This is a genomic window from Butyrivibrio sp. LC3010, from assembly GCF_000424385.1.
GTDB lineage: Bacteria > Bacillota > Clostridia > Lachnospirales > Lachnospiraceae > Butyrivibrio.
The window spans coordinates 1-57,671 of sequence record NZ_AUJU01000001.1; the positions used below are offsets into that span (position 1 = coordinate 1).

Below are 57,671 nucleotides of genomic sequence, written 5' to 3' on the forward strand. Positions count from 1 at the left end.
AACTGCTACACTGCTGCAAACGACGGAGAAAATCTGATTGTTCTTGAGTTCTTCGCCGTCGGTGATTAACCGTCAGCAGTTATTTTTTGTGCTGTCAAGGGTGGCGTCCGGCTACCTCAATCTAAATATCTGCATTTTTCAAGGTTCATCTGAGCCTATTTTTTTGACCCAGTTTTTTCATAGATTATTTGACACTATCTACAGAATACTCTCACCGCGAATTGACTTGGAGGCTCTGTTAACTACGAATAAAAGTACAAGGCTGACAAGACTCTTCAGCATACTTATCGCAACTGAAACTGAATAACCACCACTTCCCATTGCCATGTTATAAACATACAGATCAAGAACCTGAATATAATCCTTATTAAATGCATTCTGGAAAACGTAGTATTGTTCCATTCCGTTGTTCAGGAAATTCGCTACATTTAATACAAGAAGTACAAAATATGTAGGGAGCAGACTTGGTATTGTTATATTCCAAATGATCTGCATTCTTGTGGCACCATCTACTCTTGCTGCCTGAATCAGTTCATCATCTATACTGGAGATTGCTGCAATATACATGATTGCTGCCCATCCGAGATTTTTCCAGGTAAGCCATAACCACTGTGTAAACCATACATGTGATGAGGATTGAAGGAAAAGTATCGGAGTCGTGATCAAACCTGCCTTTGTAAGAAGTGAATTCATCATTCCGGTACTGTTAAACAGTGAGAATGCTATTGAATAAACCATTACCCAGCTTACAAAGTTAGGAAGAGTCGTTACTGTCTGAACGAATTTTCTAAACTTGACACCTTTAATTTCATTAAGAAATACAGCGAAAAGCATTGGTAACCAGCTTGTTCCAAGTGTAAGACCACTCATTGCGAATGTGTTTTTCAATACCTGTATGAGCTGTTTTACCTTTACATCACTACTAACAAGTGAAGCAAACCATTTAAAACCGACAAAAGCACTGTTTGCCAAAGTTTTTGGTGGCTTATAATCATAGAATGCATACAACCATCCATAAAGCGGGTAATAACTAAATAGTAAAACCAACACTATAAATGGAAGCACTAATAGGAAAAGTTGAAATGAATACGCTTTTTTCTTTGTCAATTGGCACCTCCCTGTTTATCGAGCTTTAGAAAAACTCACTAGAATACATTTAAATATTAGCCTCTTCAAATCATGCTGGTCTATTCATATATTGTCATTTTGCATATAATTATTGCTATTAATCATTTAATTTTATGCATATTATTGACATATTATTTTTAAAGCGCTTAAAATAGTCCATGATTCGTTATTTTTTACTAAATATGTACATGTTTTATCTCAAAAGTGTACAATTTATCTCGCTTAATGTTTAATGGAGGACAGAAATGATATTTTATGTAGACACAAATGCTTTTCGTGATGGTGACGGTTCTGAAACAAGACCTTTTAAGACAATCAATGATGCAGCAAAAATTGCTAAAGCAGGTGATGAGGTTGTAGTAAGACCGGGTATCTATAGAGAACATGTAATCCCTGTTAATTCAGGTACGGAAGATGCAAGAATTACATATCGCTCCGAGAAGCCTCTCGAAGCTGTTATTACAGGTGCCGAGTTAATTACCGGATGGAAGAAAGAAAAAGGTACTGTTTGGAGCGCAAGAATAAGTAATTCCATTTTTGGTGATTTTAATCCTTATAAAGAGCGCGTTTACGGCGACTGGTATTTTTCACCTAAAATTCGTCACACCGGTTCTGTTTTCATCAATGATCTGATGATGTACGAAACAGATTCATTGTCCGAATGTGAAAAAGGCGAACCGGATCCCTTCGCATGGCATCCTAAGGAAGCAATGTATTTATGGTATACAGAGCAGGACAAAGATGAGACCGTAATTTATGCAAATTTCCACAAGCTGGATCCCAACAAAGAAAAAACCGAGATTACTGTAAGAAGAAACTGCTTCATGCCTGATCAAAACGGTATCAATTATATCACTGTAAGCGGTTTTGATATTACAAAAGCTGCTACAACATGGGCTCCTCCCGCAGCATATCAGGATGGTATGATCGGACCTCACTGGAGTAAAGGATGGATTATTGAAGACTGTGAAATAAGCAATAGCAGATGCTGTGGTATTTCACTTGGAAAATATCTTGATCCCGAAAATGATATGTACTTTACAAAGCATCATGTAAAGAGTCCTACCCAGATGGAGCGTGATGCTGTCTGCAGAGGTCAGTATCATGGCTGGTTAAAGGAGAACATAGGACATCATATTGTAAGACGCTGCAATATTCACCATTGTGAGCAGACAGGTATTGTTGGAAGAATGGGCGGCGTTTTCTCAACTATTGAGGATTGCCATATTCATCATATCTGCAATTCACAACAGCTCGGTGGCGCAGAAACTGCCGGCATTAAACTCCATGCAGCAATTGATGTGACAATAAGAAGAAACCATATACACGACTGCATTATGGGTGTATGGCTTGACTGGCAGGCTCAGGGTGCAAGAGTCACTCAAAACTTTATGCATGACAACTGCAGACCTGAAGGAATCCAACAGGCTCCCGGAGCAATGTTCAACACAGATGTATTCATCGAAGTTGGCCATGGTCCCACTCTGATTGATAACAACCTTCTGCTTTCACCTGTTTCAATTACTATACCAAGTGAAGGTATCGCTGTTATCCACAACCTTATACTTGGAAGCTTCAGCCTGATAAATTCGGGTGTGGACAGCATTGTAAACGATCAAAGAGAGCCCAGATACACTCCTTACCACATTCGTCACCGCACCGAGGTTGCCGGATTCATGACCATCCTTCACGGTGATGACAGAATTTACAATAACATTTTTGTTCAGCAATATAAGATTACAAATAAGGAAAAGACCGCTGCAGATGCAGATTATGAGGTAGTAGGAACAGCTCCGTTTGATATATTCCCCACATATGAGGAATGGAATGATCAGTTTGATTTTGAAAAGAACCCTGATATGGGTGGCCTTGCAAAAGCACACTTTGGTCATCTCCCTGTCTGGGTTGACGGTAATGCATACTTTGGTGGCGCAACTGTTTATCATAAAGAAAACAACAAACTTGTAGACACTAAATCCAAGGTATCAGTTTCAATAACTGAAAAATCCGGAAGCTGGTTCATCAAATCAGACTTATTCAATAAGCTCGGTGATTTTTCATGTGATATTCTCACTACAGAATCACTTGGAAAAGCCTTTGAACCTGAACAGTACTTTGAGAACCCCGATGGAACCCCTATAACCTTTGATAAAGATTACTTTGGAGCTCACAGAGATCCCTCAGCGATTCCCGGACCTTTCCTTGCAGGTGGAAACAGTAAGGAAATACTTGTGTATAAAGATTAATCGATCCTACAATGTAGCTGTTTTATTTTCGGCTATATCATTTAAATAAAATTTGTAAAAACAAAGCCTTCCCAAACTGCGGGAAGGCTTTAATATTTCTTTCAGACTGCTAAATGTAACAGCTGTGTAGCAATAGTAAAATATGCAAGAAGTGATATAGCATCCACAATTGTTGTGATCATAGGAGATGCCATAACAGCGGGGTCAAAACCAAGCTTATCTGCACACATAGGCAACAGGCATCCTATACTCTTTGCAATAATTACTACAAGAACCAGTGTAAGGCAAACAACTGCAGCAACAGAAACTGCCAGTCTGTCAATCACCAGCAATTTTACAAAATTTGCAACGGATAGTGTTATTCCACAAAGGACTGCGACACGGACTTCTTTCCACCAGACCTTAAATATATCTGCAAATTCAATCTCTCCAAGAGACAAACTACGAATAATAGATACACTTGCCTGAGATCCCGCATTACCACCGGTATCCATCAGCATTGGGATATAAGCTGTAAGTACCACATATGCAGAAAGTGCATCTGAAAACTTTGTAATAATAGCCCCTGTAAAGGTTGCACTTATCATCAAAAATAATAGCCATGGCATTCTGTTTTTATAAATATCGAAGATTCCTATACGGGAATAAGGCTTATCTGAAGGGATAATAGCTGCCATCTTCTCGATATCCTCAGTTGCCTCTTCTTCGATGATGTCGACAACGTCATCAATGGTGATGATACCGATCATTCTATTCTCGTTATCCACCACAGGCATGGCTGTAAAGTCATACTTCTTGAACATGTTGGCAGCTTCTTCCTGGTCAGTCATAGTATTTATACTAATGACCTTGGTGTTCATGATGTCACCGATTTTTTCTTCTCCATCCTTTATGAGAAGATATCTGAGCGCTACTGTTCCTACCAGTATTCTCTGGTTAGTAACTACATAACAAATATTAACTGTTTCTGAATCCAGACCTATCTTCCGTATTCTGGCAATTGCCTGAGAAACTGTCATATACTCTTTAAGATCAACATACTCTACAGTCATTATTGAACCTGCAGAGTCCTCAGGGTATCTCAAAAGATGATTGATGTCTGCTCTTGTATCAGGTCTTGCATTAGCAAGGATTTTCTTTACGATACTGGCTGGCATCTCCTCCAAAAGATCCGTCGCATCATCAGCCATCAGGTTATCGATAATATTACCGGCTTCTTTATCTGAAAGAGACTGAATGATATATTGCTGATCCTCAATTTCAAGGTTGGCAAAGACATCCGCAGCCATGTCCTTAGGCAGAATGCGGAACATCTTCAGTGAGTCTTCGTTTTCCATATCATCCATGATTGCAGCGATATCAGCAGTATTCATGTCCGCAAAAGCTTGGCGAAGCTTAGTATACTGCTTGCTCTCGATGAGGTCACGGATTACGTCCATGATTGTATTTTCTTCCATGGAAATCTCCTTTCGGTGTGGTTTTTAATTAAGTTCGTACTTCGAGGCACAGGTTTATCGCTACATATATGATTGTCCTGCTTCATTTAACCACCACCCTTCATTTGGAGATTTCCCGATATGCGGGATATTTTGAAAAAGACTGTTCCGGATTCATTGAAAACTATCATAGTTTAGAGAAACTTTGGAACACCCTTTAGTTTAACACATTTAGAAAAAAAAACCATTATTAAGTAAAAATAATGAATAAAAAACTGAATTCATCTGCATGCTTTTCTGTATGCAAGCTATAGAAAAACGAGCAACAAATCTTTGCTGCTCGTTTAATCTATAATTTATATAAAATTGTTCTTATGAAACTTACATGCTCTCGTGGCAGGTTCTGTTAATTACGTCAAGCTGCTGCTCTCTTGTAAGGTCGATGAACTTAACAGCATATCCTGATACACGAATTGTGAAGTTAGCATATTCAGGCTTTTCAGGATGTTCCATAGCATCCTTAAGCTTTTCAACACCAAATACGTTAACGTTAAGGTGATGAGCACCCTGATCAAAATAACCATCCATTACACTAACAAGCTTATCTGCACGCTCTTCATCATCATGTCCAAGAGCACCAGGGTTAATTGTCTGTGTATTTGAAATTCCATCAAGTGCATACTCGTAAGGAAGCTTAGCAACAGAGTTAAGTGATGCAAGAAGTCCTGACTGCTCTGCGCCATATGCCGGATTTGCGCCGGGTGCAAAAGGTGCGAATGCAGGTCTTCCATCCGGAAGAGCACCTGTTGCCTTACCGTATACTACGTTAGATGTAATTGTAAGGATTGATGTTGTAGGCTCAGAGTTTCTGTATGTATGATTCTTCTTAACCTTTTTAAGGAAAGTCTTAAGAAGCCATACTGCTATCTCGTCTGCTCTTTCATCATCGTTACCATATTTAGGGAAGTTACCCTCAATCTTGTAATCAACAACAAGACCTGACTCATCACGGATTGTCTTTACTTTTGCATACTTGATAGCGCAAAGAGAGTCAACAACATGTGAGAATCCTGCAATACCTGTTGCAAATGTACGACGAACATCTGTGTCGATAAGAGCCATCTCAGCTGCTTCGTAGTAGTATTTATCATGCATATACTGAATAAGGTTCAGGATATTTACATAAAGGCTTGCAAGCCAATCCATCATCTTATCATATTTGTGCATAACCTCATCATAATCAAGGTATTCTGATGTAATAGGTGCATATTCAGGACCTACCTGCATATGATTGCCCTGCTTATCAAGGAATTTCTCATCCTTACCACCATTTATAGCGTAAAGCAGACACTTTGCAAGGTTTGCTCTTGCTCCGAAGAACTGCATCTCTTTACCTGTCTGAGTTGCTGATACGCAGCAGCAGATGCTGTAATCATCACCCCATACAGGACGCATAACATCATCATTCTCATACTGGATAGAAGATGTTGTAACTGAAATCTTAGCAGCATACTTCTTAAATGTCTTAGGAAGTCTTGATGAATAAAGAACAGTAAGGTTAGGCTCAGGTGAAGGTCCCATATTCTCAAGAGTATGAAGGAAACGATAGTCATTTTTAGTAACCATGTGACGACCGTCCATTCCAAGTCCCCCAACCTCAAGTGTTGCCCATACAGGATCACCTGAGAACAGCTGGTTGTAGCTGGGAATACGTGCAAACTTAACCATACGACACTTCATTACAAGGTGATCAATAAGTTCCTGTGCCTCTGATTCTGTAAGTGTACCTTCCTTAAGGTCTCTTTCAATATAGATATCAAGGAATGTTGAAACACGTCCAACTGACATTGCAGCACCATTCTGAGTCTTAATAGCTGCAAGATATCCGAAGTATAACCACTGAACAGCTTCTCTGGCGTTGTTAGCAGGCTGAGAAATATCAAATCCGTATACTTCAGCCATTTCCTTCATTCCACGAAGTGCTCTGATCTGCTCAGCTATCTCTTCACGCTGACGGATAATATCATCTGTCATAACTCCGCATCCGCAAAGTGCAAGATCTTCCTTCTTCTGCTCGATAAGGAAATCTATACCGTAAAGAGCAACTCTTCTGTAATCGCCTACGATACGTCCACGTCCATAAGTATCCGGAAGACCTGTAACGATATGGCTGTGACGTGCTGCCATCATCTCAGGTGTGTAAGCATCAAAAACTGCCTGGTTATGAGTCTTATGATACTCTGTAAAGATCTTGTGGAACTTTTCATTTACCTTATAACCATAAGTATCAGCAGCCTGCTCAGCCATCTTGATACCACCATAAGGCATGAATGCTCTCTTAAGCGGCTTATCTGTCTGAAGTCCTACTACCTGCTCAAGATCCTTCATGGATTCATCAATGTATCCGGGACCATAAGCTGTTAAGCCTGATACAACCTCTGTCTCACACTCAAGTACGCCGCCGTTCTCACGTTCCTTCTTCTGAAGCTCCTGAAGCTTACCCCAGAGCTTATCTGTAGCTTCTGTAGCGTCTGCAAGGAAGCTCTCATCACCATCGTACATAGTGTAGTTATTCTGGATGAATTCTCTCAGATTAACTTCATCCGTCCACTTGTTACCTTTAAAACCTCTCCATTGTTCTTTCATAAATCTTCACTCCTCTCTATTGCGTTAACAAACCACCCTCAGAGTCTATGTAAAGCTGCTATCGCAGCAAAAATAAATAATTTTGGTTTATATTTTCCCTGTTTTACTATATATAGTATATGGGAATTAACAAACCACAAGATATATTTTTTTACTTTGACACCAATTCGTATTGTCACATATACTGGCTCACTTTTCAACTAAAATCCCATAAAAAAAGCCATAGCTGATAACTTTTGTCAACTTTGGCATTTTTTTAACATAATTTATGTATATAGTTGTTACTTTTTTAACTTAAATTTGCTCCGAGAATTTTCTTGGCGTTTTCTATCCTGTCAGATGAAGGTGCTTCAACACCCTCAAGCTGATATGGAATACCAAGCTGCTCCCACTTATACTTTCCGAGTGAATGATAAGGCAATACATCTACTCTTTTCACATTGGATAGCGTATCAAGAAATTCTCTTGTCTTTTTAAGATAATCATCATTATCTGTGATTCCTGGTACAAGCACGTGTCTTATCCACACAGGTTTTCCTATCTCTGATAAATATCTGAGGCAGTCCTTTATGTTCTCATTCGGTTTACCTGTAAGCTTGATATGCTCCTCATTATCTATATGCTTTATATCCACAAGCAAAAGATCTGTATTATCAAGTAACTGATTAAACTGTGAAAAGAAAGGTTCCTGTCTGGTAAATGGCTCAGCAGCTGTATCAATACATGTATTGATTCCTCTTTTTTTAGCTTCTGCAAAAAGCTCATTTAAAAAATCCAGCTGAAGCAGCGGCTCTCCACCACTTACTGTAATTCCGCCCTCTTCTCCCCAGTAGCTCTTGTATCTCTCAGCTCTGTCCAGAAGCTCTTCAACTGTTCTTACATCATCGGATTCAGGATTCCATGTGTCTGCGTTATGACAATACTTACAACGCAGATTACATCCCTTTAAAAATATAATAAATCGAACTCCGGGTCCATCTACTGAACCAAAAGTCTCTATTGAATGGATTTTTCCTTTTGTCATTGGGTTTTCTTAATCCTCGTTATCTAAATTAATTCTTCCAGTCCTCGACCTGGTTACTAAGCCACTTGGCAAACTCATCAATTCCTTCACCTGTCTTGGCACAAATAGGAATAATCTCAGCCTTGGGATTTCTCATATGAATGTATTCTTTACATTTTTCAAGATCGAAATCAAAGTATGGAGCAACATCAATCTTATTTATAAGAACCACATCACAAATGCTAAACATTAAAGGATACTTAAGAGGTTTATCATGTCCCTCAGGAACTGAAAGGATCATGGCATTCTTTGAAGCTCCTGTATCAAATTCTGCAGGACATACAAGATTACCTACATTTTCCAATATTGCCAGTTCTACATCTCCTTCAACAAGAGCATCCAGGCCCTGTCTTGTCATATCAGCATCAAGATGGCACATTCCACCTGTGTGGAGCTGGATTGCTTTTACACCGGTTTCTGCGATCTTTTTTGCATCAACGTCAGAATCAATATCAGCTTCCATAACCCCTATCTTATACTTATCCTTAAGGGCTCCGATTGTTGCTTTAAGAGTTGTTGTCTTTCCTGATCCGGGTGATGACATCAGATTAAGAAGAAAAATTCCTTTATCTTTAAGTTCCTTTCTAAGAAGCTCAGCTCTCTCATCATTACTTTCAAACACACTTCTTTTAAGCTCAATTACTCTGGTACTCATAACTAATCCTTTCAAAAATAATATCTAAAATGTTTTATCAATCTATTTATTTGCTTTTTTCTTGTCTTTCTTTACTTTAGATTTATCCTTAGTCTTTTCCTTAGACTTTTCTTTTACCTTTTCGGCAGTATTCTCTCTATCAAACACTCCCGCTGATCCCATTGCTTCGTTGATAATTTCCATATCATCAGTATTCATAAGATCTGTGATAACGGGATGGTTTTCGATAAATGAAGGATCTACATCTTCATCCTCAAAGCCCTTCTTCATGGCAGGAAGGCGATACTTTCTCTCATAGAGATCAACTGCAATCTCAAACTCCTGATTCTTTTCCTCTTTCAAATGCTCAATATACTCATGTGTATCGAACAATCCTTCGCTTACTTCCAGGAGACATACTGCTATATTGCTACAATGATCAGCAATTCTTTCAAAATCCGTACCAAGTTCTGAAAGGCTAAAACCTATGTCGATGGTGCATTTACCTTTTCTTAAACGTCTGACATGTCTTCTCTTCACTTCCATATTAAGACCATCTATGACTTCCTCAAGAGGCTCAACGGATTTAGCAAGCTTTAAATCCTGATTTTGGAAGGACTGGAATGACAGATCAACAATTTCCTTAACGGCATTTGAAAAAATACGAACTTCTTCACTCGCCTTTGCTGAGAAATGTTCATTTTTCTCATGCATGTTACGGGCAATCTGTGCAATATTAAGTGTATGATCACTTATTCGCTCAAAATCTGTTATACAGTGAAGTATTATTGAAAGTGTTCTTGAATCAGTCTCTGCAAGGTGATGATTGTTGATCTGCATAAGATAAGTACCCAGCTGATCTTCATATCTGTCTACCTTTTCTTCGAGGCGTCTTACTTCATCTGCAACCTCAGCTTCATAGTTTTCCAAAAGAGGAATAGCCTTTTCAAGCCCCTCTCTTGCAAAGCTTGCCATATCAACAGCAACCTGTTTAGTCTGTTCCAATGCAAAAGGCGGATTTGAGAGGAATCTGGGATCCAGTTTTGTGATTCCCTGCATCTCCTCCTGCTCTTCTCTTTCCTTCTCATCAATCGGAATAGTAGAAAGTGCCATCTTAACAAGCAGTCCTGAGAAAGGGACCATGAGAGGTGTTGCTACCAGATTTATAAGGGTGTGAATTGAAGCAATACCAACCATTCCTGCTGTCTCATGCATAAAAGCAAAATCAACTGCTGTATGGATAGCATAGAATATTATCATGAAAGAAACTGCCTTGATCACATTAAAGTACAAATGCATAAGTGCTGTTCTTTTACCATTTTTGTTAGCTCCCAGTGAAGAAAGAATTGCAGTTATACAGGTACCCACCTCAGCACCTACTACAACCGGAAGAGCCACACTATATGGAATATGAACAGATGCAGCCAAAGCCTGCATAATACCTATCGTTCCCGCAGAGCTTTGAATTACCATAGTGAAAAGAATACCTACAAGAAATCCTACAACAGGGTTACTGAAGGTCATAAGTACACTCTGAAATCCAGTATTGTCTTTAAGCGGTGATACAGCCCCTGACATCATACTCATTCCGTACATCAGAACAGAAAAACCAATAAGTATTAGACCAATATTATTCTTTTTATCATTCTTTGAAAACATGTAAAGAACTATACCGATTATTGCTAAGAATGGAGTAAATGAAGTTGGCTTTAAAAGATTAATAAGAAAATTGTCGCTGCTTATAGCATTCAAACTCAGCAACCATGCGGTAAAGGTTGTACCAAGATTCGCTCCAAGAATAATATTGACAGCTTCCTTAAGTGTCATTATCCCTGAGTTAACAAGACCAACAACCATTACAGTTGATGCTGAAGATGACTGAACAAGTGCAGTAACTCCTACACCAAACAGATATGCAATGATAGGATGAGCTGTCACTTTGCTCAGAGCCATCTCAAGCTTTCCACCGGCAGCCTTGGTAAGACCACCACTCATTACATTCATACCATACAGAAACAGAGCTAATCCTCCGAGAAGCCCTGCAATTAACGAAAACAAATCCATTGAATTCATCCATACCTCCTACTTTTGGGTATTACGTAATAATATGCCTCTTTCCTCAACTGTATCGTAACTGAAATAAAGTCAAATATCAAGCACCATTCTCACATACTTACCAAATTGAGCTTTAGATGGTTCAACTTTTATCCCATCATGGTATTCCTCCCCATAGATGTTTTCTTCTATATCCACTTCTTCTACTTTAACAAACCCCAGCTTTTCACAAAGATGAATAGAAACCAGATTCTCAGCCTTTACAAAAGTCTGCATCTTCTCAAACTGAAGAATTTCCCTTCCATATCTTATGATTGCACTGCACACCTCAAAGGCATATCCCTGACGCTGATATTCCGTACCTATTAAAAAACCAAGCTCCACATCATTGAAGCCGCTTCTTATACTAAACCCGGCACGGCCAATAATTGCGCCATCCTCTTTCCTGACAACGGTCCATGTTCCGAATCCCAAAAGTCCGTATACTTTTTCAATATAATCTCTTGTATACTTTTTCTCATCTTCAGGGTTCTTGAATAGTCCCTCCATATATCTTGTCATCTCGGGATCTGCATATATTTCATAAAATGTATCCACATCCTCAACTGTGGTTTCCCTTATCAGACAGCGCTCTGTCTGCAATATATTCCAGGGAAGATTGGCGTATCTCTGATAGGCCTTTTCATATGAATCAGCCACAACTTCTTCAATATCAGTAAATACATATTTTAATCCCGGAAAAATCTCGCTCTGATTTTCTTCATGCTGTATTCCAACGACATAGGCTCCGCTGCATAACAGGATTTCTGCAAGGTCGGAAGAATCTGTCATAAAAAGAATATTCCCAAGATTGTCCTCACTTGTTCCCTCCATAATTCCGAGAAGGAGCTTTTCTTTAGTCTGAATAAGCATGTCCGGATAAACTATCCGGCTCTTGAATCCCAGATCTGTCAGATAGTTAGATGCACTATTAATTTTTTCGCTGATATTAACATCAGTCTGATATTTTAAGACAAAAATGATTTCCCTAAGCAACTTTTCTATACCTCATCTATATTGTATAATTAATCGCAGTTTTCTACCATGAAAACCGAAATAAATAAATTTCAGATGAACCATGAATAATAAAGGAGAAAATAATGGCTGAAACTAAAAATCCTATTGTAACTATTACCATGCAAAACGGCGATGTCATAAAAGCTGAGCTTTACCCCGAGATTGCACCTAATACTGTTAACAATTTCATATCCCTTATAAACCACAATTTCTATGATGGTGTTATTTTCCATCGTGTTATAAAAGGTTTCATGCTTCAGGGTGGTGATCCTGAAGGAACAGGTATGGGTGGCCCCGGCTATTCTATTAAGGGTGAGTTTTCACAGAACGGCTTTAAGAATGATCTTCTTCATACTGAAGGTGTTCTTTCAATGGCACGTACACAGATTCCTGATTCTGCAGGTTCACAGTTCTTCATTATGCACAAAAATGCGCCTCACCTCGATGGAGCCTATGCTGCTTTTGGTAAGGTAATTGAAGGAATGGATGTAGTAAATAAGATTGCCGAGACTGAAACAGACTGGCAGGACAGACCTACCACCGAACAGGTAATGGAAAAAGTAACAGTTGAAACATTTGGAGTAACTTATCCGGAACCGGAAACACTTTAAAAAAGCCCCTAAAAAGGGAGGATGCCAAGGAAACTCATGTTTCCTTGGCATATTATGAAAAAGTTATTTTTATTGGTATTGCCTTTCTTCATCTGACATCTTTAGTATACCGAAAATAAATGTCTAAGAAATAATCTGGCGTTAATAGTCTTTTAACGTTTTATGAACAAAAAATGAACGGGCAAATTCACTGCCCGTCCACATAAACGTCTATTTTTTATCTTTTGGAACCATGATCGTCACGGCTTTATTCTCATTTCTGATATCTACATATTTATGCTCTCCACCAAACTCGCCATCTCTGGTCCATGCAATGCTTTCCTTGGATTCAAATATAATGTGCTTTGTCTTAAAGCAGTACATAAGCTCTGTATTGATATCTCTGTTTATGAAAGCCGCCATCAGATTACTCATATCCAGCATATTATCCGGGAGCTTAACCAATGTAACCTCAAAGACACCATCATCCAGCTTGATATGCTTACCGGTAATATCCTTAAATCCGCCTACTGACATTGAGTTTGTAACCATTCCGAAAACAAAATCATCTTCAATCACACCTTCATCTGTTGTGACCTTCATATGATAGGAACGAATTTCGGACAAACGTCTTGCGCCTTCTATAATATATGCCATATGTCCAAGAACATTTTTGATATCCTGCTTGGTAAGGTATGAAACATCCGTAAACAGCCCAAAAGCTGCAATGTATACAAATGTATCCTCATTCATTACACCAATATCACAGGCATACTCTTTTCCATTTACCAGGGCTTCTGCTGAAGCATGCATAGCTGAAGGTATTCCAAGACTCATGGCAAAATCATTTGTGGAACCGGCTGGAACATACCCAATAGGTATTCTTTTCTCAGATTTCCACATTCCGTATACCACTTCATCAAGAGTTCCATCACCTCCACTGCAGGCAACGATGTCATATCTGCTGTCCCTGTTTCTTACTACTTCTATGGCATCACCACTTTCCTGAGTCGGGTATACAGTAACTTCATAATCTGCTTTTGAAAAAATATCTATAATATCCAGCAAATTACTTCTTATTCGTTCCTTGCCAGCCTTTGGATTATAGACAAAAAGCATATTTCTTTTGCTCATACATTCCTCCATAATTCGATAATTTGAACTAAGAGTACTTTTTGCTCGCCGCTGCTAAATTTTTAGCATTAAAATTTATCAAGTCCGCAAGTTCACATCTAAAGCGGGGTCTTTTAATCGTGTTTGAACAGATCCTTGCATAGCAAGGGACGTGTCATAGAAAATACCAACGGAATTTCCTCATAATAAGATTAAAAAACCGGTTACATTCATTATATAGAATGTAACCGGTGCTTTCCACAAATTTATTAATTAAGAAAGCTGCAGGTTTCCCATCAAAAAACTTTCCATTCCTGCTACTGCATCCTTTTCATCAGAACCATCAGCAATTACAGTAACTTCCTCACCGCTGCTAAGGCTAAGTGTCATCATTCCCATGATGCTCTTCGCATTAACTTTCTTTGACTGTGCTTCAATGTGTACTGTGCTGTCAAAACGACTGGCAAGTTGAACCAACTCGGCAACTGGACGCGCCTCAAGTCCACCTGGAAGCTTAATCTCGATAGATTTTGTGATCATAAATTCCTCCTCTTACTGCAGATATCGCAGCCTCACTCAACCTCTAATCTTGTCTGCGAGCTCACTTAGTTTTCTAAGCCTATGATTAACACCTGATTTACCTACAGGTGGATCAAGGTATTTCCCAAGCTCCAACAATGTTGCATCCGGATATTGCAGCCTGACTCTTGCCATATCTTCAAGACCCTTCGGAAGATTCTCGAATCCGTAATGATCTCTTAAATATAATATATCAGTAGTCTGTCTCGAAGCTGCATTGACTGTTTTGGTTATATTGGCCGTTTCGCAATTAACCCTTCTATTTATGGAATTGCGCATTTCCTTGACTATGCGTTCATTTTCCATATTCATAAGGCTTATCGGAGCTTCCATTACATTGAGCATATCTACTATAGATGTACTCTCTTTAATATAAACGACATAATACTTCTTTCGCTTTACAATTCTTGCTTCTATGTCAAAGCTCTCTATCATCTGTTTCAGATCATCAGCAAATTGCTTTGATACACATGCAAATTCTAGATGATAAGACTTACTTGGATCGCTGACCGAACCAATACATAAAAATGTGTCTCTTAAAAATGCTCTCTTACAACAGGACTGCTTAACTAAACTATGACTTATTCCATCCTCAGCTGTCCTGATATTTCCGTCCTCATCAGTTATATGAATCGACTTTAATATAGAAGAAATCTCTCCTCTGCCTTGAAGTACAAGTTGATAAACCTTACCTCCAATATGCTTTTGAGTCATTTTATCGAACACGCTAGCCTCTATATTAAATGCTTTTTTTAGGATTGTAAAGAACTTTCTAGTCTGAACCTCTGAATCAGCTTGCAAAAACACAGTGTACAAGCCGTTTTCATCACATTCGACTGCACCACATAACAGAATGAGTGCAGATAGTTCAGATAATTGACAATGACGAGGCGAGGCAATCTGTTTTGCCAGCTCATTTTTTACATCACTTGAAAATGACATGGTTTTCACCTAACATGCTTCAAATCTCGGTGATAAATCTTAACACCAAAATCGTCTTCTTCCTTAAGTCTCTTATATATCTCATTGGCTATTGTAACTGATCTGTGCTGACCTCCGGTACATCCTATGGCAATGACAAGCTGATATTTACCTTCATTTATATAGCCCGGCATAAGGAATTTAAGCATATCCTCCAGTTTGTCAAGGAACTGTCCGCATTCTGGAAAGCTCTTAACATAATCCTGAACCGGTTTGTCATTACCTGTCAGGTGCTTAAGATCATCAATATAAAATGGATTTGGTAAAAATCTCACATCAAATACGAGATCCGCATCTGACGGAATACCATGCTTGAAACCAAATGAAAGCACCGTAACCATGAGATTCTTATGTTTCTCATTAGAGACGAATATTCTCTCCATCTCCGCCTTGAACTCACGGGTTAATAGCTGAGAAGTATCAATTATATAATCTGCCTGCTTACGAAGTTTTGCCAACATGGTTCTTTCTTTATTTATTCCGTCTTCAATTCTTCCGTCAGGCGATAACGGATGCCTTCTTCTGGTCTCCTTATATCTTTTAACCAAAACTTCATCTGAGCACTCAAGAAAGAGTACTTCAACAGGAAGCCCTCTTTTCCTAAGCTCTTCAATTACTCTGGGAGCATCTTCAAATCTTTGTCCTGATCTTACATCCAGACAAAGTGCAACCTTTTGAACCTCGCTATCAGGCAGAGTAATAAGTTCAGCAAATTTTTCAAACAGGCTTGGCGGCAGGTTATCAACACAGTAAAAACCTGCATCCTCAAGCATGTGAATTGCAGTGGATTTTCCACCACCGCTCATTCCAGTAACAATAACTATTCTCATTTTTCGAAATCTCCCAAAAGAATCACTTCCGGTGAAAGCTTAACTCCGGATGATTTAAATACCTTTTCCTGAATATCTGATATCAGTCTATATACGTCTTCTGATGTAGCATTCCCCTTATTTATCACGAATCCGCAATGCTTCTCAGAAACCTGTGCACCCCCTACTGAATATCCCCTAAGCCCGGCATCCTCTATAAGTTTACCGGCAAAGTATCCCTCCGGTCTCTTAAAGGTTGACCCTGCGCTGGGATATTCAAGTGGCTGTTTGGAAATACGTTTTTCCTTGAGCTCATTCATAAGGCTTTCGATTTCGTTTTTTTTGCCCTTTTTAAGCTCAATATCACAGCCTGTAATTACATAATTTTTCTTTTTAAATATGCTAGTTCTATATCCAAATTCCAGTTCATCAAGATCAAGTTTCCTAAGTGAAGCGTTTTCATCAAAGGCATATACACTTCTAACCACCTGTTTCATTTCTCCGCCGTAGGCTCCTGCGTTCATCACAAGAGCTCCACCAATAGAACCCGGAATTCCGTGTGCAAATTCAAAACCGGTCAACTCATTGTCTCTTGCCAAATTGGCTACTGCTACATTAAGAGCTGCTGCTCCGGCCTTTATATGATTATCCCCTGTCATACTGCATTTTGAAAAGTCTCCGCAAAGTGACAGGACTACCCCTCTGAAACCTGCATCTGAAACCAAAAGATTACTACCGTTTCCCAAAACATAGTAATCTTCCTTTGGCTTCATTTTCATCTCTTTCAAAAGATTGAGAATACTAACCAGTTCCTCATCGGAGCTTATCTTTATAAAATAATCGGCAGGCCCACCAGTTCGAAAAGTGGTGTGCCTGCTCATATCTTCATTTTTTATGATGCTGTCTTCCGGAAGTATTCCGGCAAGTTTTTCATCTAAATCAAATCTCATAATACAGAATCCAAAACAAGTTTAGCTGCTCCAAAAATTCCTGCATCATTTCCAAGCTTAGCAAGAGCAAACTTTGTTCTCTTAGCACCCGGGAATACATACTTTTCAAAAGAAGGGCGCACAAGATCAAATAAAATATCTCCTGCCTTGGAAACACCGCCACCAAATACGATAATCTCAGGATTGATGGTTGATGCGATCATTGCAAGTCCTTTTCCAAGGTAATCGCCATAACGCTTAAGTGCCTCATTAGCAAGGTTGTCTCCATTTTTAGCTGCATCAAAGATATCCTTACATTTGAATTCTTTTCCGCGAAGAACACAGTCCTCATCGCTCTCCTCAAGAAGTCTGTTCATCAGAAGAACTGCTCCGGTAGCACTTGCATACTGCTCAAGACAACCCTTGTTACCACATCCGCAGGTAGCTGTTTCATCATCATTAATATGAATGTGACCTATCTCTCCGCCTGCACCTGTTGCACCATTAAATATCTTTCCTTTGTGGATAATTCCTCCACCTACACCTGTACCAAGTGTAACCATAAGCATATCTTTGTAGCCCTGGCCACCACCCATCCAGTATTCGCCAAGTGCTGCAACATTTGCATCATTACCGCACTTAACGGGTATCTTTACAAGATCATGGAGCTCATGCTTCATGTTGAATTCGCTCCATCCAAGATTAACTGCCTTAAAAATTGTTCCGTCATCACTGAAGGGTCCGGGTGCTCCTGCACCTACTCCTACAACCTGAGAATCCTTTATTCCTCTTTCTTCCATCTTTTTTCTTATTGATTCTGCTATATCAGGAAGAATATTTTTTCCTTCGTCCTCAGTTCTTGTGGGAATCTCCCACACTTCAATCTTGTGTCCATCCATGTCAAGGAGTCCGATCTTTACGGTTGTACCACCTATATCAACTCCAAATACATAGCTCTCCAATAAACTGTTTCCCTGGTTTTCCATACAAAAACTTCCCCTATCTTAATTTATTAGTCATCATCCTCGCGGCTCTTGGCAAGCGAGTTCTGTACTCTGTTGTAAAGTTCCTGAGCAGCATTGTAGCCCATCATCTTCTGTCTGTGGTTAACTGCCGCAGATTCACAGATAATCGCAAGGTTTCTACCCGGACGGATAGGAATCCTGTGACATACTATTTTGTTTCCAAGATACTCTGTATATTCTTCCTCAAGACCAAGTCTGTCATATTCCTTGTCTTTATCCCACTCTTCAAGTTTGATTGCAAGATCAATATTCTGAGTATCACGTACACTCGAAACACCAAACAAAGTCTTAACATCGACAATACCAATACCACGCAGTTCGATGAAGTGTCTGGTAATATCGGGAGCTGTACCGATAAGTGTTACATCACTTACCTTCCTGATCTCTACTACATCATCAGATACAAGTCTGTGTCCTCTCTTGATTAATTCAAGAGCAGCTTCTGACTTACCAATTCCGCTTTCACCGGTAATAAGAACTCCGACACCATAAACATCCACCAATACACCATGAATAGAAATGCAGGGTGCAAGCTCAACATTCAACCATCTGATTATCTCTGCCATAAATGATGATGTGGGCTTCTTGGTTACCATGATCGGAACCTTTTCCTCAATCGCAATTTTTACAAATACGGGATCCGGTATAAGATTTCTGCAGAAAACAACACATGGAATATCAAAAGAAAGGAACTCCCTATAAACACGTTCCTTCTCTTCAATCGGTATGGATTCCATGTAAGTATATTCAACGAATCCAATGATCTGAAGTCTTGTTGCTTCAAAATGTTCAAAATAACCCGCCAGCTGAAGTGCCGGTCTGTTTATATCAGGTTGATGGATCCTTATCCTGGAAATGTCCAATTCAGGTGTAAGATTTTCCAGCTCCATCTTTTTAATAACTGTTTTTAGCTTTACCGTTGACATTCGATACCTCCCTCTAACTTACCACAGTTTAGCACAAACACTGGGCTTTTACAATTCAGCGGAATGAAAGAATTCATAGATCTGCCTTGCCTGATTCTCAGGAATTTCAGGTACTTGTTTTAGAGTTTCCACATCTGCATTTCGAATATCCTCAATGGATTTAAAATGTCTCATCAAAGCTTTTCTTCTTGCAGGACCAACTCCCGGTATCTCATCAAGTGAGCTCTTTACCTGCGCTTTGCTTCTAAGAGATCTGTGGTATTCTATTGCAAATCTGTGAGCCTCATCCTGAATTCTTGTTATCAGCTTAAAGCCTTCTGATCTTCTGTCGATTGGCAGTTCTTCATTATTAAAATACAGGCCTCTTGTCCTATGGTTGTCATCCTTAACCATACCGCATACCGGAATGTTTATACCAAGCTCCTCCAGCACCTGCAGACAAATATTCACCTGACCTCGTCCACCATCCATGAGAATCAGATCCGGGAACTTCGTAAAACTTCCATATCTTGCATCTATTTCCCTGACTTCAAGCTCGTGTCTTTCCTCAAGACCATGCATCAGTCTCCTCGTCAGCACTTCTTTCATACATGCATAGTCATCAGGTCCTGACACGGATTTAATCCTGAACTTTCTGTAGTCACTTCGTTTCGGTTTACCTTTTTCATAGACTACCATGGAACCTACATTTGCAAAGCCACTGATATTTGAAATATCATATGCTTCCATTCTTGAAAGTCCTGTAATACCCAGGAGCTTTTCTATTTCCTTGACCGCTCCTATTGTCCTTCCTTCTTCACGCTTTAGCCTCTCCTTATCCTTGCTTAGAACAAGAGCGGCATTTTGGGCGGCAAGCTCCATCAGTTTTTCTTTCTGGCCTCTCTCCGGAACCTTTAGATATACGCGGCTGCCCTTTCGCTGAGTGAGCCACTTTTCAATAATGTCCATATCCTCAATCTGTTCCGGAAGCATAAGTTCTCTTGGTATAAAAGGAGTTCCGGCATAGAACTGCTTTACAAAATTCAGCAGTATCTCCTCCTGGGGATTTTCAGATACATGTGTCATATAAAAATGTTCTCTGCCGATAAGTCGTCCGTCTCTTACAAAGAAAACCTGCACAACTGCATCGTTTTCATCTGAAGCAATTGCAAGAATATCCTTATCCTCCATTGCCTGATCAGTCATCTTCTGCTTTTGTGCAACCTGTCTTACACTTGAAAGAAGATCTCTGTAGGTGGCAGCTCTCTCAAAATTCAGTTCTTCAGATGCTTCTTCCATCTTATCAGTGAGGTCTTTTATTATCGGAGCATAATTTCCCTCAAGGAAATCCAATGCTCCCTGTATTCTCTTGGCATACTCCTCTTTTGAAATTCTCCCATCGCATGGAGCAGAGCATCTGTTCATATGAAAATTCAGACATGGCCTGTCTACCCCGATGTCCCTTGGCAAAACTCTGTTACAGGTTCTGAGTCCATAAATCTTATTTATGAGTTCTATTGTGTCTTTTACTGCAGCTGCACTGGTAAAAGGACCAAAATACTTGGACTTATCCTTTTTCATAAGTCTTGAAAACAGTATTCTTGGAAACTCCTCTGAAACCGTTACCTTTATGTAAGGGTAAGTCTTGTCATCCTTAAGCATAGTGTTATAGCGCGGGCTGTTTTCCTTAATAAGGTTATTCTCAAGGACCAGCGCTTCAAGCTCTGAGTCAGTTACAATATATTCAAAGCGCGCTATCTGTTGTACCATTCGATCTATCTGAGGTCCTCTTCCTACTATTTTTCGAAAATAAGACCTCACACGATTGTGCAGGTTTACAGCCTTCCCGACATACATTATGGTGTCATTTTCATCTCTCATAATGTAAACACCCGGCTGATTAGGTAATTTTTTTAATTCTTCCTGAACGTCAAATTTTTCTTCCATACTCTTTATAATATCAGAAAGGCTGCCGCAGCGCGGCAGCCCACAAAACTTTTAATTATTTTTACTTATCAAAGTTATCAGGAACATGTGAGAAACGTCCGCCTGAAGGCTGTTCCTTATCATCATTCTCTGATACGACATTCTGACTGTTTCCGGTAGTAATTGTCTGTCCGCCGTCATCATTCACTTCAGCTTCAAAAATACTACCTACTGTTCTTTGCTGCATCATGTTTTCAAAAGGAGCATTTACCTGATTGTTATAGCTTTGCGGATTAGCATAACTCTGCTGTCCGTACTGAGCATTATCAGGTGTTGTCTGATTCTCCGCAGGAAATGAAATAGTCTCTTCCTTTGGTTTTTTCTCCTTAATTGGAACATTTTCACCTACTGCTGCAGATTCAGGTCTTGTAGCATATATTCTACCGTGCTTTGAAGCCTCTATCTCCTCTTCAGTAGGTTCCGGAATATTCTCAACCTCACGATAGATAGTCATGAATTCCTTACCGGTAATAGTTTCCTTTTCGATAAGGAACTGAGCAATCTTATCCATTGTGTCGATATGATCACGGATTATCTGCTTAGCCTTCTCGTAACAATCAGCAAGAAGCTTCTTTACTTCCTCATCTACAAGATACTCGGTCTGAGGACTGCAGTTGAGCACTCTGTTTCCGTCCAGATATCTGTTCTGAATGGATTCAAGCTGCATAAGTCCGAATTTATCACTCATACCAAACATTGTAATCATGCTTCTTGCCATTGATGTTGCTTTTTCTATATCATTCTCAGCACCGGTTGTTACTGTATTAAAGATAACCTCCTCAGCAGCACGACCTCCGAGAGATACGATAATGTCATCAACAAGCTCGTCTTTTGTCTGAAGATATTTTTCATCTTCAGGTACCTGCATAACATATCCAAGTGCTCCCATGGTTCTGGGTACTATGGTTATTTTCTGTACAGGCTCTGTATTCTTCTGAACAGCACTGATAAGAGCATGTCCAACCTCGTGATAAGAAACTATCTTTCTCTCTTCTTTACTGAGGATTCTGTCCTTCTTTTCTTTTCCGACAAGAACCTGCTCAACAGCTTCCATAAGATCCTGCTGGCAAACATATTCTCTGTGTGCCTTAACCGCATTTATCGCAGCTTCGTTTATCATATTAGCAAGATCAGAACCTACTGCACCGCTTGTAGCAAGGGCTATTGCCTTAAGATCTACAGTCTCATCCATTTTGACATCTTTTGAATGAACCTTAAGTATTTCCTCACGTCCCTTGAGATCCGGCTTATCAACAATAACTCTTCTGTCAAAACGTCCGGGTCTGAGAAGTGCCTTATCAAGTATTTCAGGTCTGTTTGTAGCTCCAAGAACAAGTACACCCTTAGATGAATCAAAACCATCCATCTCTGAAAGCAGCTGGTTCAGAGTCTGCTCACGCTCTTCATTTCCACCGCCATACTTGCTGTCACGGCTTCTTCCGATAGCATCTATCTCATCAATGAAAATAATACAAGGAGCATTCTTACTGGCTTCTGCAAAAAGTTCACGAACACGGCTTGCACCGACACCTACATAAAGCTCGATAAAGTCTGAACCCGCAAGAGAATAGAAAGGAACATGCGCCTCTCCGGCTACTGCTTTTGCAAGAAGTGTCTTACCTGTTCCGGGAGGTCCCACAAGCAGTGCACCCTTTGGAAGCTTTGCACCGATTTTCACATATCTTCCGGGATTGTGAAGGAAATCAACAACCTCAACAAGGGATTCTTTTGCTTCATCCTCTCCGGCAACATCCTTAAATGTAACCCCTGTCTCTCTCTGCATGTAAACCTTTGCATTGTTTTTACCGATACCAAGGGGGCCACCGCCTTTAGACATACGTCTGAATACGAATGACAGGATGAGCCACATCAGCAGTATTGGAAGAACATAATATACTGCAAATGAAATAATAGCGCTGGAGGAATCAGGTACTTCACTGCTTACCGGTATGCCTGCATCCAAAAGTCTCTTTGTAAGAGTGGAATCATCCTCCGCTTTTCCTGTGTAATAATTCATTACGGTAGTAGATCCGTAAAAAGGATTGTATTTAAGTTGATCAGAACTTACTTTGGGGATAATTGTTATCCTGTCATCCTCTATTACTACGCTCTCAACTTTCTTTTCAGCGATCATCTGAATAAATTCAGAATATGTAACCTCCTTGTTACTGGTAGAAGTTACTGCTCGCATGAAATATGTCATAAAGAGTACTGTAACCAGAGCAGCGACAACCAAAAGCAATATATTTTGCTTCTTGGGACCGTTATCTCCTCCTCCGGATCCATTATTGTTGTTATAATTGTTATCCATTGCTTACCTCTTAAATATTGTATTTCGTTCTATTATAAGTATAACAAAATCATAAATCAATTGTGCACATGTGAAATTGAGGACACAATTATTAAATTTTTATAAACTTAAAACGCATTGTTTACTTCAGATAAATCTGAAATTCATAGCTTCAATGAACTCTTCACTAAAAGAATCCGTCTCAGCAAGAACTAAGTCTTTTGACTTTTCTGCTATATTCTTAATGATCAATTCTGTACTGCTCTGTAAATCCCGGACATCTTTATCAGGACTATTTATATCTTTTCCATCAGGATGTACCGTAGTTTCTATAAGCTTTTCGCAGCCCAAAAGTGAAGTATTTCCTACGCAATCTATTACCCCTCCTCTTAAAAATTCTTCCGGAAACATATTAAGATATCTTATTTTTTCTGTATCAAGATGCTCTGAAAAGCCTCCTGCCAGAAATACCTTATCTATTTCACCGGCTCTACAGCCATGAGCTTTAAGCAGGCTGTCTATCCCACTCCTTATAGCGGCCTTTGCCAGCTGTACTGCACGAATATCTTTTTGAGAAAAAACAATCTCTTTTCCATCAGCTGATGAATATAGTCTTATTCCATCATCAAACAGACCATCTATAAGAAGTCCTGTCTCATCTATGAGTTTTGTTCTGCAAAGCTCTGAAACCAGTTCGAGTACTCCACTTCCGCAAATTCCTCTGGGTTCTTCATTTTTTATAGTCGTAATATCTGCTTCATATCGTTTTCCATCAGTTTTGTCTAAAGTAACATGCTCAATTGCCCCGGGTACCCCAGCCATTCCACAGGAAATTCCTCCACCTTCAAATACTGGTCCTGCTGCGGTAGAACATACACTTATATTCTCTGAATCAGCGACTGCCATCTCTCCATTTGTTCCAAGATCGATCAGCATGTATTTCTTATTTGCAGGAATTTTATCAAATGAAAGAGAATACATTCCCGACACTATATCAGCTCCAACAAATGCAGATATTCCGGGAATTATCACAACATTTATGTTTTCACTGTCACCAAAGTCACCAAGTAGTCCGCTTCTTATCTTTTCAGGCATTTGAGATAATTTTGTTACAGGGTAACTGAGTCTTACCGGTTTATAAGGCGATTTTCCAAGCCCCTCACAGCTATCTCCCATAAGGATGTGAAGCATTGTTGTATTTCCAGCTATGACTATAGTTTTAAGCACAAAATCCTTCTTATCATATCTGTCTTCATAAGCTTGTTTGTCTGAGATAAAAATTCCAAGAAGCTCTGTGATAACCTTCCTTAGATCATTTATGACAAGTTCCTGCAGCTGTTTGGCTTTCCCACTGCAATCTGCCTGGATACGACTGATGACATCTGCACCATAAACAGCCTGGCTATTCATGGTACTTGTTTTTTTTACGGTATTACCTTTATTTAATAAAGACGCTGCTATCGTGGTTGTACCAATATCAATCGAGATACTGTAAAAATCATTTCCGCAAATATTATTTTCTTCTATATCAGAGACATTCGCTCCCTTCCCGTATAGGCTTTCATTTCCTGTCTTGCTTTTCCTATCTGATAAGTAATCGCTGTCTTTGACTGATATATTTTCACTGTCAGAAATAAAATAGTCTCCCAAGCTCTCCAGCACTGCATCATGCTTTATCAACGCTCTGCATGATAATCTGTAACCATTATTAAGCTCTTCCTCCGATAGAAATTTCCTGTCTGCTACCGTGACCGCTGATGCACCGCTTTTAAATCTGACAACACATTTTCCGCATCTGCCCATCCCTCCACAGGGCATGTTACGTACTATTCCTTCCCTTATGAGTAACTCAGAAAGAAGGGTCCCCTCATTTATTACATAGCTTTGTCCTTTATAAACTAATTCACATTTCTTCTTCAAATAGGCTCACCGATCTAAAAATGATTTCTTTTCTCATACTCCATAGAATATTGAATTTGTTCAGGAATTCGAAATTCGTATTGGACCAGGTCCTCGCAAAGCGAGGGGCATGTCCTGTAAAAACAGGATTCTTTAACGCTTTTTCCTTATTGCGTTCAAGAAGTCATGCAATACACCTACTATTATACTATAAAACGAGAATACAAATATGCTATTTCACTAATAAGTATTATTTATCTGTTATTTTATCGTTTTAGATTGTTTTTGTTCGCATCTCGATGTAACTTGTATTTCAATAATTACAAAAAATGGCAATTTACTATATATTTGATATTATTTTTCAAAATTACCCTATCAATTGTGTTATAATTTTTTCAGTGTCTGACAATGATACATAATAACAAATATGTGAAATTAAGGAGGGTATGTAAATATGGGTATTTTAAAGGCTGGAATCGGTGCTGCTTCAAGCGTTCTTTCTGATTCCTGGAGAGATTATTTCTACTGCGATGCAATGCCAAGTGACACTCTTGCTATTAAAGCTGCAAAACGCACAGGTAAGGGAAGTTCAAATACAAAAGGTAACGATAATATCATTTCCAACGGTTCAATTATTGCAGTTGCTGATGGTCAGTGCATGATCATTGTGGATCAGGGAAAGGTTACTGAAGTTTGCGCAGAACCCGGTGAGTTCGTATATGACGTAAGTACAGAGCCCTCTCTTTTCTACGGTAGCCTCTCTGACAATATCAAAGAGACATTCAAAAAAATAGGTAAGCGTATCAGCTTCGGCGGTGATGCTGCTAATGACCAGCGCGTTTACTATATAAATACTAAGGACATCATTGGAAATAAGTATGGAACAGCTAATCCGGTTCCTTTCCGCGTAATTGACAGAAACATCGGCCTTGATGTAGATATCTCAATTCGTTGCCATGGTGAATATAGCTACAAAATTGTAGATCCTATTCTTTTCTACACAAATCTTTGCGGCAATTTCCAGGGCGAATACAAGAGAGAAACCATCGAGTCTCAGCTTAAGAGTGAGCTTCTTACCGCTCTTCAGCCTGCTTTTGCAAAGATTTCCGAAACAGGTGTCAGATATAGTGCCCTTCCGGGTCATACAACTGAAATCGCCGATGCATTAAATGAAGTCCTTTCATCAAAATGGGGCGGCACCTATGGCATCGTTATTTCAACCTTTGGTATAAACTCTGTTAATGCTTCTGAAGAAGATGAAAAGATGATAAAAGAGCTTCAGAAGAATGCTGTTCTCACAAATCCTAACATGGCAGCCGCTACCCTTGTAGGTGCTCAGGCACAGGCTATGCAAGATGCTGCAAAAAATACAGCAACAGGTCCTATGATGGCATTTGCAGGAATGAATATGGCTCAGCAGGCAGGTGGAGCAAACGCTTCAAATCTCTTTGCCATGGGTCAGCAGGCACAGCCTGTTCCTCAGCCTCAGCCCCAGATGCAGCCTCAGAGTCAGGCAGGATGGACATGCTCCTGCGGTACTGTAAATAATGGCAATTTCTGTTCCAATTGTGGTAAGCCGAGACCGAGTGCTGATTGGACATGTTCTTGCGGTACCGTTAACAGTGGTAAATTCTGCTCTAACTGCGGAGCACCAAGACCACAATAATTTTATATAGGAAAAGTCTATGGGATTAACCGAATATGAATGCCCCGCCTGTGGCGGGGTGATGAATTTTAATGCTAAAAACCAAATGTTATCCTGCCCCTACTGTGACACACAGATAAAGGTAGGCGATTATGTTGCTCCAAGACAGGCAGAACAGGATAAAGATGCAAAAGCTGACAGTAACGAATGGCTTTCAGAAGGTACAGAATGGAAGCCCGGAGAAACTGATGGCATGGTAGTCTATTCCTGCCAATCCTGTGGTGGTGAAATTGTTGCTTCAGAAAATGAAGGTTCACTTACCTGCCCTTTCTGCAGTAATAATGTTGTTGTCAAAGAAAAGTTTGCCGGTGATTTGCGTCCTGATTACGTCATTCCATTTAAGAAAAACAAGCAGGATGCTATGGATGCATATGCAGGATATGTAAAAGGAAAACTACTTCTGCCAAAGGTATTCTTTGCCCAGAATCATATAGACAAAATTCGTGGAATCTATATTCCTTACTGGCTGTATGATGCAAAGATAAATGCAAACTACAATTTCCATGCAACAAAGGTAAGAACCTGGAGCGACAGTGACTATAACTACACAGAAACAAGTCACTTTGATGTAGTTCGTGAAGGAAATGAAGAATTTTCTCATGTTCCTCATGATGCATCAAAAGAAATGCCTGACGATCTGATGGAATCAATAGAACCCTTCAGTTTTGGTGAAGCAGTTCCTTTTAACAGTGGTTATCTTGCAGGTTTTCTTGCAAACCGTTATGACGTAAATGCAAAGGATACCCAAAAACATATTCTGGATAGAATGAAGCATACCGTAGAGGAAGACATTAAAAATTCTGTAACCGGTTATTCTTCTGTAAATATTTCATCAAAAGACCAGAAGATAAGCTCTTTAACGCATAGATATGCTCTCTATCCGGTTTGGCTTCTTAATACCAGCTGGAACGGAAATAATTATCTGTTTGCCATGAATGGGCAAAGCGGCAAGTTTGTAGGTAATCTTCCTGTGGATAAAGGCAAAGCAGTCCTTCTTTACATTTTATCAAGTCTGGGATTCACTGCTCTTGCCTGTCTTATTTGCCTCATCATTATTTCTTTTTGATATTAGTAGCCCGGAAGGATAAGTATATGAAATGCAAAAAAATTCTAAATAATCTAATGCCTCTGCTCATCTGCATGATCCTGACATTGCCTTTATTGTCTTCTTTTCAGGTAAAGGCTGACGGTAGCGGAATGGTGGATCCTGTTTATTGCCAGGATGGAACACTTTTCCCAGTAATAGATGCTGCGGATCTTATGACAGATGATGAAGAGAACGAGCTTGCACAGCATATTTATCAGGTTGAGGATAAATATGAATCGGCTATAGTAATAGTTACTATAGATGATCTGGGTTCAAGAAATGTTGAGGAATATGGCGATGATTTTTATGACTATAATGGATATGGTTATAATGGAACAAATAACGGAATATTATTCCTGATCGACATATCCACAAGACAATGGCATATCACCACAACCGGTACAGCCATTAACATATTCACGGATTCAGCCCAGGAAGATCTGATTGATGCCTGCAAAAGTAGCCTGTCTGCAGGATACTATTATCAGGCCTTTGATCAGTTTGTATCCGCTTGCGATGAAAGACAGCAGGATGTAATTGACAGTAAAACCTTTACTACCGGAAAATTTCTTATATGTCTGATCGTAGGTTTAGTACTTGGATTAATTGTACTACTTATGTTTATTGGTCAGTTAAAAACTGTTCATTGGGAAGCAGGTGCATCCAACTATTCTCAAAAGGGACTTTCTCTTTCCCGTAAACAGGATCGCTTCATTAGAACAACAGTTACAAAAACAGCAAGACCAAAAGAAAGCTCCGGCTCTTCAACCCATTCCGGTTCTTCAGGAACTTCACATGGTGGAAGTAGCGGCTCATTTTAAAATAACCTGACAAAAATAATAAGTTCACTTGCACAGATAAAACCTTACCGTTCCAAAGCGGTAAGGTTTTTTAGAGCACTTACCAAGGCTTTTCACGAGCCTGATCCTGGCTTGTTATACAAAATTTACAAACATCACTCTTTTTTTATAAAATGCCTTAATATTTATTGATATACTAGAGAATAGGAGAAAAAGATGCGTTTACGTGATTATTTTCATTTAAATGTGTGGTTACTGCCTATTCTTGTAATACTTGTTCCAATTATGCTCATGGTATTTGGCAGTTCCTACTTAACTACACCAAATACATATTATTTGACTGTTCTTGAAGATGGATGGTCTGTTCAGTATGACAAAATCAGTCTGTCTGATACTAAACTATCTGAGATTAATCTTGGGCCTTCTCGAAAAGGTGACAGCATTATTTTCAGTAATACCATACCCACCGAGCATGTGCCTTCAGCCTGCTTAATGTTCAAAAGTGTTCTTGCAGTGGTAACAGTTTCCATAGATAGCGAAGTTATTTATACCTATGGTAATGAATATCTGGAATCCGGGAAAATGATTCCAAAGCATTACAATTTTATTCCGCTTAACAAACTTGATAATCCTGAAGGAAAAACTTTTACTATAAAGCTTGTTTCTTCTGAGAATAATGCATTTTCAGGTATAGCATCTGTTCGATATGGGAACAGGTATGATCTTGAGCAGGAATTCATGCAGGGAAAACGTCTGCCTTTGTTCGTCGGATGCTTCTTGTGCATGTTCTCTTTTATGCTTCTTACATTATCATCATATCTTTACATGTACCATAGTCATGACCTATCTCTGTTTTTAAGTTCTTTAATATCATTTGTACTTGGTGCCTATAATCTGGCATTTAATGATATTTTTTGCTTTTTATCTGATGCTGAATCCTTTTTTACTCTTCTTGAGTATATAACCTTATACCTTGTTCCTTTTGCAATTATAGCTTTTCTGATATCATCTCACCCTGAACTCAATTCTAGAATTAATACAATTATCATTATTATCAATATCCTCTTTCCATTAATTGCACTGATCCTTCATTTCACAGATATTATTCATGTTAATATTTTCATTCCTGTTCTTCATATTATTGCTATAGCAGAAGCAATATATGAACTTCCACAGCTCGTACTCAATATTTGGAAGGAACACAAAGACAAAATTAACACACCTGAATATACAGGAATAACATCCGACAGTCTTCTTGTAATTGGCCTTGCCTTTTTCATAGTCTGCTCAGTAATCGATATAATAAAATATAATATTTTAAAGCTTTTCTTTGGTGGCGCAGAAGCTTATGCTGATATCAATTTCATGACAATTGGTGCTCTATGCTTTGTTCTTACCTTGTTCCTATCCTACTTTTATCATGGAATAGAGCATATGAACGCGGTTTACATGAAAGATCATCTTGAAGGACTTGCTTATACTGACTCACTTACAGGCCTTATGAACAGAGCAAAATGTATGCAATACATGGCTTCAGTTCATGGAAAATTTGCAATTATTAGTATCGATATGGATAATCTTAAAACCGTAAATGACAGTCTCGGGCATCAGGAAGGTGACCGCATGATTAGATCATTTGCGGACATAATGAAGCAGTCCTTTGTCGGATCTTCTTTGATTGGAAGAACAGGCGGCGATGAATTTCTTGTTGCAATTGAAAATCCCGATAAAGATATTTGTGAAAAAATGATTGCTGACTTAAAAACCCGCATGCAGATTTTTAATAAAAATGAGAAAAATATCAATCTGTCAGCATCCTGCGGCTATGCCTACAGCTATGAAGCTGACGAAAATGATGCAAGCAGTGTTTTTGTTCTTTCGGACAACCGGATGTACAAAGAAAAAGAAACCCATCATCAGGCTAAATTGGACAGATTCGTGAATGATATATTTGGTGGTTCTGAATCAGATGAAAGGAGACAATAAGTTATGAAGAAACGCATAATATTCCTTATTATCTCCATATTAACTTTTATAGTGATAATAACAATATGTCATTTCCTGTTTCTTCCAAAACTGACCAGTCCTGTTATAACTCTGGATAAAAACTGGAATATTCAATATAACGATTTTACTTTGGATAATGTATCTATAAAGGATTTGGATAGAAGTCTGCCTTCTTCTTCAAAAGGCGATATTCTAAGATTATCAACCACTCTGCAAAAGAGCTCTGATTATTCATTTCCGACACTCATGTTTCTTTCGAGATACTCTGCAGTGGAAGTTTACATCGACAACAAACTTGTTTTATCAAAATTCACTGACAAACTTGCTCAGGATAAATATATCGGTTGTTTCTATAATATTGTAACTGTACCATCCAGTGATAACACTCAGCAGTTGGATATTATTTTATTCAGCTCAGAAAACAGTGCCTACAGATATTTTATTTCTCCTACTTATGGGGAATACCATGATGTTATCAGATCCTATATTTTCAAGCACATATTCCCTTTGTCCAGCGCCATTTTCCTGATCATATTCGGTATAGCATTTTTAATCATCACTTTAAGCTTTTACAAAACTCTGCCTACAATTCTTTCGCAGCTCTTTTCTTCTTTGCTTTTCATTAATGTTGGCATTTGGATGCTATGCTATTTCAAACTTCTCGACTTTTTTATCAATACACATGGAATCACCACAGAGATAGAATATCTATCTCTATATATAACGGTTCCTCTTACCTATATAATAATCGGTTGCATTCAGGATCATTACAAAGACTGGATTTTCCTTGTTGTAGCTTCTACAAGTTCAATAATATGTATATTTTTGATTGTTCTTCATTTTTCGGACATTGCAAGAATGAATAGAACTTTAAGATATTTCCAGTGCATTTCGCTAATGTGCTCCATTTTCCTTATAGTGGTCATAGCAAAAGACATTAAGCAGAAAAAGATTTCACCTTCCGAAACCATAGAGCTTATAGGACTTAGCTTCTTTTCTCTTTCATATATATTAAACTTTGTGGCATTCACATTTGAGATTTTTCATATTTTCCCGGAATCATTTCTGACTGTAAGATTAATTCCTATGGGCGGTCTTATTTTCGTTTTTGCAAATCTTATTAACTATTTTATTTATATCTCTGAGTCATTTGCCATGAGAAAAGAGTATGCCTCTCTTACGCATCTGGCCTATGCTGATGGTCTTACTGACCTTCCCAACAGATCAAGATATGATAAATACACTGCAGATCTTGATAAGGGAACAGCTGAATATTGCATCATAAGTCTTGATCTTAATGGTTTAAAGGAAATCAATGATAATGACGGACACGCTGCCGGTGACAAATATCTTCAGGAATTCTCATCTGTACTAAAACAGTGCTTTGATGAAAAATGTTTTATAGCCAGAATTGGCGGTGATGAATTTGTTGCAATATTAAAAGAACCTTATTTTTCAGATATCGATTCAATCCTTACAAGACTTAAAGATGCTCTGGAAATAAAAAACATTCTTTATCCGGGATATAGAAGAAGTGTTGCCTGCGGTTATGCTTTTAGCACAGAAGTTAATCCAAAGGACTCCCACAGCGTATATCTTCTCGCTGATAAAAGAATGTATGAAAATAAAAAGATAATGCATGAAAGACTTGGTATTGCAGCCAGAATATAAATAGTTAACACGAGACAGATGAACATGTAATATGTCATCCTGTCTCGTGCTTTTGTCTACAAGAAGTCATGACTTTTTGTGGGCAAAAGCGGAAATCGCCCGCAAAAATCCTGCCTTCGGCAGGACACGCCCCTCGCTTCGCGAGGACCTGGTCCAATACGATTCCCGTTTTTCTGAGGAAAAACAGGAATCTATAGATTCCTGATGGCTATCTCTTCCTTTGCCTGCAAGAAGTCATGCTTTAAGAGTTTCAAGGCAGATCCCATCAGCTCATCACTACTTAGAATGTCATTTAATCCAAAATATTCTTTTGTAGCTGATTCCAATATTCCATTATCATACATCTGAGCAATTGCATTTGCGCATACCCGGCATTCATAAATATCTTTTAATTTTTTTGAACTGCCCCAATCTATATCGCTCTCATTATAGACATCTTTATAGAAAGCATATAGGATTCTTGCCGCATTTTTTCTGGATACATTTTCTTTTATCATTTTTTCGGAAAACAGAGACATGACATTTTTCCAAAATTTGTTTAGTTGCTCTTCTCTAATGAAATCATTATTTTCCTGAAAAGCTTTTTCACTTTCCTTGCTTTTTCCGGATTCATATTCAGTTATTATAAAATCTATAAATTCCTCGATATTCATGATACTATTGCTGAAATTCTGAATGTCACATTGTCGCAGGCCTTTATTCCGTCAATCTCAAAGATTCCTGAATTATTTTCTTCAACCTCTTTTGTCCAAAGATTTTTTACACTGTAACTATCAGCTCTGGTAATCTTTTCCCCAAAATACCCTATTATATCTTCTATCGATACGCTGATTTTCTCATTTTTGCCTTCTTCACTGACATTTATAAAGCTAAGAGCAAAATCACCATTTGACAGAGGCTTTGCAAGAACATCAATTCTGTTTATGTCCCTGATATATTCCTTATCAGGTTCTTTTTCTGCAAGTGTTGAGAAAATACGTTTTGCCTGTATTCCAAGTGCATCCTGGTTTAATGAGATCATATCCTTATTGGCAATTATGTTATACATCCAGTCATTTGCAGATACTCTTCTTAAATCCATTCCAAGCATTAAAGGTGAATTCATCATGCACCACATAGTCATATGTGTTCTGCATTGAACTTCATCAAGTCCGTTCATGCCTATCATTAGCATATCAGGATCATTCCATCCCTTTGAAAGACCTGCAAATTCATCCATAATAACTGCTTTATTGTATTGTGCTGTAACACTAGTTGTATAATCCTGGTTCCATGCTCCAAATCCGGGGTCTCCATCACTTCCTACGCGGAATGTAATATCATTTAAGATGCGCCATGAGTCACAGACTTTATATGCCCAGTTCTGAGGATGAGTTTTTCCCCATTCACATGCAGAATAAATAATATCATTTTCAGGCTTCAATTCGTTCAGTTCCTTGAGAAGTCTTGCGTAGGAATTAAGTGTATTCTCCTGTCTTCTGTGATTCATTATTCGAATACAGTTAGAACCTTTTTTCAAATTGATCTTTATGGATTTACTCCATTCAAAAGGTTTAATCTCTTTAGTTTCTTCATCAGGTGCATTTTTATCATCTGAATCTTTTTCAGATGGCCACCCATCTTCTGAAATAAAATCGTCAAAAACAATGTCATCATTTACAGCAATCTGAGTCCAATTACCTTTTCCTTCTTCCTTGCCATCCTGATATTCTATTTCTAATAGACATGTAAAGTTTTCTTCTTCAGCAGAATTATCGTTTTTATCAGAATTATCACTAACTGACTTTATCTCTTTATTATCAGCACATATATTAAATATCAGTTCACTGCTTCTAAGTCCAACAGGTGAAGCCTCAGGACCCGTTCCATCATATGTTCCGATTCCTGTAACACTGTTATTTTCGATAAACGCGCGATCCCCTGTTATTTTTCCGTCTGATATTGCATTAAAAGTATATTCTTCTCGAGATTGTTCATTTCTGACAATTTTTATTGATCTTATCGCAGGTGCAAATGTAAATGCTGCATTCTCAGGATTAGAAAATGTAGCATTATCAAATGGATAATAACAATTATCTACTTTAAGAAAATCTACTCCCCATTCAATATAGCTTGCAGCATCATCTCTCTCATGTCCACAGGTTCCAACAGCTGCTCCGGCGCATAGATTTGTACCTATATCATTATACATTCCAAATTTTAATCCCTTGGAATGTATATAATCTGATAATGATTTAAAACCATTTGGAAATTTGTTTTCCTCATTGGACAGTTTTCCATCTATCCTTTCTGGTTTATAACATCCATCATCCAAAATCACATACTCATAGCCTAGTTTATCCAGACCCAGTTCAACAATTTTATCTGCCATTATCCTGGTTAATTCTTCTGTGTTTCCACTTCCAAAAGCATTCCAGCTATTCCATCCCATAGCAGGAAGATGGTTTTTCTTCTTATTAAACAAAATCTTTCCATTATCAAAGGAACTAAATCTTCCATTATCGTCTAACTTATCCGGTCTTAACATGATTTCCTCCCAAATTTTTCTACTAAAAATCCACAAATTTTGCGGTAGACCTCACTAAGTACTCTCCATATATAAATATTCCGGGAAGAACATTCCCGGAATACTCTTTTACCATATTAAATTAACGTAATTTGTTCAAATACTCTTATCAATATTTGCCTTTATATCTGCAATTACTGCGTATTTATTAATACGATTTATCCGATTGTGTATTCTTCACATACCTCCAGAGTTTTTACCTTCTGTCCGGGATATTTTATCTCAACATAATCTATAAAATCTTTCGGATCCGCACCATTAAATGCAAACATATCATAATGTCCCGGAATTGCCAACTTTGGTTTTATAGTTCCAACCAAATCTGCAGCTTCCTGATAAGTCATATTTCCAATGCAGTCGTCCTTAAGTCGCCTTGCATCTCTTCCATTTATCGGAGGAAACATCACATCATATGGACCTTTTTCTCTAAGCTTCTGATATACACCTTCATACAGGCATGTATCTCCCATATGACAAAGCCTGATATTTTTGTAAGTTATAATGTACATCAGATAAGGATGTAATCCATCACTTCCAGTATCAAGAAATTCATGCGCTGCTGGAATTGCTTCTATCCGGATATTTTCATCATTAAAAGCAATGCCTTCATCAATAAAAATAAATCGTTCTTCTGAGATATCCAGTTCCTGAGGTAAAGTTTTCTCAAAGAATTTTGGTGCAACAAATTTTATATGTGGATGAATCTTTGCTATTTCCGACCAGGCACTTCTGTCTATATGATCTACATGATCATGAGTACCAAAAAGAAGAGACACATTTTTAAGATCATCCATACTTAAAGGATTCTTTATCTGTCTTCCTTCCATATCTGAAATAAATAAATCTATACCAAACTTATATCCTGTTTCATCATCCCAAACCAGGATTCCCTGTTGTCCTGTGCGCATAAATTTAATAGCCATAAACCTTCTCCTCAATTAAAAAATTTATCTGACTCATTACAAATGGAAACGATAACGCAAGCACCCTAAAACTTACGATATTAATAATCTGTTCAGAAAAATAACTTAACCCCTTTTGTTCTTTTTCTTAAGAACAGATGATTTTTTTACTTTTTCTTTTTTACTATGCTTATTTTCCTTTTTATCGCTTTTAAAATTCTTATCATTATTTAGGCTTATATTATCTGCCTTTTCATTTTTCTTCTCTTTCTTATCAATGGCAAAATTTTCATTAGCATCCCGATTTTTCTTGATTTGATGCTGTTTACCCTGTTTTTTGGTAACACTGTACCCAAACTTTCCAACTTTTTTTCCAAGCTTAAAATATTCACCATGAGAATAAGCGATGAGATCAGCTGCATTTAGATCAAATCGCCCTCTTTCATCAAGATACTTATCATCAACTGTAACGCACAGAACTTCTGCCACAAACATATCATGAGTTCCAAGTTCTATAACTTCTTTCACTTTACATTCAATATTCACAGGACTTTCAGAAATTCCCGGAGCATTTATTTTTTGAGATTTCTGTGGCGTTAATCTCATCTCTTTGAATTTATCGTAATCTCTTCCTGAACGAACACCGCACCAGTCTGTAGCTCTTACAAGTTCTGCACTTGTAAGATTAACTACAAATTCTCCGGTTTCCTTTATTATGCTATGTGAATATCTGCTTTTCCTCACTGAAATTGTTAACATAGCAGGTGTACTGCACACATTTCCTGCCCATGCAACTGTAATAATATTTGGCTTTTCTCCTTCTCTTCCACAGCTTACCATCACTGCGGGAATCGGATAAAGCATATTTCCAGGCTTCCAAGTTTCCTTTGCCATTATTATTCTCCTCGTAAAATATCTTCTAACATGATTACTATCGATCAGACACAGACATCTGCTGTTTGAAATCTGACTACCTTACTTAAATCATTTACAGATATTTCCACCTGATATCCAACTTTACCAGCTGAAAAGAAAATTTTCTCATCATTTGTAATGCTCTCATGTATTATCGTTTTGAATGCTTTTTTCATTCCAATCGGAGAACATCCGCCATGTACATAACCTGTAAGTGGTAAAAGCTCTTTTTGCGGTATCATGTCAATTGATTTCTCAGAAACAGCTTTCGCTGCCTTTTTAAGATCAAGCTCCTCTTTTACCGGAATTACGAAAACATAATATTCTTTTGATTTACCTTGAGTAACAAGAGTCTTAAAAACCCTGTCTGCATCTTCATTTAATATAGCAGCTATTTCTTCACCACTCATGGATGAATCAGGTTCATACATGTGACTGGTATAAGGTATCTTTTTACCTTCAAGAACTCTCATTACATTTGTTTTATCTTCTTTAGCCATAACTATTTCCTTATATTTTTGTTCTTTTGTTAATATTATCATCAATACTGTTTTTTTCAAATGGATAACATCGCAATATGCTGGTCACAAACACTATAACAAAATAAGAACAAAGAGTCGCTCGCGACTCTTTGCGCGCTGGTGTGCGCAAGCTTTAGCTTGCAAAATTCATCTGCGCACCAGTCGCATCCATAGCGGAGCGCTTTTTATTCAATAGGAAATCCGAAGGAATTTCCTATTGAATAAAAAAAGAAGTCTTAACAATGTAAGACTTCTCAAACTGTTCCCGACGGGAATCGAACCCATAGCTAGCGCTTAGGAGGCGCTTGTTTTATCCGTTAAACTACGAGAACATCGATGCAAAATATATACTTTCTGCAACTTTTATATTTTATCACAGTGATTTTTTTAATTCAACCATGATGAATTGATTGCTGGTGTTCTTAATTAAAAATGGTATGAGATATAAAATTTATTCCATTAATTCTTTGATTTAGGGATAGTTATCCACAAAAAAGTATGACTTTTATTGTGGAAAACTTTCCTTTTTCATCAAGATTCTTACATATCAGGATAATTAACATACCCCTGCATCCAGATGTTTCCCTTAAATCTTCTGCCGGGAAGAGGTTCTCCCAGCAAATCTTTTTTATTTATACAAAGATCAAAAATAAGTTCATTACAATTAATTGTCATCATTTCGAGATTTTGTCCTGTCAGTTTATTTGTAACTTCATGACATTCCAATATTTCTCCCATCACCGAGTATTGATCACATTCAACTCCAAACGGCATAAAATAATTATCAATTATTGTATAAATATCTGTTGTCTTTATGTGCTTTGTTATGGCACTGTATGTATCCATTTCTTCAATTGAAAGAGATTCCATTGCTGATTCATCACCTTTACGTGCCTTGTACATCAGTTTTTCTCTTTCTCTTATTCGCTTTTTTTCATACTTCTTATCACTATCAGTTTTTGCTATAGGCATAACTATTGTGCCTTTAAGAGAAAGTGCTGATAAAGTAAGGGTTGTGCCTTTGATTGGGAATCTGTTTTCATTTTGAATTTTTATATAAGGCACCATGTTCTGAAGATAGAAAATAATTGTTACTCCTACTCTCAGATCATCACATACACCTGCATATGATTCATTGGATGAGTGTCTTGAAACAGTTATATCTTCTTCAGTAGTTATTCTTGTTCCTTTGATATATGGATAATAGTAATCATATAGGAATTTGTCCTGCTCATTGAATTCGCCGCAAACACAAATTCCTATTCCATCAGCGAAATCCTTGCAGAATTCTCCAATTAGTTTTTCTCCATCTTTCGTAACATAGGATCTTGAGTCAGCTTGTTGAACTGTCATAGCTATTAACTGTTGAATATCTTCTCTGCTTTTAAAATTTTCAAAGCCTATGGCTCTTAAATAATTATGCAAGGATTTCACCTCCTTTCTATTTAATAAATTAAAACATGTATTTATTTTTCTGGTATAAGTTTTTCTTTTCCGCCCATGTAAGGTCTTAATGCTACAGGAACATTTACTGAACCGTCTTCATTAAGATTGTTCTCTAAAAATGCGATAAGCATACGAGGCGGTGCTACTACAGTATTATTTAATGTGTGAGCTAGATAATTTCCGTCTTTACTCTTAATTCTAATCTTAAGTCTTCTTGCCTGAGCATCACCTAAGTTAGAACAGCTTCCAACTTCAAAGTATTTCTTCTGTCTAGGTGACCATGCTTCTACGTCACAGGACTTGCACTTAAGATCTGCAAGGTCTCCTGAGCAGCATTCCAATGTACGAACCGGAATATCAAGTGATCTAAATAAATCAACTGTATTCTGCCAAAGCTTGTCATACCACATCTTTGATTCTTCAGGCTTGCATACAACAATCATTTCCTGTTTTTCAAACTGATGGATTCTATAAACTCCACGTTCTTCAATTCCGTGGGCACCTTTTTCTTTTCTGAAGCAAGGTGAATAACTTGTAAGTGTCTGCGGTAATTCTTCTTCTAATATCTGCTGATCTTTAAATTTACCAATCATTGAATGCTCACTTGTTCCGATAAGATACAAGTCTTCACCTTCAATCTTGTACATCATGGCTTCCATCTCAGGGAAACTCATAACACCTTCAACAACATTCCCATGAATCATAAAAGGAGGAACACAATATGTAAATCCTCTATCAATCATGAAATCTCTAGCATAAGAAATAACAGCTGAATGAAGTCTTGCTATATCTCCCATGAGATAATAGAAACCATTTCCTGCAACTCTTCTTGCAGCATCAAAATCAATACCGTTAAATCTTTCCATTATATCTGTATGATAAGGTATTTCAAAATCAGGAACAAACGGATCTCCAAATTTCTCAATTTCTACATTTTCAGAGTCATCCTTACCAATCGGTACACTCTCATCAATGATCTGAGGAATAACCATCATTATCTTCATTACTTTTTCATCGACAACTTTCTGATTTTCCTCAAGTTCTTCCAGTCTCTTTGCATTGGCAGCTACTTCTGCTTTTTTAGCCTCAGCTTCTTCTTTTTTACCCTGTGCCATTAATGCACCGATTTCTTTGGATATCTTATTTTTGTGAGCTCTTAAATTATCTGCTTCCTGCTGATTTTTTCTGCGCTCATCATCAAGCTCGATTACTTCATCTACTAACGGAAGTTTTTCATCCTGAAATTTCTTCTTTATATTTTCCTTTACAAGTTCAGGATTTTCTCTTAAAAATCTAATGTCTATCATTTTTTATTCCCCTTTAAATAATATATTTTAATTTTGATAATCAATTGCTTCATTTAATGCCATCTGCTCTTCATCTCCAAGTTCAAGCTTACATTTTCCATGTCTTATTTCTTTGGAGTATGAATAGCATCCATCTGAACTGTGAACGGAATTCAATAAGAATCCATTATTATCTTCATCAAGAAGTGCTATTGAATAACTTAATTGTCCACCCATCTGATTAAATGCGTCATACTTTACTATCCCAACTTTTTGAAAGCATGTTGCTAATCTGTCATATAAATCATCTATATCTTTTTGATTCTTTTCTGTTGTTGCTTTAATAATCTTATTATCTTCAAAAAGAGCTACTATTTCATCTTCAAGGGAAGCTGCTTCTCTTCCCTTCATAAATCTTGATATCTGCTCTTTTATTTTATTTACCTTATTCCCCTGAATAAATATTAAAACAAACTGGATTATTATAATTACAAGTAATGCAATAAGTATAAAGGCAATATCAATATTTAATCCAAGTTGTTCAAATAAGTTACTGTTCATACCATATCACCCCTATTTAAATAATCTTTCTGTTATTTTTTCAAGATCATCTGTACTATAGAATTCTATTTCAATTTTTCCTATTCCATCTCCCTTAGTAGATATTGAAACTTTAGTACCTGTAGCTTGTGTACATTTATCTTCCAGTTCTCTATATACTGATTCAACGCTTGGATTCAAATTTGTTTTCTTTTTATTATTCTGTTTAGGAGTTTTACCTAAATTTTTAACAAGCTTTTCAGTATCACGAACACTCATTTTCTGGTCAAATATCTGCTCGGCAATTTGTATCTGCTTTTCTTTATCTTCGATAGAAATAATTGCTCTTGCATGTCCTGTCGAAAGCTTTCCATCAATAACCATCTGGCGAACTTCCTCACAGAGTTTGAGTAGTCTTAATGAGTTTGTAATTGCTACACGACTTTTTGAAACTTTTTCAGCGACAACATCCTGGGTATAACCGAAATCATCAATAAGTTTTTTAAATGCTAATGCTTCATCTATAGGATTCAAATCATCTCTTTGAATATTGTCTATAAGAGCATACTCTGCTATTTCCTGATCAGAGAGATTCTTAATAATTACAGGCACTTCTTTAAGTCCGGCTTTTTTAGCTGCTCTCCATCTTCTTTCACCACCGATAATTTCATAGTGGTCTCCTCTGTCCTGTACAATGAGAGGGTTAATAATACCATATTGTTTAATTGAATCAGATAACTCTAACAATTTATCTTCATCGAATATTTTTCTTGGCTGATCTCTATTTGGCTCAACCTTTGTAATATTTACTGTAACAATCTGTCCATCTTCATGATTGCTATTATCACTCTTTTTAGTAGAAGAAGCAGGTGCAGGTGCTATCAAAGCATCCAAACCTTTTCCCAATCCTCTTTTAACATTTTTAGTTGCCATTCATTTCCTCTTTCCTTTTTTATTAAATATATGTTATTAAAATTTTTTTGTTTCACGTGATACCATTTATACCATATATTCAATAGTTTTATTTAGAATTTTCTCCCAATAACTTCATCTGCCAATAATCTATATGCCTCAGCTCCTGATGACTTAGTATCATATAAATTAATAGGAAGACCATAACTGGGAGCTTCAGCTAATCTGATATTTCTTGGAATAATGGTTTTATATACATTTTCTGAAATATGGTCTTTAACATTTTCTACTACTTGCATGGAAAGATTAGTTCTGGAATCGTACATTGTGAAAATAACACCTTCCATCTCAAGATCTTCATTTAATCTTTCTTTCACAAGATTTACCGTGTGTACCAATTGACTTAATCCTTCCAATGCATAATACTCACATTGAATCGGAACTAATACTGTATTTGCAGTAGTCATAGCATTAATAGTCAACATACTTAATGAAGGAGGACAATCTATGATAATAAAATCATAATTCTTTCTAATCTTTTCAATTGCCTTTTTTAGTATAAATTCTTTTTCTTCCATGTCAATCAATTCAATTTCTACTGCAGCTAAGTTGACATTGGAAGGTATAATATCTACCCCATCTACGACATCTTTGTAAAGTGCATCATTTACTTTGCACTCTCCAATCAGTAATTCATATATAGTATTTTCTAACTGATTTTTATTTAATCCAAATCCACTGGTAGTATTTCCCTGAGGATCTGTATCTATAACTAATACTTTTTTTCCTTTCTCTGCTAATGTTGCAGACAGATTGATTGATGTAGTAGTTTTACCGACTCCACCCTTTTGGTTAGCTATTGCAATTGCTCGTCCCATTATTTTTTTCTCTCCCTCTTAATTTTTAACCTTGTAATTATATCATAATTTTTCTCTTTGCGTTTAAGATGTGACAATTCTAAAGACAAAGAATTATATAAAAATCTTCTTTTTAAAAGTATTTACTAAATTATATCTATTTTTTGCACAATAATACTTCTATTAATGTTTCACGATTTGAAATAACTATATATTGGGTTTATATGTTTCACGTGAAACAATTTATTGTAAAATTTTTATTTTAAATTGTAATGTTTCACGTGAAACTTTTATACTACAGACAACTATCCTTTATAATGGATTTTTCTGAGGTGTTCCAGCTTTACGCGGATACTTTGAAGATGTTTCCTGAACCTTATCTATAATACAAATTGTTCTTTTAATATCTGAGTTAGGTAATACAAATTCTTCAACAAGTTTTATTTTCCCACCTAAAAGAAAAATTGCATTCTTAGCTTCTTTGACTTCTTCTATTCCTTTATCGCCTTTATAAGCAATAAAGCATCCACCTTTTTTTACATAAGGTAAATCATACTCACATAAGGTTGAAAATCTTGCTACTGCTCTTGAAACTGCTACATCAAATTTTTCGCGAAGTACACCATTTTTTGAATCAGCAAAATCTTCTGCTCTTCCATGAACAGTCTTAATAGAACCTTCTTTATTTAATGAAAGCTCATCAATAACTTTGTTTAAAAATGTAATTCTCTTTTGTAATGAATCTAATAGGGTTACATTTAATTCCGGATAAAAAATCTTTAAAATTATTCCTGGAAATCCTGCACCTGTTCCTATATCAATTACCGACAATGATTGATTTTGAAAATCAAAAAACTGGCAGGATGAAACTGAATCCACAAAATGTAATTTACATACATCTTCAAATTCAGTAATCGCTGTAAGATTTATTTTTTCATTCCACTCCAATAAAAGCTTATAGTATTTCTCTAACTGATCAATTTGCTCATCAGTTATTGAAATATTGTATTCTTCCAAATCTCTTACAAGATTATCAAAGTTATTATTCAAAATTAGTACTCCTTAAAAATACAAGATGTAGTGTTTCACGTGAAACATATAATATAATTAGTGGTTATTATTTCTGTTATAATTTTCAAGGTAAACAAGTAAAACTGAAATATCAGCCGGATTAACTCCACTTATACGAGAAGCCTGTCCAACATTTTTCGGCTTAAACTTTTTAAGATTTGCTCTGGCTTCGAGTCTCAAACTTATTACATCATCGTAATCTATATTAGAAGGAATTTTCTTATTTTCCATCTTTTTGAATTTATCAACCTGACGTTGCTGTCTTTCGATATATCCTTCATATTTAATATTTATCTCAACCTGCTCTATAACATCATTCGGTAATGAAGGTCTGTCTTTATCAAGTTCTTTGATATTTTCATAATTTAATTCAGGTCTGCAAATAAGTTCAGCAAGTGAGACTGCCGTTTTTAATTTTGGAGAATTAAGTTTTTCCATAAATTCCTGGACATTAGAAGAAGCACCTACTTTTATACTTTTCAATCTGTCCATTTCATTTTTAATCTGTTCTTCCTTCTTAATCAAAGCTGAATATTTTTCTTCTGAGATAAGACCTACTTCATATCCTTTTTTTCTCAGACGAATATCTGCATTATCTTGTCTAAGTAAAAGTCTATACTCGGCTCTTGATGTCATCATTCTATATGGTTCCAAATTATCCTTTGTAACAATGTCATCTACAAGAACTCCAATATATCCTTCAGATCTGTCAATTGATAAGTATGGCTTATTTAAAATTTGCATTGATGCATTTATACCTGCATACAATCCCTGTGCTGCAGCTTCTTCATAACCACTACTTCCATTAAACTGACCTGCACTGAAAAGTCCATGGATATTTTTTATTTCCAATGTGGGTGCAAGCTGACCTGAACATAAACAATCATATTCAATTGCATATGCATTTTTTACTATCACACAGTTTTCAAGTCCGGGAACAGATCTATACATTTTAAGCTGAACATCCTCAGGCATTGAAGAAGACATTCCGTCTACATACATCTCATTTGTATAAGTTCCTTCGGGTTCAATAAATACCTGGTGTCTGATCTTATCCGGGAATTTTACTACCTTATCTTCTATTGAAGGACAATATCTGGGACCTATTCCTTCAATCACTCCAGAATAAATAGGTGATCTATGTATGTTTTCTCGGATTATTTCATGCGTTTTTTCGTTTGTATATGTCAGATAACAATTATACTGCTCTTTCTGAATATCATCAGGATTTGTATCAAAAGAAAAAGGAATAACCGGGGTATCACCAGTCTGTATTTCCATTTTCGAATAATCAATTGTACTACCATCCATTCTTGCAGGTGTTCCGGTTTTAAATCTTCTTAATTCAACTCCTGCTTTTATCAAAGAATCAGAAAGTAAATTAGAAGGCTGTAACCCATTCGGACCAGTGTAAGAAATAGATTCACCACATAAACATCTACTCTTTAAATAAGTTCCGGTACATAATATTACTGCCTTTGATTCATAAACTAATCCGGTTACAGTCTTAACACCTCTTACTGTTTTTGAGTATCCTGATTCCAATAATTCCTTATCTTCATTCTGATCAAGTTCATCAAACAATATTTCTTCAATCTCAGATTGCTTTATCATAAGATTTTTTTGAGACTGAAGTATCATTTTCATAGATTTGGAATATTCAAGTTTATCAGCCTGAGCTCGAAGTGAATGTATTGCAGGACCTTTAGATTTATTAAGCATTTTAGATTGAAGATATGTTTTATCAATATTTTTTCCCATCTCTCCACCTAAAGCATCTATTTCTCTAACAAGATGTCCTTTTGATGAACCACCAATATGCGGATTACAAGGCATAAAGGCAATATTATCTACACTAAGTGTAAACACAATAGTTTTAAGACCAAGTCTTGCTGCAGCAAGTCCGGCCTCACAACCAGCATGTCCACCACCAATTACTATCACATCAACTCTATCAGCTATCATTTATACTCTCCAAAAATTTTATTTTCCCATACAGAATTTTGAGAAAATCTCTTCAATTAAATCTTCATCAACTTCTTTACCAATTATCTCACCTAAAAATGCATAAGCGTTCATCAGATCAATTGTGTAAAAATCTTCAGACATACAAGCATCAACACTTAGCTTAACTTTATTCAAACTTTCAAGTGCGTTTATCAAAGCTTCTTTTTGTCTGATATTTGTAACATATATCTCTTCTTTAGGAATAATATCTCCGCTAAAGAACATATCTGTTATTATTTTCTTTAATTCATCAATTCCGGTTTCATCAACCATTGATGTTTTTATTACAGGAATATTTTTCCCGTAAATATTTTGAATGTCATTTTCTAAAACATTTATGCTTTCTGTTCTATCATTCTTATTAAGCAGAATTATCGCATGCTTATCTCTAATAAGATCTTTTATCCTATTTTCATTAGAAAAAGCTTTGTCTGTAGAATCTATAATATATAAAATCAAATCAGCATTATTTGCAGATTTAAGAGCAAGATCTACTCCGATTTTTTCAATCTTATCTTCTGTATCTCTTATTCCTGCAGTATCCATTACCTTTAAAATAATATCGCCTAATCTGATATTCTCTTCAATAATATCTCTTGTTGTTCCTTCTATATCTGTAACAATTGCCTTTTCCTCTCCGGCAAGTTTGTTAAGTAAGGAAGACTTTCCTGCATTTGGTTTTCCAATTATGGCTGTTCTGATTCCGTCTTTTCTAATTATGCCTTCGTCTGAAGACTCAATTAATTTTTCAAGACTTTTAATCCATTTACTGTTCTGAGTACTAAGTCTGGTATCATAATCAGTCAGATCATAATTTTCAGGATCATCAATAGCAGATTCTATATATGCCATTTCATATAAAATTTCTTTTCTTAAATCTTCTATTTTATTAAATAGTTTTCCACTTAGTTGCAGCTCAGAATTTTTCATAGAAAAATCGTTCTTTGCATGAATTAAATCCATTACTGCTTCGGCTCTTGTTAAATCGATTCTTCCATTTAAAAAAGCTCTCTTTGTAAATTCACCGGGTTCAGCAATTCTGCATCCATTTCTGATCAGTAGATTTAAAATGGATTCCATAATTAATCTGCCACCATGAGAATTTATTTCCACAACATCTTCTTTTGTGTAACTTCTGGGTGCCTTCATTATGGAAATCATAATTTCATCTACTTTTGTCTCATTTTCATCAACTATAAATCCATAATTAATGGTATGACTCTCATATTTTTTCAGGGAATGATTTCCTTTTGCATCTATATAAATCTTGTCAGCAATATTTATGGCATTATCACCACTTATTCTTATTATTCCGATCCCGGCGTCTATCATTGCCGTTGCTATTGCGCAAATTGTATCATCCTTAAAAAACATATTTTTATCCCTTTAAAAAAATAGTAATAAAAGCTGCCAATTGAAATTAATGTAAAATCAATGGCAGCTCTTAATTTGATCATTATTTCTTAAGAGTTACTACAACCCTTCTGAAAGGCTCTTCACCTTCACTGTGAGTTGTAACATACTTGTCAGTTTGAAGTGCTGAGTGAATAATTCTTCTTTCATAAGGATTCATAGGTTCAAGTGAAACAGCTTGTCTGTTCTTACGAACCTTATAAGCAATATTCTTTGCAAGATTTTCAAGAGTTGCTTTTCTTCTATCCCTATAATTCTCAGTATCAACCTTCACATGAATGTAATCTTCACTATCTCTGTTAACTACAAGTGAAATAAGATATTGCAGTGAGTCAAGAGTCTGACCTCTCTTACCAATAAGAACACCCATCTCATCACCTGCAAGATCAATCTCAAGAATTTTATCTGTCTGATTATATTTAGCCTTGACATCAACTTTCATGTTCATGGTACTAAATACATTAGCTAAGAATTCATTAGCTTTGTTTATGAAATCATGCTCATAAACATAAGATATCTCCTTAGCTTCACTTTCTTTAGCAGATGATACTTTCTCAGTATTATCCTGAGGTTTATCATTAACAACTTCAGGTTTTTTTGATTCCTCTTTTTTGACTTCTTCTTTTGCTTTGAAATCATTTTTATTATCATTTGAAGATTTCAGAACATCATTTTTGGAATCAGCTTCTTTTACTCTTGCTCTGATCACAGCAGGCTTAACATTTAATCCAAGAAAGCCTGTTGAACCGGTAGAAACAACTTCATAATCAAGATTATCACTTGTAACCATGAGCTGAGCACATGCCTCTGTAATGCATTCTTCTACAGTTTTTTTAGAAATCTCAATATATTCCATTTTTATATCCCCTAATCAGTTATTCCTGTTATCAAATTCTTTTACCATATTTGCTCTGGCAAGGAGACTATTCTTATTTACCTTTCCAGATGAGTAAATATCATTTGCTTTTTTCAGACCAGCTTCCTTCTCTTTTTCAGAACGAGTAGAAGTAACTGTATTCATTGTTCTTGTATTCAGATTAGCATATCTGTTCATCTGAGGTGTTGACTTCATTTCCTCAAGCTTTTTATTATACTTCTCTGTGTTTTTCTCAATCTCAGCATCTATATCCATGTTATCAATATGCTTATTGATAAGAATCTGCTGGATAGTACGAACAACTGCACCAATAATCCAATAAATACCAAGACCTGCAGGAAATGTGAATGTAAAGAATAATGACATAAGAGGCATCATCATATTCATGGTCTTCATAGAATTAGCCATCTGAGCTGCCTGGTCATTAGGATCATTTGAAGTTGCAGGCTGAGGCATAAGCTTTAAACTTATCCACTGAGTTAAGAATGAAAGTGCAGGAATGATCAGTGCACCAATAAACAACGCAAATGATTTATTACTAAATGCAGTTTGGATCATATATGAAGGTGAATCACCTATATTAAGTCCAAGGAAGCTATTATATCTGTTAAGTAAATCATGAGTGTTGGTTATTGAAGAAGCAAGACTTCCAAATTTTTCTGTAAGTGCATTCCAATCAGCAGTTGATGATTTATACAAAACATCAATGAATGTATTCTCAATATAAGAAGTATCACCTGAAGTAAAAGCTTCATTGCTAAACTGTTTTGCGTACTGTGAAGCACTTGAAAGTGTCTGTATGAAATCAGATGCACCGGCTGTCTCTCTGAGCTGACTTACTAAAGGATAAAATGATTCCTTTATCTGACTAACATATGCAGGCATAGAATAAATTACTCTATACAAGGCAATCATAATAGGAAACTGTATTAAAAGCTGAAGACAGCTTCCTGTCTGTGAAACACCATACTTAGCATAAAGAGCCTTTATCTCTTCCTGCTGGGCAAGCATTGAATCATTATCTTTTTTACCTTTGTACTTTGCCTGAATAGCCTGAAGTTCAGGATTCATCCTACTCTGAAGCTTTGAAAACTTCTGCTGCTTATAAGTAAGCGGCATAAGAAAAAGATACATAATGATTGTAAATAAAATAATAGCAAGACCGGTACTTGGTACACCAATCTTATTAAGGAATATAAAAATCCAATTCATGATGTGACCAAGAAGCCACGCAATCGGACCTACTATTTTCCCCTGATATTGTGTAAGTGTAACAATATTCAAAACTAATCCTCCAATACTTACGGTACAGGATCATAACCACCGCTTGAAAAAGGATTACATCTCAAAATCCTCCAAGCTGCCAGTAAACTTCCTTTTAAGGCACCGTATTTTTCTATTGCTTCCAATCCGTATTGTGAACATGTTGGTATATACGGACATTTTGTTCTTTTTAAAGGAGAAACATACCTTTGATATAATTTAATTAGATATATCAATACTCTCTTCATATTTCACCTCATCATTTTTCCTTAGATGAGACTTACCGGCCAGATATAAGAATGACTTTTCTATATCGAAATATGTTGCATCCTTAGCACGGCTTCTGGCCACGACTACTATATCTAAACCACTATTAAATATATTTTCATGTAGCCGGTAAACTTCTCTAACTAGTCTTGCAAACCTGTGCCTTACAATACTGTTACCTACTTTTTTACTTGCTGATATTCCAAGTCTGTTTATAGAACTATCATTTTTTCTGACATAAACAACAATATTTTTATCTGCGTAGCTTTTACCAGTTTTATAAACAAGATGAAAATCAGAAGTTTTCTTTAAACTCTCTGTTTTTTGCATATAAATAATCCTTACGGAGTGTTTTTATCATAATAAGAAATCTGAACAGAATTCCTACAAGATAAGAAAATACGCGAATATGCATCTATGCACATTCGCGTAATAAGACCACAACATAATGTGGTCCCTATTATGCAGATATTTTCTTTCTACCCTTAAGTCTTCTGGCAGCAAGTACCTTTCTGCCTCCCTTAGTTGCCATTCTTGCTCTAAAGCCGTGAACACGAGCTCTCTGAAGCTTATGCGGCTGATAAGTTCTCTTCATAGTCGAAATACACCTCCTTCTTAAATCTATTTAGCAAAATAATTTAATTGTCTGAATCAGAAAAAATCGATGTTATTATAATAAAATTAAGCATTTCCGTCAAGTTATAAAAAAAAATGTGGATAACTTACTAAAATTTTTTAAAAAATGTTTATCAACATATGGTGTGAAAAAAAGTTATCCACATCTAAATGTTGATTTTGTGGATAAACTGTTATTATCTGTAAACTTGCAAATCTTATCCACAAATTGTGGATTAATTGTGGAAAACATTTTGAATAAAAAGGGATAACTTTTCACAATTCCAGTATTCATGCGGCTTTCCGACGGTGATTATCTTTATACTATTTTTCCACTTTTCCACTCACACCCCAAAAAATGTTGAAAATAAAAATATTTTAAAAAAAGTTATCCACAATTTCCTACAATTTGATATTTAGTTATCCATAATATAAAATGAATCTTAAATTCAATATGGGAGACTTTTATGGAAAAGGAAACAGATATAACTAAAAAGCTTGCAGAAAACTTTGACAATCTTAAAGACGAAATACGCAGAGAACTTGGGATGACTGCTATTTCTTTTGAAACATGGATCAATCCTCTATCATTCTATAAATATGAAAATGGAACTGTTATTATTTTAATTCCATTTGATGACAATAACTTCCTTAATTATATAGAACGGAAATATCAAATGTTCTTCAAGGTTACTTTGTCAGAGTTTCTAAATAAGAATATTGAGGTCGAATTCTTATTAGAAAAAGATGCACATATTAATAATGAAGAAACTCTTACAAATAACGATGACGGATCTAAGAATAATCAGAATAATTATGAATTTTCCAATTTAAATCCTAAGTATGTGTTTGATACTTACGTAGTAGGTGGAAATAACAGATTCGCATATAACGCTTCTTTAGCTGTGGCAGAATCACCTGGTGAAGCATATAATCCTCTGTTTCTTTATGGAGGACCCGGACTTGGTAAGACTCACCTGATGCACGCTATAGGTCACTTTATTATAGAAAATAATCCTAATTTTAAAGTACTGTACGTAACATCTGAGCAATTCACCAATGAAGTTATCGAATCAATCAGAAGTGGTAAAGCCGAAGCCATGAGCAGACTCAGAGACAAATATCGTACTGTTGATGTACTTATGGTCGATGATGTTCAGTTTATTATAGGTAAGGAAAGTACTCAGGAAGAATTTTTCCACACATTCAATGTTCTTCATCAGTCAGGTAAACAGATTATTATTTCATCTGATAAACCGCCTAAGGAAATGGAAACCCTTGAAGAAAGATTCAGATCAAGATTTGAGATGGGTCTTATATCAGATATCCAGGCTCCTGATTATGAAACAAGAATGGCAATTCTTAAGAAAAACGCTGAAAGTTATTCCAAGCACATTGATGATGAGATTTTCGAATATATTGCTACTAATATTAAGTCAAATATCCGTGAGCTTGAGGGTGCGTACAATAAGATAATCGCATTCTCCCGTCTTAATAAAGTAGAAATAACTTTGGATAATGCAAAAGAAGCTCTTAAGGATATTATTTATCCGGACGCTTCGAAGGTAATAACAATACCTCTTATCATTACAACAGTCTGTGAGCAGTATGGTGTCAGACAGGAAGATGTTGCTTCTAAAAAGAGAAACAAAGAAATCGTTCTTCCACGACAGATTGTTATGTATCTTGCAAGAGAACTTACTGATGCTCCACTCGAGGAAATAGGTAAATCTCTTGGCAAAAAGGATCATACAACAGTAATGAGCGGTATTAGCAAAATAAAAGATCTTCTTGAAATTGATGATGAGCTAAAAAGAAACATAGATATTATTAATAAGAAGCTAAACCCTTTGGCTTAACAATAAATGTAAAGCTGCTATGAACCTCGCAGGATTTACTTACATGACTTGCAATAAGCTTGTGATATATCTTGCCAGTTGCTCTGATTAAATAAAAGTGGATAAGTCAGTTTATAAATACTTTATAAATTGTTTATGAACTGTGAATTGGAGTGGAAAAGTTTTATATAGGCTGAAATCGCAAAATTTGCCCTGTGGGCTAGAATAAACTTTTCTACATTAAATTTTTATTTATCAACTATTAAAAATTTGTAAATAAGCCAGATAAATTGTATAATAAATACGGATTTCCACAAATCTACATCTATTATTACTAAATACTACTAAGTATTATTAATTTATATATACATGGAGTTTGTGTGTTCCACTACATATCGATTGGAGGGAGTTCTTTCATTCATGAAATTTGTTTGTTCAAAATCAAAGCTTATTACCGGACTGCAGATAGTTTCAAAAGCTGTACCGAATAAGACAACAATGTCAATATTAGAATGCATCCTCATAGATGCTACTGAAGGAGTCATCAAATTTATTGCCAATGACATGGAACTTGGAATTCAGACAGAGGTTGATGGCAATATCTTAGAAAGAGGCTATATCGCTATTGATGCAAAAATCTTTTTTGATATAATCAGAAAGTTACCTGACAGCGATGTAACTATAGATTCCGATTCCAGCGGTAAAGTTACTATTATCTGTGAAAAGGCTAAGTTTAGTATTGTTGGACGTAATGCAGATGACTTTACATATCTGCCAAGTATTGAGAGAATCGATGGAATATCTGTATCACAATACACTTTGAAGAATATAATCCAACAGACCATCTTCTCCATTGCAGAAAATGATGCAAATAAGATGATGAGTGGTGAGCTTTTTGAGATTAATCAGGATACTTTAAAGCTCGTATCACTTGATGGACATCGTATATCCATCAGAAAAGTTAAATTACAGAACTCTTATGCTCCTAAGAAGGTTGTTGTACCGGGAAAAACTTTATCTGATATTAGTAAGATAATCGGTGACAGCACAGAAAACAAAGTAGATATTTTCTTTACAGATAAACATATTTTATTCGAATTTGATAAAACTATAGTTGTTTCCAGACTTCTTGAAGGCGAATATTTTAACATTGATCAGATGCTTTCAAGTGATTATGAAACAAAAATGACCATCTCCAGAAAAGAAATGCTCGATTGTATAGACAGAGCTACTCTTCTCGTCAAAGAAGGCGATAAGAAACCGGTAATTATTTCAATAAATGATGAGAAAATGGAATTAAAGATAAACTCAACCATAGGAAGTATGGATGAGGAAATTGATATAGAAAAACAGGGTAAAGATCTTATTATTGGTTTTAACCCTAAGTTTTTGATAGATGCACTTCGTGTTATTGAAGATGAGAATATAGATATTTATATGGTTAATCCTAAGGCACCCTGCTTTATAAGGGACAAGGATTCAACTTATATTTATCTTGTTCTTCCTATAAACTTTACAACAGTGAGCTAAAATAATGGAAAAAATATCAGTAAATTTAAGAGAAGGCGACGAATTTATTAAATTGGGTCAGGCTATGAAAAAAGCAGGACTTGAGGAATCCGGAGTCGATGCCAAAGTAGATATTCAAGAGGGACTCGTGAAAGTAAACGGGGAAGTTGAGACCAGAAGGGGCCGTAAGCTCTATAGTGGGGATATGTTTGAATATGAAGGCATTCAGGTACAAATAACGAAATGATAATTAAGTCATTAGAACTTGCAGATTTTAGAAATTATAAAAACTTAAGAATAGAATTCAGCAGTGGAACCAACATTCTATATGGTGACAATGCCCAGGGAAAGACTAATATCCTTGAGGCTATTTATCTTGCTGCTACAACCAAGTCCCACAAAGGTAGTAAGGATAAAGAGATTATTTCCTTTGGTAAAGAAGAGGGACATATCAGAACAATCATCGAAAGAGATGGTGCTGAATATCGTGTAGATATGCACCTGAGAAAAAGTAAATCCAAAGGAATTGCAATTGATGGTCAAAAAATAAGAAAAGCATCTGACCTTGTAGGCAGATGCAATGTTGTATTTTTTTCTCCAGAGGATCTTAGTATTATTAAAGATGGTCCGGCGGAAAGGCGAAGATTCATGGATATGGAGCTTTGTCAGCTGGATCAAATTTATTTAGAGAATCTTGCAAAATATAATAAGCTGATAACTGAGAGAAACAAGGTTCTTAAGGATATGTTTGAACATCCTGAAAACAGTGTTCTTCTTGATGTTCAGGATAAACAGCTTTTGGAATATGGATCGGTTATTATTAAGTCCCGTGATAAATTCATTAAGGATTTATGTGAAATAATAGATCCGATTCATACTAAACTTACCGGTGACAGAGAAAAATTAAGAATCTACTACGAACCAAATGTTACAGTAGAAGAATATGAGGACAAGCTTAAAAGTTCCAGACAAAAAGATATATATCTTAAACAGACAACAATAGGTCCTCATAAGGATGACTTTTCATTTAATGTGCGTACTGAAAATGTACCTGAAGAAATAGATATCAGAAAATACGGATCTCAGGGTCAGCAAAGGACAGCCTCGTTATCATTGAAGTTGTCAGAAATTGAGATTGTAAAAAGATCCAAAAAAGAAAATCCTGTACTATTACTCGATGATGTACTATCGGAATTAGACAGTAACAGACAAAATTATTTGTTAAATACGATTGGAAATATTCAAACAATAATTACGTGTACAGGTCTCGATGAATTTGTTAATAATCGTTTTGAAATAAACAAAATATTCAGAGTTGTAAACGGAAGTATACCTGAAGAATAGAGGAAAAAAATGAGTAAGGTTGAAAATAATTACGGTGCAGACCAAATACAGATTCTTGAAGGACTCGAAGCAGTTCGTAAAAGACCCGGAATGTATATAGGAACTACTGCAGCAAGAGGACTTCATCATCTTGTTTATGAAATTGTAGATAATTCAGTAGATGAGGCACTTGCCGGATTTTGTGATCATATTGAAGTTAATATCAATGCAGATAATACTATAACTGTTATGGATAATGGTAGAGGAATACCTGTTGATGTTAACCATAAATCAGGTCTTACAGGTGTAGAAGTAGTATTTACAATACTTCATGCCGGTGGGAAATTCGGCGGTGGAGGATATAAGGTATCAGGTGGACTTCATGGTGTAGGTGCATCAGTAGTAAATGCACTTTCAGAATGGCTTGAAGTTCAGGTTGTACGTGAAGGCAAAATTTATCAGCAGCGCTACGAGAGAGGTAAGGTATGTTATCCCTTAAAGGAAATGGGAACAACAGAAGTAGTTACCTCCGGTACTAAGGTAAGCTTTAAGCCTGATGCTCAGATTTTTAAAGAGACAACTGTTTTTGACTATAACATCCTAAAGCAGCGTCTTAGAGAAATGGCTTTTCTTACAAAGGGACTTAAAATTACTTTAAGAGATTATCGTGTTCAGGAAGGCGAGGACATAATAGAACAGACCTTCCATTATGAGGGCGGAATCAAGGAATTTGTTCAATACCTTAACAAGAGCAAGACAGTCCTTTATGATCAGATAATGTATTTTGAGGGAAACAAGAACAATGTTCAGGTTGAAGTTTCTCTTCAGCATAATGATTCGTTTAATGAAAGTACTTATACTTTTGTAAACAATATAAATACTCCTGAAGGTGGAACTCACCTTGAGGGATTTAAAGCTGCGCTTACAAAGACATTCAATGATTATGCCAGAGAAAAGAAAATGCTCAAGGATAATGAGGATAATCTTACCGGCGATGATATCAGAGAGGGACTTACATCTATCATCAGTGTTAAGATAGAGGATCCTCAGTTTGAAGGACAGACTAAGCAGAAGCTTGGAAACAGTGAAGCAAGAGGAGCTGTAAACAGTGTTGTTTCTGAACAGCTCACATATTTCCTTGAACAGAATCCTCAGGTTGCCAAGGTTATTCTGGAGAAGGCTATTCTTGCACAGCATGCAAGGGATGCTGCAAGAAAAGCAAGGGATCTGACAAGAAGAAAATCTGCACTGGATGGTCTTGGACTTCCCGGTAAGCTTGCAGACTGTTCAGATAAAGATCCGAAGAATTGCGAGATATTTATAGTTGAGGGTGATTCAGCCGGTGGTTCAGCTAAGACTGCAAGATCACGTGCAACTCAGGCTATTCTTCCACTTCGAGGAAAAATACTGAATGTTGAAAAGGCAAGAATAGATAAGATATACGGAAATGCAGAGATTAAAGCTATGATCACTGCTTTCGGAACAGGTATTCATGATGATTTTGATATTGAAAAGCTTAGATACAATAAGATAATCATTATGACTGATGCCGATGTAGATGGTGCGCACATTGCTACTTTGATGCTCACATTTTTATACAGATTTATGCCTGAATTAATTAAAACAGGTCATGTTTATCTGGCTCAGCCTCCGCTCTATAAGCTGGAGAAAAATAAAAAAATATGGTATGCGTACAGCGATGAAGAATTAAATAAAATTCTAAATGATGTTGGACGTGATCAGAATAATAAGATTCAGCGTTATAAGGGTCTTGGAGAGATGGATCCCGAACAGCTTTGGGAAACTACAATGGATCCTGACAGACGAGTACTTCTCAGGGTTAACATTGATGAAGAGGCTGAATCTGACATAGATGTTACATTTACAACACTTATGGGTGATAAAGTTGAACCCAGGCGTGAATTTATTGAGAAAAATGCTAAATTTGTAAAAAATCTGGATATATAATACTAACCTTTTCTATCAAGATAAGGTGTCAGTGTAACTGACAGATGAGGATATAAAATGGCTGATAACAATAACAACAACAATAATAGTGGAGAAGATTTAGCTGATGATATTTTTGATCAGGTAACAACTGACAGAATTAAGGAAGTTGATCTTCAAAAAACCATGGAGGCAGATTACATCGATTATGCCATGAGTGTTATCGCATCTCGTGCATTACCCGATGTCAGAGATGGACTTAAACCGGTTCAGAGAAGAATTCTTTACTCTATGATCGAACTTAATAATGGGCCCGATAAGCCACATCGTAAATGTGCCCGTATCGTTGGTGATACAATGGGTAAATTCCATCCCCATGGTGATAGTTCTATTTATGGTGCATTGGTTAACATGGCACAGCCATGGTCAATGAGATATTGTCTGGTTGACGGACATGGAAATTTTGGTTCAGTTGATGGTGACGGTGCAGCTGCAATGCGATACACAGAGGCCAGACTTACCAAGATTTCAATGGAAATGACGGCTGACATAAATAAGGACACAGTTGATTTTTCACCAAACTTTGATGAGACAGAAAAAGAGCCTACTGTTCTTCCTGCAAGATTCCCCAATCTTCTTGTTAACGGTACAACAGGTATTGCTGTTGGTATGGCAACCAATATACCTCCTCACAATCTGAGAGAGGTTATTTCTGCTGTTGTCAAAATGATCGATAACAAAGTAAACGAAGATAGAGAAACAGACATTGAAGAACTTCTTCCCATAGTTAAGGCGCCTGATTTTCCTACGGGAGGTATCATTCTTGGTACCAGAGGAGCTGAAGAAGCATACAGAACAGGTAGAGGAAAAGTTGTAGTACGTGCTGTTACAGATATAGAGACAATGCCTAACGGCAAGAGCAGGATCATCGTAACAGAACTCCCCTATCTTGTTAA

At 36.7% G+C, this 57,671-nt stretch carries 47 protein-coding genes, 1 tRNA gene and 1 pseudogene (1 of these 49 running past the window's edge); 13 read left to right on the forward strand and 36 right to left on the reverse strand.

The annotated features are described in order from the left end of the window. Positions 1 to 198: 198 nt before the first annotated feature. Positions 199 to 1,107, reverse strand: coding sequence for an ABC transporter permease subunit (locus G622_RS0100005; protein ID WP_026508973.1), 909 nt, complete (start codon positions 1,105 to 1,107; stop codon positions 199 to 201). Positions 1,108 to 1,373: 266 nt separating this feature from the next. Here G622_RS0100005 and G622_RS0100010 point away from each other — a divergent pair, with 266 nt between their 5' ends. Then, positions 1,374 to 3,374, forward strand: coding sequence for a right-handed parallel beta-helix repeat-containing protein (locus G622_RS0100010; RefSeq protein ID WP_026508974.1), 2,001 nt, complete (start codon positions 1,374 to 1,376; stop codon positions 3,372 to 3,374). Between the two features lie 101 nt (positions 3,375 to 3,475). Here G622_RS0100010 and mgtE read toward each other — a convergent pair whose 3' ends face one another. The 6 genes from mgtE to G622_RS24155 all read right to left on the reverse strand — a co-directional run bounded on the left by mgtE (position 3,476) and on the right by G622_RS24155 (position 12,243). Continuing rightward, positions 3,476 to 4,831 carry a magnesium transporter gene (gene mgtE / locus G622_RS0100015; protein ID WP_026508975.1) on the reverse strand — a complete coding sequence of 452 codons (1,356 nt, stop codon included), beginning with the start codon at positions 4,829 to 4,831 and terminating at the stop codon, positions 3,476 to 3,478. Between the two features lie 360 nt (positions 4,832 to 5,191). Then, positions 5,192 to 7,456 (reverse strand): formate C-acetyltransferase, encoded by a 2,265-nt coding sequence (pflB, locus tag G622_RS0100020; RefSeq protein ID WP_026508976.1) that lies wholly within the window; start codon positions 7,454 to 7,456, stop codon positions 5,192 to 5,194. 289 nt (positions 7,457 to 7,745) lie between these two features. Then, the gene (gene pflA / locus G622_RS0100025) at positions 7,746 to 8,480 is read right to left on the reverse strand and encodes a pyruvate formate-lyase-activating protein (RefSeq protein WP_026508977.1); all 735 of its coding nucleotides are present in this window, start codon (positions 8,478 to 8,480) and stop codon (positions 7,746 to 7,748) included. Positions 8,481 to 8,508: 28 nt separating this feature from the next. Further along, positions 8,509 to 9,174 carry a hydrogenase nickel incorporation protein HypB gene (gene hypB / locus G622_RS0100030; protein WP_044914080.1) on the reverse strand — a complete coding sequence of 222 codons (666 nt, stop codon included), beginning with the start codon at positions 9,172 to 9,174 and terminating at the stop codon, positions 8,509 to 8,511. A 42-nt stretch (positions 9,175 to 9,216) separates the two neighbouring features. After that, a complete protein-coding gene (locus G622_RS21085) occupies positions 9,217 to 11,226 on the reverse strand; it encodes a Na/Pi cotransporter family protein (protein ID WP_155831383.1) in 2,010 nt (669 codons plus the stop codon). A gap of 72 nt (positions 11,227 to 11,298) precedes the next feature. Beyond that, positions 11,299 to 12,243 carry a GNAT family N-acetyltransferase gene (locus tag G622_RS24155; protein WP_049945617.1) on the reverse strand — a complete coding sequence of 315 codons (945 nt, stop codon included), beginning with the start codon at positions 12,241 to 12,243 and terminating at the stop codon, positions 11,299 to 11,301. 104 nt (positions 12,244 to 12,347) lie between these two features. Here G622_RS24155 and G622_RS0100045 point away from each other — a divergent pair, with 104 nt between their 5' ends. Next, positions 12,348 to 12,875, forward strand: coding sequence for a peptidylprolyl isomerase (locus tag G622_RS0100045; RefSeq protein ID WP_044914079.1), 528 nt, complete (start codon positions 12,348 to 12,350; stop codon positions 12,873 to 12,875). A 210-nt stretch (positions 12,876 to 13,085) separates the two neighbouring features. Here the strand turns inward: G622_RS0100045 and G622_RS0100050 are convergent, their stop codons facing one another. From G622_RS0100050 to G622_RS0100095, 10 genes are all read right to left on the reverse strand, one after another. Further along, complete coding sequence (locus tag G622_RS0100050) at positions 13,086 to 13,988, reverse strand: diacylglycerol/lipid kinase family protein (RefSeq protein ID WP_026508980.1); 903 nt, start codon at positions 13,986 to 13,988, stop codon at positions 13,086 to 13,088. A 252-nt stretch (positions 13,989 to 14,240) separates the two neighbouring features. After that, positions 14,241 to 14,507 (reverse strand): HPr family phosphocarrier protein, encoded by a 267-nt coding sequence (locus G622_RS0100055; RefSeq protein ID WP_026508981.1) that lies wholly within the window; start codon positions 14,505 to 14,507, stop codon positions 14,241 to 14,243. Positions 14,508 to 14,543: 36 nt separating this feature from the next. After that, a complete protein-coding gene (gene whiA, locus G622_RS0100060; RefSeq protein ID WP_026508982.1) occupies positions 14,544 to 15,488 on the reverse strand; it encodes a DNA-binding protein WhiA in 945 nt (314 codons plus the stop codon). 5 nt (positions 15,489 to 15,493) lie between these two features. Next, on the reverse strand, positions 15,494 to 16,357 hold the full coding sequence (gene rapZ / locus G622_RS0100065) for an RNase adapter RapZ (RefSeq protein WP_026508983.1): 864 nt from the start codon (positions 16,355 to 16,357) through the stop codon (positions 15,494 to 15,496). After that, positions 16,354 to 17,286, reverse strand: coding sequence for a UDP-N-acetylmuramate dehydrogenase (gene murB, locus G622_RS0100070; protein WP_026508984.1), 933 nt, complete (start codon positions 17,284 to 17,286; stop codon positions 16,354 to 16,356). Before murB ends, rapZ begins: the two co-directional genes overlap by 4 nt. Then, complete coding sequence (locus G622_RS0100075; RefSeq protein ID WP_242832924.1) at positions 17,283 to 18,251, reverse strand: ROK family glucokinase; 969 nt, start codon at positions 18,249 to 18,251, stop codon at positions 17,283 to 17,285. Before G622_RS0100075 ends, murB begins: the two co-directional genes overlap by 4 nt. A 26-nt stretch (positions 18,252 to 18,277) precedes the next feature. Then, positions 18,278 to 19,216: an HPr(Ser) kinase/phosphatase gene (gene hprK / locus G622_RS0100080; protein ID WP_026508986.1), complete on the reverse strand. Its 939-nt coding sequence runs from the start codon at positions 19,214 to 19,216 to the stop codon at positions 18,278 to 18,280. A gap of 48 nt (positions 19,217 to 19,264) precedes the next feature. After that, positions 19,265 to 21,142, reverse strand: a complete 1,878-nt coding sequence (gene uvrC / locus G622_RS0100085; RefSeq protein ID WP_026508987.1) for an excinuclease ABC subunit UvrC — start codon at positions 21,140 to 21,142, stop codon at positions 19,265 to 19,267. Positions 21,143 to 21,203: 61 nt separating this feature from the next. Beyond that, a complete protein-coding gene (gene ftsH, locus G622_RS0100090; protein ID WP_026508988.1) occupies positions 21,204 to 23,492 on the reverse strand; it encodes an ATP-dependent zinc metalloprotease FtsH in 2,289 nt (762 codons plus the stop codon). A 126-nt stretch (positions 23,493 to 23,618) separates the two neighbouring features. Continuing rightward, positions 23,619 to 25,391, reverse strand: a complete 1,773-nt coding sequence (locus tag G622_RS0100095) for an ASKHA domain-containing protein (RefSeq protein ID WP_044956884.1) — start codon at positions 25,389 to 25,391, stop codon at positions 23,619 to 23,621. Between the two features lie 433 nt (positions 25,392 to 25,824). Here G622_RS0100095 and G622_RS0100100 point away from each other — a divergent pair, with 433 nt between their 5' ends. From G622_RS0100100 to G622_RS0100120, 5 genes are all read left to right on the forward strand, one after another. Beyond that, the gene (locus G622_RS0100100; protein ID WP_026508990.1) at positions 25,825 to 27,036 is read left to right on the forward strand and encodes an SPFH domain-containing protein; all 1,212 of its coding nucleotides are present in this window, start codon (positions 25,825 to 25,827) and stop codon (positions 27,034 to 27,036) included. 19 nt (positions 27,037 to 27,055) lie between these two features. Continuing rightward, complete coding sequence (locus G622_RS0100105; RefSeq protein ID WP_026508991.1) at positions 27,056 to 28,141, forward strand: hypothetical protein; 1,086 nt, start codon at positions 27,056 to 27,058, stop codon at positions 28,139 to 28,141. A 26-nt stretch (positions 28,142 to 28,167) separates the two neighbouring features. Then, complete coding sequence (locus G622_RS0100110) at positions 28,168 to 28,983, forward strand: TPM domain-containing protein (protein WP_026508992.1); 816 nt, start codon at positions 28,168 to 28,170, stop codon at positions 28,981 to 28,983. A 195-nt stretch (positions 28,984 to 29,178) separates the two neighbouring features. Next, positions 29,179 to 30,948: a GGDEF domain-containing protein gene (locus tag G622_RS0100115; RefSeq protein WP_026508993.1), complete on the forward strand. Its 1,770-nt coding sequence runs from the start codon at positions 29,179 to 29,181 to the stop codon at positions 30,946 to 30,948. Between the two features lie 3 nt (positions 30,949 to 30,951). Further along, positions 30,952 to 32,640, forward strand: a complete 1,689-nt coding sequence (locus G622_RS0100120; RefSeq protein ID WP_026508994.1) for a GGDEF domain-containing protein — start codon at positions 30,952 to 30,954, stop codon at positions 32,638 to 32,640. A 191-nt stretch (positions 32,641 to 32,831) separates the two neighbouring features. Here the strand turns inward: G622_RS0100120 and G622_RS0100125 are convergent, their stop codons facing one another. The 19 genes and pseudogenes from G622_RS0100125 to rpmH form a co-directional block, all read right to left on the reverse strand. Continuing rightward, positions 32,832 to 33,293 carry a hypothetical protein gene (locus G622_RS0100125; protein WP_026508995.1) on the reverse strand — a complete coding sequence of 154 codons (462 nt, stop codon included), beginning with the start codon at positions 33,291 to 33,293 and terminating at the stop codon, positions 32,832 to 32,834. Then, the gene (locus G622_RS0100130; RefSeq protein ID WP_044956885.1) at positions 33,290 to 35,167 is read right to left on the reverse strand and encodes a glycoside hydrolase family 27 protein; all 1,878 of its coding nucleotides are present in this window, start codon (positions 35,165 to 35,167) and stop codon (positions 33,290 to 33,292) included. The genes G622_RS0100125 and G622_RS0100130 overlap by 4 nt, the downstream gene beginning before the upstream one ends. A 197-nt stretch (positions 35,168 to 35,364) precedes the next feature. Next, positions 35,365 to 36,129: an MBL fold metallo-hydrolase gene (locus G622_RS21095; RefSeq protein WP_049945618.1), complete on the reverse strand. Its 765-nt coding sequence runs from the start codon at positions 36,127 to 36,129 to the stop codon at positions 35,365 to 35,367. A gap of 285 nt (positions 36,130 to 36,414) precedes the next feature. After that, positions 36,415 to 37,002 (reverse strand): annotated as a pseudogene (locus tag G622_RS21100) (flavin reductase family protein); the annotation flags it as partial. Between the two features lie 44 nt (positions 37,003 to 37,046). Continuing rightward, the gene (ybaK, locus tag G622_RS0100145; RefSeq protein ID WP_026508997.1) at positions 37,047 to 37,523 is read right to left on the reverse strand and encodes a Cys-tRNA(Pro) deacylase; all 477 of its coding nucleotides are present in this window, start codon (positions 37,521 to 37,523) and stop codon (positions 37,047 to 37,049) included. A gap of 281 nt (positions 37,524 to 37,804) precedes the next feature. Then, positions 37,805 to 37,876 (reverse strand) — tRNA-Arg (locus tag G622_RS0100150). Between the two features lie 208 nt (positions 37,877 to 38,084). After that, on the reverse strand, positions 38,085 to 38,978 hold the full coding sequence (locus tag G622_RS0100155) for a DUF3881 family protein (protein WP_242832925.1): 894 nt from the start codon (positions 38,976 to 38,978) through the stop codon (positions 38,085 to 38,087). Positions 38,979 to 39,010: 32 nt separating this feature from the next. Further along, on the reverse strand, positions 39,011 to 40,297 hold the full coding sequence (serS, locus tag G622_RS0100160) for a serine--tRNA ligase (protein WP_026508999.1): 1,287 nt from the start codon (positions 40,295 to 40,297) through the stop codon (positions 39,011 to 39,013). Between the two features lie 27 nt (positions 40,298 to 40,324). Beyond that, on the reverse strand, positions 40,325 to 40,837 hold the full coding sequence (locus G622_RS0100165; RefSeq protein WP_026509000.1) for a DUF4446 family protein: 513 nt from the start codon (positions 40,835 to 40,837) through the stop codon (positions 40,325 to 40,327). A 12-nt stretch (positions 40,838 to 40,849) separates the two neighbouring features. Further along, positions 40,850 to 41,749 (reverse strand): ParB/RepB/Spo0J family partition protein, encoded by a 900-nt coding sequence (locus G622_RS0100170; protein WP_026509001.1) that lies wholly within the window; start codon positions 41,747 to 41,749, stop codon positions 40,850 to 40,852. A gap of 92 nt (positions 41,750 to 41,841) precedes the next feature. Next, positions 41,842 to 42,606 (reverse strand): ParA family protein, encoded by a 765-nt coding sequence (locus tag G622_RS0100175; protein WP_026509002.1) that lies wholly within the window; start codon positions 42,604 to 42,606, stop codon positions 41,842 to 41,844. A gap of 291 nt (positions 42,607 to 42,897) precedes the next feature. Then, on the reverse strand, positions 42,898 to 43,635 hold the full coding sequence (gene rsmG / locus G622_RS0100180) for a 16S rRNA (guanine(527)-N(7))-methyltransferase RsmG (protein ID WP_044956886.1): 738 nt from the start codon (positions 43,633 to 43,635) through the stop codon (positions 42,898 to 42,900). A gap of 57 nt (positions 43,636 to 43,692) precedes the next feature. Next, the gene (gene mnmG, locus G622_RS0100185; protein ID WP_026509004.1) at positions 43,693 to 45,621 is read right to left on the reverse strand and encodes a tRNA uridine-5-carboxymethylaminomethyl(34) synthesis enzyme MnmG; all 1,929 of its coding nucleotides are present in this window, start codon (positions 45,619 to 45,621) and stop codon (positions 43,693 to 43,695) included. Between the two features lie 18 nt (positions 45,622 to 45,639). Beyond that, positions 45,640 to 47,037, reverse strand: coding sequence for a tRNA uridine-5-carboxymethylaminomethyl(34) synthesis GTPase MnmE (mnmE, locus tag G622_RS0100190; protein WP_026509005.1), 1,398 nt, complete (start codon positions 47,035 to 47,037; stop codon positions 45,640 to 45,642). An 82-nt stretch (positions 47,038 to 47,119) separates the two neighbouring features. Beyond that, positions 47,120 to 47,932 carry an RNA-binding cell elongation regulator Jag/EloR gene (gene jag, locus G622_RS0100195; RefSeq protein ID WP_026509006.1) on the reverse strand — a complete coding sequence of 271 codons (813 nt, stop codon included), beginning with the start codon at positions 47,930 to 47,932 and terminating at the stop codon, positions 47,120 to 47,122. A 15-nt stretch (positions 47,933 to 47,947) separates the two neighbouring features. Beyond that, on the reverse strand, positions 47,948 to 49,237 hold the full coding sequence (locus G622_RS0100200) for a YidC/Oxa1 family membrane protein insertase (RefSeq protein WP_026509007.1): 1,290 nt from the start codon (positions 49,235 to 49,237) through the stop codon (positions 47,948 to 47,950). Between the two features lie 17 nt (positions 49,238 to 49,254). Then, a complete protein-coding gene (yidD, locus tag G622_RS25055; RefSeq protein WP_081675107.1) occupies positions 49,255 to 49,464 on the reverse strand; it encodes a membrane protein insertion efficiency factor YidD in 210 nt (69 codons plus the stop codon). Beyond that, a complete protein-coding gene (gene rnpA / locus G622_RS21105; protein ID WP_044916567.1) occupies positions 49,436 to 49,813 on the reverse strand; it encodes a ribonuclease P protein component in 378 nt (125 codons plus the stop codon). The genes yidD and rnpA overlap by 29 nt, the downstream gene beginning before the upstream one ends. Before the next feature lie 130 nt (positions 49,814 to 49,943). Further along, on the reverse strand, positions 49,944 to 50,078 hold the full coding sequence (gene rpmH, locus G622_RS0100210) for a 50S ribosomal protein L34 (RefSeq protein ID WP_022761795.1): 135 nt from the start codon (positions 50,076 to 50,078) through the stop codon (positions 49,944 to 49,946). 487 nt (positions 50,079 to 50,565) lie between these two features. On the opposite strand from rpmH, the gene dnaA reads away from it, so the two are divergent. From dnaA to gyrA, 6 genes are all read left to right on the forward strand, one after another. Beyond that, positions 50,566 to 51,957 carry a chromosomal replication initiator protein DnaA gene (dnaA, locus tag G622_RS0100215; RefSeq protein WP_026509008.1) on the forward strand — a complete coding sequence of 464 codons (1,392 nt, stop codon included), beginning with the start codon at positions 50,566 to 50,568 and terminating at the stop codon, positions 51,955 to 51,957. A gap of 399 nt (positions 51,958 to 52,356) precedes the next feature. Beyond that, positions 52,357 to 53,466 (forward strand): DNA polymerase III subunit beta, encoded by a 1,110-nt coding sequence (dnaN, locus tag G622_RS0100220; protein WP_026509009.1) that lies wholly within the window; start codon positions 52,357 to 52,359, stop codon positions 53,464 to 53,466. A gap of 4 nt (positions 53,467 to 53,470) precedes the next feature. Next, the gene (locus tag G622_RS0100225) at positions 53,471 to 53,692 is read left to right on the forward strand and encodes an RNA-binding S4 domain-containing protein (RefSeq protein ID WP_026509010.1); all 222 of its coding nucleotides are present in this window, start codon (positions 53,471 to 53,473) and stop codon (positions 53,690 to 53,692) included. Next, positions 53,689 to 54,789: a DNA replication/repair protein RecF gene (gene recF, locus G622_RS0100230; protein ID WP_026509011.1), complete on the forward strand. Its 1,101-nt coding sequence runs from the start codon at positions 53,689 to 53,691 to the stop codon at positions 54,787 to 54,789. The genes G622_RS0100225 and recF overlap by 4 nt, the downstream gene beginning before the upstream one ends. A 9-nt stretch (positions 54,790 to 54,798) precedes the next feature. Then, positions 54,799 to 56,736 (forward strand): DNA topoisomerase (ATP-hydrolyzing) subunit B, encoded by a 1,938-nt coding sequence (gene gyrB / locus G622_RS0100235; protein ID WP_026509012.1) that lies wholly within the window; start codon positions 54,799 to 54,801, stop codon positions 56,734 to 56,736. Between the two features lie 57 nt (positions 56,737 to 56,793). Beyond that, positions 56,794 to 57,671 carry the 5' portion of a DNA gyrase subunit A gene (gene gyrA / locus G622_RS0100240; RefSeq protein ID WP_044916566.1) on the forward strand. Its footprint extends 1,765 nt past the window's final position, so only the first 878 of its 2,643 coding nucleotides appear in the window; the start codon lies at positions 56,794 to 56,796; its stop codon lies beyond the right edge, outside the window.

Bases quoted from the DNA above. Each gene is read 5' to 3' on its own strand.
- G622_RS0100010 (WP_026508974.1), top strand. From the start codon at position 1,374: ATGATATTTTATGTAGACACAAATGCTTTTCGTGATGGTGACGGTTCT.
- mgtE (WP_026508975.1), bottom strand. From the start codon at position 4,831: ATGGAAGAAAATACAATCATGGACGTAATCCGTGACCTCATCGAGAGC.
- pflB (WP_026508976.1), bottom strand. From the start codon at position 7,456: ATGAAAGAACAATGGAGAGGTTTTAAAGGTAACAAGTGGACGGATGAA.
- pflA (WP_026508977.1), bottom strand. From the start codon at position 8,480: ATGACAAAAGGAAAAATCCATTCAATAGAGACTTTTGGTTCAGTAGAT.
- hypB (WP_044914080.1), bottom strand. From the start codon at position 9,174: ATGAGTACCAGAGTAATTGAGCTTAAAAGAAGTGTGTTTGAAAGTAAT.
- G622_RS21085 (WP_155831383.1), bottom strand. From the start codon at position 11,226: ATGAATTCAATGGATTTGTTTTCGTTAATTGCAGGGCTTCTCGGAGGA.
- G622_RS0100045 (WP_044914079.1), top strand. From the start codon at position 12,348: ATGGCTGAAACTAAAAATCCTATTGTAACTATTACCATGCAAAACGGC.
- G622_RS0100050 (WP_026508980.1), bottom strand. From the start codon at position 13,988: ATGAGCAAAAGAAATATGCTTTTTGTCTATAATCCAAAGGCTGGCAAG.
- G622_RS0100055 (WP_026508981.1), bottom strand. From the start codon at position 14,507: ATGATCACAAAATCTATCGAGATTAAGCTTCCAGGTGGACTTGAGGCG.
- whiA (WP_026508982.1), bottom strand. From the start codon at position 15,488: ATGTCATTTTCAAGTGATGTAAAAAATGAGCTGGCAAAACAGATTGCC.
- rapZ (WP_026508983.1), bottom strand. From the start codon at position 16,357: ATGAGAATAGTTATTGTTACTGGAATGAGCGGTGGTGGAAAATCCACT.
- murB (WP_026508984.1), bottom strand. From the start codon at position 17,286: ATGAGATTTGATTTAGATGAAAAACTTGCCGGAATACTTCCGGAAGAC.
- G622_RS0100075 (WP_242832924.1), bottom strand. From the start codon at position 18,251: ATGGAAAACCAGGGAAACAGTTTATTGGAGAGCTATGTATTTGGAGTT.
- hprK (WP_026508986.1), bottom strand. From the start codon at position 19,216: ATGTCAACGGTAAAGCTAAAAACAGTTATTAAAAAGATGGAGCTGGAA.
- uvrC (WP_026508987.1), bottom strand. From the start codon at position 21,142: ATGGAAGAAAAATTTGACGTTCAGGAAGAATTAAAAAAATTACCTAAT.
- ftsH (WP_026508988.1), bottom strand. From the start codon at position 23,492: ATGGATAACAATTATAACAACAATAATGGATCCGGAGGAGGAGATAAC.
- G622_RS0100100 (WP_026508990.1), top strand. From the start codon at position 25,825: ATGGGTATTTTAAAGGCTGGAATCGGTGCTGCTTCAAGCGTTCTTTCT.
- G622_RS0100105 (WP_026508991.1), top strand. From the start codon at position 27,056: ATGGGATTAACCGAATATGAATGCCCCGCCTGTGGCGGGGTGATGAAT.
- G622_RS0100110 (WP_026508992.1), top strand. From the start codon at position 28,168: ATGAAATGCAAAAAAATTCTAAATAATCTAATGCCTCTGCTCATCTGC.
- G622_RS0100115 (WP_026508993.1), top strand. From the start codon at position 29,179: ATGCGTTTACGTGATTATTTTCATTTAAATGTGTGGTTACTGCCTATT.
- G622_RS0100120 (WP_026508994.1), top strand. From the start codon at position 30,952: ATGAAGAAACGCATAATATTCCTTATTATCTCCATATTAACTTTTATA.
- G622_RS0100125 (WP_026508995.1), bottom strand. From the start codon at position 33,293: ATGAATATCGAGGAATTTATAGATTTTATAATAACTGAATATGAATCC.
- G622_RS0100130 (WP_044956885.1), bottom strand. From the start codon at position 35,167: ATGTTAAGACCGGATAAGTTAGACGATAATGGAAGATTTAGTTCCTTT.
- G622_RS21095 (WP_049945618.1), bottom strand. From the start codon at position 36,129: ATGGCTATTAAATTTATGCGCACAGGACAACAGGGAATCCTGGTTTGG.
- ybaK (WP_026508997.1), bottom strand. From the start codon at position 37,523: ATGGCTAAAGAAGATAAAACAAATGTAATGAGAGTTCTTGAAGGTAAA.
- serS (WP_026508999.1), bottom strand. From the start codon at position 40,297: ATGATAGACATTAGATTTTTAAGAGAAAATCCTGAACTTGTAAAGGAA.
- G622_RS0100165 (WP_026509000.1), bottom strand. From the start codon at position 40,837: ATGAACAGTAACTTATTTGAACAACTTGGATTAAATATTGATATTGCC.
- G622_RS0100170 (WP_026509001.1), bottom strand. From the start codon at position 41,749: ATGGCAACTAAAAATGTTAAAAGAGGATTGGGAAAAGGTTTGGATGCT.
- G622_RS0100175 (WP_026509002.1), bottom strand. From the start codon at position 42,606: ATGGGACGAGCAATTGCAATAGCTAACCAAAAGGGTGGAGTCGGTAAA.
- mnmG (WP_026509004.1), bottom strand. From the start codon at position 45,621: ATGATAGCTGATAGAGTTGATGTGATAGTAATTGGTGGTGGACATGCT.
- mnmE (WP_026509005.1), bottom strand. From the start codon at position 47,037: ATGTTTTTTAAGGATGATACAATTTGCGCAATAGCAACGGCAATGATA.
- jag (WP_026509006.1), bottom strand. From the start codon at position 47,932: ATGGAATATATTGAGATTTCTAAAAAAACTGTAGAAGAATGCATTACA.
- yidD (WP_081675107.1), bottom strand. From the start codon at position 49,464: ATGAAGAGAGTATTGATATATCTAATTAAATTATATCAAAGGTATGTT.
- rnpA (WP_044916567.1), bottom strand. From the start codon at position 49,813: ATGCAAAAAACAGAGAGTTTAAAGAAAACTTCTGATTTTCATCTTGTT.
- rpmH (WP_022761795.1), bottom strand. From the start codon at position 50,078: ATGAAGAGAACTTATCAGCCGCATAAGCTTCAGAGAGCTCGTGTTCAC.
- dnaA (WP_026509008.1), top strand. From the start codon at position 50,566: ATGGAAAAGGAAACAGATATAACTAAAAAGCTTGCAGAAAACTTTGAC.
- dnaN (WP_026509009.1), top strand. From the start codon at position 52,357: ATGAAATTTGTTTGTTCAAAATCAAAGCTTATTACCGGACTGCAGATA.
- G622_RS0100225 (WP_026509010.1), top strand. From the start codon at position 53,471: ATGGAAAAAATATCAGTAAATTTAAGAGAAGGCGACGAATTTATTAAA.
- recF (WP_026509011.1), top strand. From the start codon at position 53,689: ATGATAATTAAGTCATTAGAACTTGCAGATTTTAGAAATTATAAAAAC.
- gyrB (WP_026509012.1), top strand. From the start codon at position 54,799: ATGAGTAAGGTTGAAAATAATTACGGTGCAGACCAAATACAGATTCTT.